A 56,711-nucleotide genomic window follows, 5' to 3' on the forward strand; every position below is an offset into this window, starting at 1 on the left:
GAGCATCATCGGCATGCGTTGCGCGAACGCCCATTCGAACAGTTGCACCTCGGTGCCACCGGCGTAATACAGATCTGTGTTCACTGCGCTACCAACTCTCGGTGGATGTGGGCCAACACTGACGGCAGTTCTTCGACACGCCGGATGCGGCACGACCGGCGCTCACCGAAGACCTCGGGGAGCGGGTCGACGCGGGCCGGGCCGATGCCGATGTAATAGATGGACACCCCGGCGTCGTCGGCTTCGTCGAGGGCGTGCGCGACGTCGGCCCAGGCGTAGCGACCCTCGTAGCCCTCGTCGGACATCAAACCGTCGCCGATGACGATGAGCAGTCGCCGCTCCGTGCGCTGGTCGGCCAGGCGGCGGGTCAGATGCCGAAGCGGTGCGCCCAGGCGGGTGTAGCCACCTGCCGCCAGGCCCAGACTGCTCGGGTCGACGAATCGGGGGTCGTCGAAATCCCTGAGGCAGTTGACCTCCACCCGGTGCCGGGTGTTGCCGGTGAACACGAAGATGCCGTGGCGTTCGTGCGCGAGGGTCATCGCCCGCGACAGTGCGTCGGCACAAGCCAGTTCGAGCCGGAACGCACGTCCACCGTGGACGTTCAGCGACGAACTACCGTCGAGCAGCAGCGCGGTGGTGACGTCCCGGGACGCCGGTAGCAGATCGCGAAAGATTCTGGGCTGTCCGGCTTCTCCGGCCACCACGTCGAGGTGGTGTTGCACATAGCGGTCGACGTCGACGTCCGAACCGTCCTCGAGCCCGGTCTGCATCGCGCGGTGAGTGCGCTGTTCGAACCAGCGCCGGATGTCCGGCGAGACCGCCGCCACCGGTGCGTTGCGTGTCGGGTGTGCGCGTTCGAGGACCGCGACGTGATCGACCAGGAAAGCGTTGGTCCACATGTTCCATTCGGGATAGGGCACGCCGGCGCGCTGATCGGGCCGGATCTCGATCTCCTCGTTCTCCGGTCTGCTGGGCGGCGGCAGATTCGGGTTGCGCGCACCACCGTCGCCACCGACCGGTACCGACATGATCCGTTGGGAGTCGGTGCGGGAGGACGTCCACGGCATCCGGCCGTAGGCGCGCCGCACGGCCGCGGACAGCGCCCCGCGCGCCGGCGCCGACAGCGGCAACTCCCCCAGCAGGGGGTGCCTGCGCAGCGATTTACCCGATCGCGCCAGCCCGAGTGCACGGTCCAGCATCTCCTCACCGCCCAGATCGTGATCGCTGATCTCCAGCTGTGGGACGACCCGACGCAGTTCGGGCAGCAGCCCCGGCAACCGGTCGGCCATCCAGCCGGCGGCCACCCCTGCCTCGACCAGCGAGAGGGCGCCCAGTTCCCGTGGTGCGAGCTCATGCAGCGCGTAGGCCGCGACGCGGTCCTTGGACGGTGAACACTGCAGCGCCACACCGCAGGTCAGGGTGGTGCGGGTCCAGTCGGGCGCGATCGGCGGATACGGGACATGCACCACGGTGCGCGTGCGATTCAGACCGAATCCGCGGCGCGGGCCGGTCATCAACCGCACGCCCTCGCGGCGCCGTTCGGAGAAGGCCACCGCGGTCACCGCGCAACTGCGTTCGACGGCAAGCGCATTCGAGTGTTCGCGGTCAGCCATCGCGCACCCCTGACCGGCGATCGACCTCGCCGATCAGAAGGTGCCGATGTTGCGCATGATCCAGTACCAGAACGCGGTGACGCCGACGATCAGCCCCCAGGCGAACGCGAGTCGCAGGATGTCTTGCCACATGGTTGTCTCCGTATCTGATGGGTGTGGTCATCGGGGTTCCAGGCTGCGCAGGGTGGTGGTCAGATAGCTCTGGATCGCCTCGTCGCGCAGCGCTTGTGCGTCCACGGTCGTGGCCAGCAGGCCGTACAGACCGAGCAGGAAGAACACCGCACTGTGGTACGGATCGACGACGATCTCGGCCTCGCCGTCGTCGCGGGCACGGTCGATCATCTGCGCGACCAACCCGATCACCGGGTGCTCCCGCCATTCGTCGCCCACCGGCCTGGTCGGTGAGAAGTGCAGCGCCAGCAGGTCCTTGAACAGGTATTTGCCGAGCCGCTGTTCCATGGCGGCGACGAGCTCGATGGTCTTCGCCAACGATGTACGCAGGTCGTGCGGGCGCGCCAGAAAGCGGGTCAGCTCGCGCGCGATCTCGGCTTCCTCACGTTCCTCGAGGTCGAGCAGGACGTGCTCTTTCGTCGGGAAGTGGAAGTAGAAGGTACCGCGCGCCACGCCCGCCTCGGTCGCGATGGCCGCGAGGTCGGCGTCGGCCATGCCCTTCTCCCGGTACTCCGCGACGGCGGCGTCGAGCACACGCTGCCGCGTCTGCAATCGCTGCGCCGCACGACCACTTGTCATCGCTCGCCCGTTCTCATCCCAGTGATACTTCCGGTAAGGCCGACGGGACTATGCTGACAGATGTCAGTGACACTCGTCAGCGAATCGAGAAATCGACCGGCCTGGCCTCGACACCGCACGTGTCGCCACTCGACCGCCGGGAAAGCTGGCACCGTGGAACCCATGGAGTTGCTCCTCGGCAGCCGTTGGCTCGGTGCGGTCCCCGACTTCCTCACCGACCGCGTCGGCGCAGACGCACGCATCGGCTTCGTGCCGACCGCATCCTCGATCTACGACGACCGCGCCTGGGTGGACCTGGACCGCACCACACTGCGCGCGCAGGGCTTCACGACCGTCGAATTGGACATCGAAGCCCTCCCACCGACGACAGTGGCCGGCATCCTCGACGACGTCGACGCCGTGTTCGTCTCCGGCGGCAATGTCTTCCACCTGCTCGCGACGATGCGCCGCACCCGGTTTGCCGACACCGTCACCGAGCGGGTCGCAGCCGGACTCCCCTACATCGGGTTCAGCGCGGGAGCGTGCGTCGTGGGCGCCGACATCGAACCGCTCGGACTGCTCGACGACCCGACCGAAGCCGCCGACCTCGCCTCGACGGCGGGTCTCGGCTGGATCGACGAGGTCGTCGTTCCGCATGCCGACGGCATCGTGTCCGGACGTGCGGTCATCGAGGAGATCCAGACCCGCTACGGCAGCCGGTTCACGCTGCGGCTGCTCGCCGACGATCAGGCGTTGCTGGTCTCGGGTTCGGAGAGTTCGGTGGTCTCGTCCTGAGTCTCGACGGGAGGATCGCCGGCGATCTCATCGTCACCGGCCTTCGCTGCCGCCCGCTCCAGCAGCCGTCGGTTGGCCTCGGCCAGGGCCACCATCACGGCACCGACGATCGCCCATCCGACGACCATGATCGACAGCGCCGGGATGATCGCCAGGGTCCAGCTGCGCCCGGCCGGCCGCGCCAGATCCGGGTTGGTCGCGTCGTACTCGACGCTGATGCGCTGACCTTGGGTGAGTTCGGTCGGATAGAGCAGGCCGAGGCGCGGACTGTGGAACTCGCCATCGGGCGTCTGGAAGTTGACCGCGGCGTGCAGCCGGGACGCCGACACCACGTCGGCCATCACCGTCGCCTCGTTGTCGTTGATCTGCGCATCGTTGCGGTGACACCCCGCGACCAACACCAACGCCATCGTCGTGATGACCATGCCCAACAGCACCAGCACGATCTGGATGCGGCGCAGGATGGTCGGATTCATAGGGGACAGAGTACTGATCTCGGCATTGACACACATAGGACGGCGAAATCGCTGCGCGATGTCGGCACCCTTTATGCTGGCTTTCAGCCGGCTGATCGTCCGTCAGGACCGCCGGTGCCAACCATGATTTCGGGGGGAGACACATGGTTTCGTTCGCCGAGCTTCGGGATGCTCAGCCGAACCTCTGGGAGACCGCCGCCGATGACATAGTCGACGTGAGCAAGCAGGCCAAACGGACCGCGGACAACATCCATGCGAACGGTGTCTCGGCGCTGGAGGAACATTGGCCTGATCACACTGGCGCCCTTGCGAGAGAGTCTCTCACGACCTGTGCAAACAGAATGGTGAACGCGGGCATTCTCGCCCGCGGAGCAGCTACGGCGCTTGACACACTCGAAGACCTTCGCAACATCCCGAAATCTCGACGGCAACGGCAACGGTAAGGTCACAGTTCCCGATGACACACCGCCGGAGGAGTGGTACCGGGCCAACCCCGTCCAGGCCGCGCGTTGGGCAGTGGCCAACGCCAACAACGAGACCATCGACACCTTCGGCAACAACTGCGCCAACTTTGTTTCTCACGCGCTCGACGCAGGGGGTTTGGGCGAGAAAATGGACGGGTGGGCAGGCACTCTGGACGACGACAACTGGGGCAGATCGGCAGCGGGTGAGGTCGATTGGGTTCCAGGCCTCGAAGGCAAGACACACACCAAGTCGTGGTACAACTCCGACTCCCAACGGGAGTTCTTCCTGCATAACGGCGGCCAAACCGTGCCCCCCGACCAAGCCATGCCAGGCGACGTCATCTACTTCAACTACGCGCAGCCAAACGAATCCGGCGACTACAGCCACCATGCGGCTCTGGTCACGGGCATATTGCCGGATGGCCAGGTTCTCTACACCCAACACACGCCGGGCGCCGCAAACTACAGCATGCAAGATCGCCTGCCGATGATCGAACAGGGCGAGGGTGCACAGACGGTGACGATCGTACGGCCAAGGGAGACCTGGTGACGACTCGTCTAGCGCACCCCAGTCGAGTCTTCCGGCAAATCGTGCCGTGGTCGGTCGGGCTGGTCCTCGTCGTCGCCTCGGCCACCAGCTCCGTTGTACTGCAACAACAACGGAGCGACTGGGTGGCAAACGCCATCGAGACCGAGTGCCGTGATCTGCAGCCACTTCCTTCGACCACGTTGTTCGGCGGTCTCACATTGGCCTTCGCGATTCTCGCGATCGGGGCACTCGCGGTGGGATGGATACGAACGACGCGGAGGTGGGCGGTGCCGATCGTTGTGGTGATGCTCCTTGTTGCCGGCACCCTGGCGCTGTACGGAATCCTGACAATCCTCGGCGCTCCGTCGTCGCCGCTCGAGGGCGTGGATGGGAGCGGTCTGCCATGCGGCAGTGGGTAACTCCGATGACACAACTGAGAGGTTGAGATGACCGACCGAATCAACATCAACCCTGGCGGGGTCAAGACTGCCGGCGGTGTTGTTGCCTTGGAAGCAGGGGGCCTTGACCCCGGATCTTGGACACTGGGTGGGATTCATGCAGCGGTCAATAGTGTAGCACTAGAGTGCTTTTCGTAGTTGATGGGTGACATGAAGCCGCACCAGGAGTGGCGGCGGCGCGTGTTGTACCGCACCAGCCAGCCGAACACTCCGCGATGGCACGTCACCGCATCCGGCCAGAAGCGGTCATCTTGCAGGACCTCCCGCTTGAGAGTCGCATTGAATGATTCGGCCAGCGCGTTGTCGGCACTTGTCCCCACCGCTCCCATCGACTGGGTCACCCCCAGCCTGGCGCAGTGTTTCGCGAAATCCCTACTGGTATACACACTTCCATGGTCACTGTGGAAGATCGCGCCAGCCAAACTACCCCGGGTCAACGCGGCGTTGGTCAGCGCCTCGGTGACCAGTTCGGTACGCATGTGATCAGCGATCGCCCAGCCGGCCAGACGCCGCGAATAGCAGTCGATGACCGTGGCCAGGTACAGATTCGTCCCATCTTCCAACGGCAGGTAGGTGATGTCTCCGACATACTTTTCGTTGGGCGCATCTGCGGTGAAGTCCCGTTTGACCAGGTCAGCGACCTTGGCATCGGATGGCTCGGGGATCGTGGTGACCACCCGCCGGCGTCGGCGATAGCCGGCGATGCCGTGCTCGGCCATCACCCGCGCCACCCGCTTGTGATTGACCCGCTCCTGCGGTGGCACACCATCATTGAGCTCGGCAGTGATCCGCGGCGCACCACAGGTGCGGTCCTCATCGTGAATCTCGCGGATACGTTGCGCCAGAACAGCATCAGACTCCTCACGAGCCGCCCGGGTCGGCGCAGCTTTACGCCAGGCATAAAACGACGAACATGCGATCTCGAGGAGTTCACAGAGCCACTTCACCGGGTAGGTGTCGAGGTGGTCGGCGACGAACTGGAAGCGGCTCACCAATTCGTCTCCCCGGCGAAATATTTGGCCGCCTGACGCAGGATCTCGCGTTCGGTGGTCAACTTCGTCCGCTCGCTGCGCAGCGCGGCGTTTTCAGCCTCCAGACGCTTCACCTTGGCCTCCACAGTCTCCGGGCCATCCTCGGTGACCACCGGCTCCTGACGGGGTTTGAGCGGGCTCTGCGTCGCGCTGCCGTCCGCGGCCCTCTTGCGGCCGGTGCCGTAGGTGGTCAACCACCCACGCAACGTGCCGCGCTCGACGCCGAGATCGGCGGCGATGCCGCGGACCGTGGCGCCCGGCGTGGACTCGTACAACTCGACCGCGTCTCTGCGGAACTCTTCGGAGTAGTGCTTTCGGGCCATCTCTTGATCATCTCGCTTCCTCCCGCACAGATGCGGGATTCAACGTGTCCAAGATCCGGGGTCAACTCCCAGGCGAAGCGCGCGCCAGGCTCATGAATTTGTTCGATTCCGCCACGCCCGCTGCGGACGGCAACGCCGGGTTCGGTACCGGAGCAACACTGGCTGCATTCGCCGAACGCTTGCGATCAGAATTCGACGTAACGATCAACGATCTCCAGTCGACAGGGCAACGTATCGTCGGCGCGGCCGCCAACATCGAGAATACTGACAACGACACAGCTGAGGGGATCAGCCGCATCGTGACGGCGCTGAACGGGCTCGGCAACCAACCCTCGGTCGGCTGAACCCCGCTATCGCACCCGCTCCCCGATCGCCGCATGCACGGCCCGCAGCCGCTCCCGATCGGTGATCACCTCGATCACTTCGAGTCCGCCTTCCGGAGCCGGCTCGGCCAGCACCGCGGGCAGCTCGCCGATCGTCACCCGCCGGTGCGCCACCCCGAAACCGGCGCACATCGATGCGAGGTCGGTGCGATGCGGGGTGCCGAAGACCCGTTCGTAGGCTCCCGCGTACGGTCCGCTGTTGAACCGCGGGTCGCCCTGTTCGAGCAGCCCGAAGATGCCGCCGCCGTCGTCGTTGGCGACCACGATCCGCAGCGAGGACGGGCGCGGTTCGCCCGGCCCGACCACCAGCCCGGTGGCGTCGTGGATGAAGGTGAGGTCACCCATCAGGGCGATGGTGTGCGCCCCGGGCGACGACCGGTCGAGCGCGAGCGCGGCGCCGATGGCCGTCGAGGTGGTGCCGTCGATGCCGGCCACGCCTCGGTTCGAGAGCACTCGCACGCCGTCGGTGACGCGGCCGGCGAGCGCGACGTCGCGGATCGGGTTGCTGGCGCCGACGACCAGCTGATCGCCCGGCCGCATCGCCGCACTCACCACCCGCGCCACATGCAGGCCCGTGGTGGCGGCCGGGTCATCGAGCAGGCCGTCGAGTTCCGAATCGACCACACCGAGGACCCGCTGCTGCACCTCGGCGCATTCCTTGAGCCAGTCCTCGCGGGGCTCGCCGGTCGGCTCCACCCGGGTGCCGGTGGCATAGACATTGCCGGAGACGTCGGGCCAGCGCGGGCCGGTGGTCAGCGCGTAGACGCGGACATGCGGGTCGGCGAGCAGCCGCGACACCCCACGATGCAGTGTCGGGCGACCACAGATGATCGCCTGCTGCGGGCGGATCGAATTCAGTGCTAGCGGGTGCAGCGGCGTGTGGGCGTGCGGTGCGGTCGGTTCGGCGACCGTCGGGATGCCATCGAGCGCCGGGTGCACACCCGCGCCGTGACCGGAGACGACGACCGTGTCCAGCGAGAGGTCGATCGGTAGGGGGACGTCGAGTTTGCCGACCGGGGCCTGCGTCCACGGCAGCCCGTCCGGGCGGCCCGCGAAAGTCCCGAGGTCCTCATCGGGAGCCCCGGCGGCGTCGGGGACGAGCGGTTCGCGGAGCGGGATGTCGAACTGGACGGGCCCCGCGTTGCCGGTCCGCGCACCCCGCGCGGCTGCCAGCACACGACCCACGGCCGACCGCCACTGACTGTTGGTGTCGAGATCCTGCTCGGCGAGGCCGAGGCTGATCGCGGCCCGCACCTGGGTCCCGAAGATCCCGAACTGTTCAACGGTCTGGTTGGCGCCCGACCCGAGCAGCTCGTAGGGCCGATTGGCACTGACCACCACCAGCGGCACCCGCGCATAGTTGGCCTCGAACACCGCCGGACCCATGTTCGCGACCGCGGTGCCGCTGGTCATCACGATCGGCACCGGCTGCTTCGACGACACCGCGAGCCCGAGCGCCAGGAACCCGGCCGATCGTTCGTCGATCCGCACATGCAGGCGCAACCTGCCTTCGACGTCGGCGGCATGCAGCGCGAACGCCAGCGGCGCATTGCGCGACCCCGGGCACAACACGGCCTCGGTCACGCCGCACCGGATCATCTCGTCGACGATGACCCGGGCCTGCAGTGTCGAGGGATTCATCCCTCCAATGTAGGACGGCGTCAAATGTCCTATGCATCGCGTAAGGACATGGTGCTCGTCACACCGATGCCGCAAAATGGACACATGGGGTTCTACGACGACCGAATCCTCCCGCACGTGATGAACTTCATGTGCGGCATGAAGGCGGACTTTCCCTATCGACGACGAGCGTGTGATGGCTTGACGGGCGAGATCGTCGAATTGGGATTCGGCTCGGGCCACAACGTCCCCTTCTACCCCGACACGGTGACACGCGTGACCGCCGTCGAACCATCGGACGGCATGTGGAAACTCGCCTCCGACCGCGTGGCCGAATCGACAGTGACCATTGACCGGGGCGGACTCGACGGCCAGCGCCTGCCCTTCGAGGACAACACCTTCGACGCCGCGCTGTCGACGTACACCATGTGCACCATCCCCGACCTGCCCGCTGCCCTCGCCGAGATCAAACGGGTCGTCAAAGATGGCGGCACCCTGCACTTCCTCGAGCACGGCATCGCCCCCGACGAGAAGGTGCGCAAATGGCAGTACCGCCTCGATCCCCTCGAGGTGCGTATGGCGGGCGGCTGCCACTTCACCCGTGACATCAAGGCCGCGATCACCGACGCCGGGCTGACGATCACCGACATCGACCAGTTCTACGAGCCCAAGGCCCCCAAGTTCGTGGCTGCGCTCTCCCTCGGCGTCGCCCGGGTGGGTTAGCCCCCGCGGTCTCGATACGCCCTCGGCTGGCGCCTCGGGCTACTCGACCCGCAGAGACGGCCGCTGGTCGAGTAGCCACCGCGGCACCCCCCTCGCTGGTCGAGTAGCCACCGCGGCGCTAGCCGAGGCGGCGTATCGAGACCACCCCCTCCGCTGGTCGAGCAGCCACCGAGACACCCCTCTCCGCTGGTCGAGTAGCCACCGAGGCGCTAGCCGAGGCGGCGTATCGAGACCACCGCCAACCAACCACCGCCACCCGCCTCCGCAAGACACCACCCACCAACCCGCCCCAGCACCACCGCCCGCCGCAACTTAGGGTGGACCGAGTGCGTCGTTGGGTACTGCTGGCTGTCCTCACCGCGGCCGCGACCTATCTCCTCGAACTTCTCGATGTGGACGCAGCCGCGCTGTTCGCGGGCCTCGTCGTGGCCGGTGCACTGGCCATCGCCGGATTCGCCCCGCGCCCCCACGGATCGCATGAGCGCGCCGACGACCCCACCGACGAACCGGCACCACCGCCGATCCCCCGTCCCGCGATGCACGCCGCGCAAGGCGTACTCGGGGTGTTCATCGGCACGATGGCCGACCCGGAGACGCTGTCCGGACTGGGGTCGTCGTGGTTCCCGGTTCTGGTGATCGGCCTCGGCACCCTGGCGATGTCGGTGCTCGGCGGCCTGCTGCTGGGCCTGCATCGACTGGTCGATCCGCTCACCGGCTCGCTGGCCCTGGTCGCCGGCGGCGCGTCGGGACTCGTGGCCCTCACCCGCGAACTCGGCGGCGACGAACGGATGGTCGCGGTCATCCAGTACCTGCGGGTCGCACTCGTCACCATCACCATCCCGCTGATGGCGTCGGTGGTGTTCGATGCGACGTCGACATCGGTGGAGACCACCCCGCCCAGCGTCACCGACCAGCTCTGGGGCCTGCTGCTACTGGCGGTCTGCCTCGGCATCGGCATACCTCTCGGACGACGCCTGCATCTGCCCGCGGCCGGTCTGCTCGGTCCGATGGCGGTCTCGACGATCGCCGAACTCACCGGTCTCGCCGGCGACGCCGCCGTCTCGACGATCCTGCTGACCATCGCCTACGCGATCATCGGCTGGCAGGCCGGACTCGGGTTCACGATGGAACGACTGCGGGCCATCGGCCGCGTGTTGCCAGCGGCACTCGTGCTGATCCTCGCCATCGGGGTCGGCTGCGCGTTGTTGGGTGTGGCGCTCTCGGCGTGGACCGGCGAGTCGATGTTCGACTGCTACCTGGCCACCACACCCGGAGGTATCTACGCGGTCCTCGCCGCGGCCACGGCCGCGGGCGGGAACGTTGCGTTCGTGGTCGCGGCCCAGATCCTGCGTGTGCTGCTGATGTTGTTCGTCGCGCCGTTCGCAGCCCGTGCCGCCGCCCGCCGTCTCGCCCGCTGACCGCGCCTCTCGACCCGCCGACGCCACCTGTCTAGGGTTGAGGTCATGAACGGGGAGGCAACACCATCGAGCAGCCGCGAGTTCGACGTCGTCGTTTTCGGCGTCACCGGATTCGTCGGCGAGCTGACCGCGAAATATCTTGCCGAGCACGCGCCGCGCGGCACCAAGGTCGCGCTGGCCGGGCGGTCGGAGACCAAGCTGGCCGCCACCCGCAAACGGCTCCCGGCTCGGGCGCATGACTGGCCCCTGATCGTCGCGGACTCCTCGTCACCGGCGTCGCTAGACGCCATGTGCGCGCGGACCCGGGTCGTGTGCACCACCGTCGGCCCGTACCTGCGCTATGGGGAGGCGCTGGTGGTCGCGGCGGCAAGCGCCGGCACCGATTACGTGGACCTCACCGGTGAGGCACCATTCGTGCACTTCTCCATCAACAAGGCGCACGAGACCGCCGTCGCCACCGGCGCCCGCATCGTCCATTCGTGCGGATTCGATTCGGTACCTTCCGATCTCGGCGTCTACGTGTTGTACAAGAAGATCTCGGACGACGGCGCCGGCGAACTCACCGACACCATGTTCATCGTCAAGAAGTTCAAGGGCGGCATCTCCGGCGGCACCTTCGACTCCGTTCGGGTCATCGCCGAACAGTCCCGCGACGCGGAGACCAGGCGGTTGTTGCTCAACCCGCACTCACTGTCCGGGGAACCCGGCAAGACGCCCCGGCCGTCCATCTCGTCGGAACCCAGCGACATGTCGATGGTCAGTGCCAAGAAGGTCGATCCGTCATTGCGGGGCACGCTGGCGCCGTTCTTCATGGCATCGGCCAACACCCGGATCGTGCGGCGCAGCAACGTGCTGCTCGACAACGCTTACGGCACCGACTTCAAGTACGCCGAAACGATGTCGGTGGGGCAAATCCCGGGCCTGTCCACGGTGATTGCCGGTGCGGTCGCGGTCGGCACCGGAGTGTTTTTGGGCGCCATGAGCTTTGGGCCGACCCGCAAAGTGCTCGACAAGATGCTGCCGAAGCCCGGCGAGGGCCCGAGTGAAAAGGTCCGGGAGAAGGGCTCTTTCGTGACCGAGACCTACACCACCACGACCACCGGCCGCCGCTACCGCTCGCAGATGCGCATGCAGGGCGATCCCGGCTACAAGGCCACCGCGGTGATGCTCGCCGAGTCAGCGTTGTCGCTGGCACTCGAGCGCGACCGCCTGCCGAAGCTGACCGGCGTACTCACCCCCGCCGCCGCGATGGGCGATGTTCTCGCCGAACGGCTCCGCGACGCGGGTGCCACGCTGGAAGCGGTCGAGCTCACGTAGGTCAGCTTCACTCGCCCTGAGGCGCTGCCCTGAGGATGCGTCCTGAGGAGCGAGCTTGCCAGCATCACCACCGCCCCCTGAGGAGCGAGCTTGCCAGCATCACCACCGCCCCCTGAGGAGCGAGCTTGCGAGCGTCACGAAGGGAGCGAGCTTGCCAGTCACGAAGCGAGCGAACTTGCCAGCGTCACCACCGCCCCCTGAGGAGCGAGCTTGCGAGCGTCACGAAGGGCCCTTCGTGACGCATCCTCGCAAGCTCGGAGGCTCCTCAGGGACCGGTGTGGTGGCTCCCTGAGGAAGCCCGAAGCGCTAGCGAAGGGCTGTCAACCCGATCCCTGAGGAAGCCCGAAGCGCTGCGAAGGGCTGACAACCCGATCCCTGAGGAAGCCCGGAGCGCTAGCGAAGGGCTGTCACGAAGGGGCGCCCCCACCTCACACCACAATCGCACTCGCCGCGCCGATCGGCGGAATCCCGTCCTGGGGAATGTTGTCGATCGGGGTCACCGACGTCCCGTCGGGACCGCCCTGCGCCACGAACGAACCGTACAGCCGCGGCTTCCCGGCGTTCGGGCCGTCGACGACCCTCTCCCCCTGCACAGATGTCAGCGCATACGATCCCTCGGTGAGCTCGATGGTGTGCGCCTCACCGGCCTTGACGACGTAGAAGTCGGTCTGCGGGATCAGGTTCCGATCGGCGGTGCCGCTGAAGACGATGATCGCGATGTCGGCGTCGCTGTCGTTGTGGATCGTCACGCCGTCGGCGTCGGTCGAATAGTAGACACCATCGTCGGCGCTGCTCGCGCCCACTGCGCCGATCGGCCACAGGATGCCGGTGGCAAGCCCTTCCGCGGGGTCCCAGAACTTGTTGTCGGGGTCCACGATCGGGACGTCGGCGTTGCGGATCGGCCCGCCGGTCGGGTTGAAGTTGTAGCTCAGGGTCGAATCGTCTTGGACCACAACCATTCCGTAGATGATCGCACGCCCGGCCGAATCCCGTTCGCCCTGAACGACATACCCGGAGATGTCGCCACTGGTGTCGAGTGTGGTCGACTCGCCCGCCGGCACCACATAGATGCCGTCACCGTGGGGCACGTTGTACTGATCCACCGCGATGACCGCCACATCGTGGTCGGTGGTGTTGGTGAACGTGATGGTGTCGGCATCCTTGTCGTAGGTGTAGGTGATGCCGTCGGCGTCCATGATGCGGTAGTTGTCGCCGATCAGGACCTGGAAGTCGGAAGGATCGTAGTAGCGGTTGTCGGGGTCGATGGTCCACCACACGAGTCGGGCGGTGAGCACCTTGACCGCCTGTGTGATCAGCGACTGGTCACTGTCGTCGACGGCGGGCTGATCACCCAACGACAACGCGGCGACTGCCTGCGCCGGCATCGACAGTCGCTCGCCGGGGCTCAGCAGACCGAAGTAGTCGGTCCCGTCGTCGCGGCTGCGGCGGTTGAGCACCCCGGCCACCACCGCGCTCTGATTCAGGAAGACCAATCCGGCGCCACCGGAGTTGTGGGTCAGGCGGTAGAACACGCTGTCGCGATCGACCTCGTCGTCCGCGGTCGCGGGCGCCGCCACACCACGGGTGCCCGGTTCGCCGACGAACTCGTCGACCGTCGGCGCCTCGTCGATGACTTCCGAGGACGCCGTCGGCGATGCCCCACCCGACGTTGCCGTCCTGCTGACACCGTCCGGCGAATCCGCTGAATGCCGGCCGGAGGAGTCAGCGGCTCGGTGCCGGCCGGTCGGTGTCTCATCGGCGCGGTGTCGGCCGGGCGGCGGAAGATTTCCGAAGCGGGGTGTGGCGCTGGAGGTGGGCGCGGCTTCCTCAACAGTGGGCGCGCCTTCCGACCCACCCGGAGCCCGTGTCGATTCCTCGGGCGTGGCGTCCGACGATCCGGCCCCGGCGGTCCCCTCATCATCCGCCGACGACCCGCCCGCTGGCGGTACGCCCGTACCATCCGACTCTGGTTCGCCCGTACCAGGCGTTTCGGCAGGTAGCTCGGTATTTTCGGTCGCGTCGTCGGCAGGTGGCGTCGTGGGCTCTGAATCCGACGAATCGCCCTGCGCCGAGCCGGTGTTCACCTCGCCCGCCGTCGGGTCGGTGGGGATCGTCTTGCCTGCACCAGAGCCGATGGCGTCATCCGCCGCTGCGATGGCAGCGGGCGACACGATCATCAGCGCGGCGGCGATCCCGGACGACGCGACAATCCGTCGCGTCACACCCAACCTCTTCACGGACATACTTCACGATCGGGGCGGGCCGCCGAAACGTTACGAAAACGGCTACGGCTGGCCGGGATTCAGCTTGATGAACAGCGCATCCATTTCGGCACACAGTCGGTCACCGTCGTGCAGCGTGCCCTTGATGGACACCTTGCGCCCGTCGACCTTCTCGGCCCAGGTACGGCACTGCAACCCCTTGTTCAAGGGCGTGATGGATCGGTATTGCACCGTGAGATAGGCGGTGCGGCTGACACCCTGGATCGCCACCGCCGACGCGAAACCACCCAGATCGTCGAAGGCCACGGCGATCTGACCACCGTGGGCAGCGTTGTTGCCGCCCAGGTGGAAGTCGCGGAACGTGACGGTCGCGAACACCCCGTCGTCGTTGACCTGGGTGACCTCATAGGGCGGCAGGGTGATGTTGCCGCGAGCGGGCAGGTCGATGCGGGTGCCCGCCGGCGAATGCCATTCGTCGATCCGGACGGCGGCGAGCTTCTCGTTGATCCGCTCGAGGTCACCGATCAGTTCGTCGGTCAGCTCGGGGGTCGGGCACGCGTAGCGGGCGCGGTCCATGAGGGTGCGGACCTGTTCGCTGAACTCGCCGTATCGGGGGCCGCCGCGCTCGGTCGTGATGGCCGTGTGTGCGCGGAAACCACCCTCATGGGGATCTTCGACCTCGGTGGTTGTATCCGGACTGACGCCATCACTCATGCGTCAACCGTATAGAACAGACGATCAGCCCTCGCGGCCCGGCCCGGGCGGATCACCGGGGATGTTGTCCTGCAGGGGACGTGGCTGCTCGCGCTGGTCACGCAGACGCACTGTGCGAGCGATCACCAAGGCGAGCACCACCGCCACCGTGACCCACACGGTGAGGATGATCGCGGCGATGATCCAGCCCACGGCTCAAGCATGCCACCATCTACGGGGTTTCGGTCAAAGGTCGAGGTCAAAGGTAACGCCGAGTTTTCGAACTGCCGCCGCCGATGGCCGCGAATCGGGTGCGCTCAGCTGCGCACTAGGCTCATTTCCATGACTGCATCCGGCGACTCCGCGGCTCATGGCACCGACAATCCGTTCGACGCGTCCCAGTGGGCGGCGGTCCCTGCATTCGACGACCTCACCGACATCACCTATCACCGTCATGTCGGCGAAGGCCGGGCCAATGGGATCGTCCGGATCGCCTTCGACCGCCCGGAGGTGCGCAATGCGTTCCGGCCCCACAGCGTGGACGAGCTCTACCGCGCACTCGACCACGCACGACGCTCCCCCGACATCGGCACCGTCTTGCTCACCGGCAACGGTCCGAGCCCCAAGGACGGTGGATGGGCGTTCTGCAGCGGTGGCGATCAGCGCATCCGCGGACGGTCGGGCTACCAGTACGCGACCAGCCATGATTCCGATGTCGCTGCGGCGGGTGTGGAGACGGTGGACGAAGCCCGGGTCAAGGCCGAGGGCGGACGACTCCACATCTTGGAGGTGCAGCGACTCATCCGGACCATGCCCAAGGTCGTCATCGCGGTGGTCAACGGTTGGGCGGCCGGGGGCGGACACTCGCTTCACTCGGTCTGCGACCTCACACTGGCCTCGCGCGAACATGCCAGGTTCAAGCAGACCGACGCCGACGTGGGGTCGTTCGATGCCGGCTACGGCAGCGCTTATTTGGCCAAGCAGGTCGGCCAGAAGTTCGCCCGCGAGATCTTCTTCCTCGGCGAAGCCTATGACGCCGACACCATGCATCAGATGGGGGCGGTCAATCGAGTTGTCGCACATGCGGATCTGGAGAACACCGCCATCGAGTGGGGCCGCAAGATCAACGGGAAGTCGCCGACCGCGCAACGCATGCTGAAGTTCGCGTTCAACCTCACCGACGACGGTCTGATGGGCCAGCAGGTTTTCGCCGGCGAGGCCACACGCCTGGCCTACATGACCGACGAAGCCGTCGAAGGCCGGGATGCCTTCCTGGAGAAGCGGTCCCCGGATTGGGAGTCATTCCCGTACTACTACTGAGCCGGCGGGCGCACGTCACCACCCCGGCCTGAGGATGCGTCACCACCCGCACCCTGAGGAGCCTCCGAACCTGCGAGGTGCGTCACCACCCGCACCCTGAGGAGCCTCCGAGCTTGCGAGGATGCGTCACCACACGCTCCCTGAGGAGCCTCCGAGCTTGCGAGGATGCGTCACGAAGGGCCCGCCCTTCGTGACGCTCGGCTGGCGCCTCGCTCCTCAGGGACCGGGGTGGGGCTGGCGCCTCGCTCCTCAGGGACCGGGGTGGGGCTTCGCTCGCTCCTCAGAGACCGAGGCACACGACTTGATCTACCGGGCGAACGCACGCGCGGGCGCTTCGGGCCGCCCGAACAGGTACCCCTGCGCGAGGTTGAACCCGAGCTCCTCGAGCGCGGGGATCAACTCCTCGTCCTCGACGCCCTCTGCGACGATGGTGATGCCAGTCGCCCGCGCCATGTCGCAGATCGCGCGCACCACAGCCCGATTGGATGGGTCCTCCAGAAGGTGGACGATCAGTGTCTTGTCGACCTTGAGCACGTCGATCGGCAGATCCCGGACGTAGCGCAGGGCGGAGAAGCCGGACCCGAGGTCGTCCACACAGATCGTGCAACCGATCTCGTGCAGCTGCCGCACGGCGAGGGCCGCCGACGTCCCGAGCCGGACGGCCTCGTTCTCTCGCACCTCGATCCAGACCCGGTCCGGACGAACGGCGTACGTCCTGATCAATCCGTCGACGTGATCGGCGATTCGCCCGTCCCATAATTGCTGGGACGACAGGTTGATCGTCAGAAACGCCTCGTCACCCAATGCGGGGGTGATGTCAGTGGACAGGGTGCGGATCGCGTCACCGATGGCATGACGTCCGATCGGCACGATCAACGACGTGTCCTCCGCCACGGCAAGAAAGACGTCCGGGGTCAGCAGTCCGGATTCGGTGTGCCACCGGAGGAGTGACTCGTAGCCGACGACCCGACGACTGGGCAGCTCGACGATAGGTTGGTAGTGGAGTACGAAATCGTCCTCTACCGATTGGGTCAGTCGCCGCGCGACCTCGATCTCGTCGCGGACAAGCGTAAGTGTGGTCGGATCCGCGAACACCACGTTGTGATGTTTGGTCAGCGCGGTCGACAACGCGGCATCGGCGCAGTGCATGAGGTCGGCGGAAGTGATCGCCTCCGGCAGGTCGGCGCCCACCGCCACACCCATGCATATGTCGAGGAAGCACGCGGCACCGTCGATCTGCACCTGCTGGGCACCGAGCTTGCCCCGTACCGCCTCGATGAGACCGTCGAGGCCGTCGTAGCCCGTCGACAACCAGATCAGCCATTCGAGGTCCGCGCGCCGCTGAAACGACGCGGCGGGAATCAACGGGCGCAGCACCTGTTCGACGAATCGATCAGCGATGAGCGCCGATTCTGCACGTCCATAGGCCACCGCAGCCCGATGGTAGGGGTCTGCCGCGACCGCGATCACGGTCTCTCCGGCTTGTCCGCGATTCATCACCGACGTCCCCGTTCCCGTTTTCTAACGACCCCAGTAAACGCCAGCGTCCTTGCCACACAGTGTAGGCGCAATTGCCGCGTTTCCGGCGAACGTGTTTGTTGGTCAGCCTCCGGTGCCGCGAAGGACGGTGCCGAGCGTTCGCACGATGATCTTGATGTCGAGCCACACGCTCCAGTTCTCGATGTAGAAATTGTCGTAGAGTGCCCGGTCGGCGATGCTCGTATCCCCACGGAGCCCGTGAATCGCGGCCCATCCGGTCAAGCCGACCTCGACGCGATGTCGATCCCGGTAGCTGGGTATCGAGGTCTCGAACTGCTCGACGAAGTGGGGCCTCTCCGGCCGGGGGCCGACGATCGACATGTCGCCGCGCAGCACGTTCCACAACTGTGGCAGCTCATCCAGCGATGTCTTACGGATGAACCGCCCCACCCTGCCGATCCGGTCCTCCTCGGAGGGCTGCCATTCGGAGTCCGACGACGACTCGGGCACCGGACGCATGGAGCGGAACTTCAGGAGATCGAACAATCGGCCGCCCCGTCCGATCCTTCGCTGCCGAAAGATGATCGGCGCCGAAGGATCTGACGCATACACCGCGAGCGCGACCGCAGCCATGACCGGACTCAATAGCACGAGCGCAACACAGACGACGCTGACGTCGAAGACGCGCTTGAGCTTCCAATACCAGGTGCGCAGCGCGTCCCGGCGCATCCTCACGAGCGGGATCGTGTGGATGCGGTCCATATCCTGATTGAGAGAGACGAACTCGAACAGCCGCGGGACGATGTAGATCTCGCAGTCGAGTTCGTCGCACTCGCGTAGCGGGGTGACCAGCCGCGAGTCCGGCGCCGAGCTGAACGCCACAAGCAGTGTGTTGATGCCGTGCGCTTTGACCTTGCTGCGGATGTCGACGATGCCGCCCTCGATGGGCACTCCGGCCGACGCGAGTTCTGGCAGCGGGTCATCGCTCACTGCGAGCACCACATCGAGTCCTAGTTCAGGATGGGACCGGGTGCTCGAGATCAACTCGGCAGCGACGACGCCGCCGCCGATCACCGCGGCGCGCATCCGTTGCTTCGCAGAGGACCGACGTCGACCGCGCATAACCGCGAAATAGACGACGCGGACGACGAATAGGGCCGCGAAGACGAGGACCGCGTAGTACGCAGCGCGCATCATCGTCACCCCCGGGCGCGCGATCGTGAACAGCACCGCCGACGTGATCACCGACCACGCGGCGAGCCGCGGGAGGTCGTCGAGCGCCGACAATGTCAACCGCGCCCGGTACAAGCCGGCCATATCCAATACCACGAGCGTCACCACGACCCCGACAACGCCGACCACCCTGCCGAGGGTGCCCTCATCGCCGTTGGCGACGATGGCGATGAGTATCAGCAGGACGCCGTCGAGACCGACCAGCACGGGGTCGGTGCGGTTGCGGGCAATGGCCCAGCGACGACCACCTCGTTTGACTGGAGTTGAGACCATCGGGGAGCTCGTTCTCGGATTCAGGGTGCGCACGACCAGAGGGGCAGGACTGCCTGCAACAAATTAGCAGAACACACCGATAAGTGATGAGTTTCCGACTGAGGGTCGATTCGCTCGCCGTGGCCGGGATGTTGCGTTAGTGTTATTGTCCGGATAGCGAATTTCCTCAGCACTGATAGATCGGTTGCGATCGAGATTTCGTTTCTGGCACTAAACAATTGGAACGGCTCGGGGTGGACGTCGGGAATGACCGACGGAAAGTGGTCGATACATGACCGTGATGAAGGCGGTGCTCGGGCGCTATGACGCCCGGTCGGCGGCGACGCTGATCAGCACCGGCGGTGTGCTGCCCCTGCCCGTGATCGCCGTGCTGGCGCCGGAGGCCCTCCAGCCCGGTGGCCTGCTACCGCTGCTCGGTATCTGGATGTTCATTGCAGCGGCATTCACAGTCACCGCGATCAAGCATCGTCTCACCGATGTCCAATTCGCGGTCCTCGGCGGCTTCGGGATCATCGGGATCTGCGGCACGTCGGCGATCCTGGCCGCCCCCAGGGCGTCGGAGGCTGTTCTCGCGCTGGTGGCGGTCATCCCAACGATCGCCGCGATATCACCCTCGATACCGCTGACGCTGTCGCTGGTCACCTTGGCGGTGGCCGGCTCGACCACGGTGCTGACGTTCACCACCGTGTCGACGGCGTCGCTGCTGATCAGCATGGGCGCGATGATGGGCACGATCACGGTGCCGGTGTTCCTGGTCGTCGCGTTGCGCCGATCCCTGGAGGCAACTCTGGATCGGCAGACCCGTCTGAGCGGGATCGATCCGCTGACCGGACTGTTGAATCGTCGCGGGTTCCTGGCCCGGGTCGCCCAACTGCTCGCCGCGGCGCGGGTGTCGCAGGGCTGGATCGGCATCCTCCTCATGGACATCGATCACTTCAAGAAGGTCAACGACCGACACGGCCACCTCGCCGGCGACGGCGTCCTGCTGTCGGTGGCGGCCACGATACGAGAGGTGGCACCGTCCGGGTCGGTCGTCTGCCGCTTCGGCGGGGAAGAGTTCCTGGTCTTCTGCGTCGCTCGCGACGAGACCGAACTCCTCGCGTCCGCGGAACAGTTTCGTACGGCGGTGTCCGACGCGGCTCCCGTGACATTGAGTGTGGGTGGTGTGTGCGCGCCCCTCGTAACATCCACCCGCAAGACCGCTTCGTCCACGGACGACGTGGTCTCGGAGCTCCTCAGCCGGGCCGACGATTGTGTCTACGCCGCCAAGGAACAGGGCCGCGACGTCTCGGTGGTCGAGTCGATGGATCCGATTGTCTGGCACAAGCCGGCACTTCGTCCAGTGGCGGTCGATGTCGGAACACCCCCACCCACCGACAGCCTGTTCACGCTCTTCTCCCGTCGAGCACGTGAGGCCGCCGACGTCGAGGTCTGAGGTATGCGGTGCTACCGCTGTCAGGCGCCGAGCGCGAGGCGAGCGTCGGTCGGCGTCTGAAGAGCATCGGCCTCGTCGCGCATACGACGCCAGGTCTTCGGCGACGTCAGCTCCGGTAGGGCCGCACGATCCCACCACATCAGGCGCGTGTTGTACCGCTCGTCGGGGAACGGCGTCGGCGAAACGCTCGTGTCGACGCGTCCGCCACCCGATTCCCAGCGTCTCAGCACATGTTCCGCAGCCGTCGCCATCATGTGCTGGACTCCGGACATCTCCATGATCACCAGGCCGAGCCGCGACAGCTGACCCGCGACATCCGCCGCGATCGGCGATCGCTCGTCCACCCACGCCGTCTTGACCTCCACGACCCCGCCCGCGAGCCGTTCCTCGATCGAGTTCACGAGTTGCACCTGGCCCGGCTGACCTGCCCATTCCTCCAACGCATGCGACTGCGCCGCAGCAACGAACCGAGGCTGTACACGCAGGCCACCGCACACCTGGCCGGAAGTGTCGAGAACGGTGAAGAAGAAGGCCGTCCCCTCGGCCGAGACGACGGAATCGAAATCGAGGGCCGCCGCACATCCGTGACGGGTGTAGGCGGCATCCGCGCCGTTCAGGTACTCATGCCAGAGTCCGGCCTGTTGACGCGGATCGGCCGCGATCACCGTGTAGCCTCGGTCACAATCGGGCCGTGGGACCCGTAGAATGCCGACGGTATTCACGCTTCGGGTCCGTATCATCGCGGTATTCAGCCTTTCAACAGCATGCCAATGACACAAAAGTTCACTGGCCTCATGCGCAATGTTGCCATAGTGCACGTCTTCGTGGGTTGGCTACTTCATAAGCTACCCCACCACCGCTGTGGCGCGGCTTCTTCGAGTGCGCGACTATATGCTGATGCGCTCGCCCATCGAAGCCTCGCCAACGCTCTATTCCGAGACTTCCCTGCCGCCCGAACTGTCCGAGGGTTCCGACGTCCTCTTCTTCGACATCACCGCCGATTCGGCAGAGGCCCTGCGAGGCCTCCTTCCGCCCGATGAAGCGGAGGCCGAGGAGGCCCGGTTCGCCTACTACCCGTGGCGCCGCACAGTGGTCAAGATCCCTGGTCCGCGTTCGTATCGGCGCCTACGTCTCGACCGCAACCGACACAAACTCACCACCGCCGACCAGGAGCGGGGCCGGCAACTGAAGGTCGGCATCGTCGGCCTGAGCGTCGGACACTCCATCGCGCTCACCCTTGCCCTGGAGGGCCTCGCCGGCGAGTTACGCCTTGCGGATTTCGATTCACTCGAGCTGACAAATATGAATCGCATTCCTGCATCATTGATGGATATCGGGGTCAACAAAGCGGTCGTCGCGTCTCGAAGAATATCGGAAATCGACCCTTATATCTCAACAACGATATTCGACGAAGGAATCACCACTGAGAATGTCGATACATTTCTGGATGGTCTCGATATCGTCGTCGAAGAATGCGATTCCTTTGACGCGAAAGTATTGATCCGAGAGCGCAGCCGGACACTCGGCATCCCCGTTCTCATGGAGACCAGCGACGGCGGGACACTCGACGTCGAACGGTTCGACCTCGACCGCGATCGACCACTCTTTCATGGCCTGGCCGGCGACCTGCGCGCCGACGATCTCGTGGGCCTCGACCGCGGCGCCGTCACCGCGCTTGCGGTTCGGGTGCTGGAGCCGGCCAAGGTGACCGCCGCGATGGCCGCATCCGCTCTGGAGCTCGGGTACACGGTGACGGCCTGGCCTCAACTCGGTGGCGACGTTCTGCTGGGCGGAGCGTCGGTGGCGGCGGCGGTCCGACGTCTGGTGCAAGACAGGCCGCTGCCGTCGGGGCGGGTCCGGTTCGACCGGGACACGTGGCTCGGCGACATCGTCGACCCTCTGGCCGACCCATTAGTCATGCAAACGAAAAAGGTTCTCCCTGAACAGAATCTGACAAAAGAGACGTGCCCCGAGGACTTGTCGGATTCGGCGCTGGTCGTGGACGCCGCGAACCGTGCGCCGTCGGCCGGAAATCAACAACCGTGGCGCGTCACTGCCGATGCCGACGGCGTGACGATCGCGCTCGACCCCGATCGGACCTCGACACTCGACCTCGGGCACCGCGCCTCGGCCGTGGCGGTCGGGGCCGCCGCAGCCAACGCGCAGATCGCCGCGGCGAGCCGAGGGATTCTGGGTGCGACCAAGCTCATCGACGAACCCGATCAGATCGCCATACGCATCAGCCTCGGGCCCGCTGGAGCGTCTTCCGACCCCGACCACCGCGACACCGATATGCAATCCCTGCGCAGTCGGTCGACCCGACGCGGACTCGGCGACCGCTCCCCCGTTTCACCTGGCGATGTAAACCAGTTGGTCGACGTCGCGACAACCGAACAAACCCGGCTGAATGTTTTGACTGATCGGACGGATATCAGCCGGTCCGCAGCGATTCTCGCCTCCTCCGACCGAATTCGATTCCTCACCCCCGAACTGCACCGGGAAATGTTCGCGGAACTGACCGACGATCCGGCCAACCCGATCGGCATACAGATCAACTCCCTCGGTTTTCCGCCCGCGATGATGGAGATGATGGGCTTACTCCGCCGTTCCGATGTGATGGCGTTGCTCGACGAGTGGGGTGGCGGCAACGCGCTCGGCGCCGACGCGGCCGGCCGGGTCGAGTCTGCATCGGCGATGGTCACCCTGATCCAGACCGGCACCGACACTGCCTCGTTCCTCCGCGCCGGCCTGGTGATGCAGCGACTGTGGCTTGCCGCCGAGCGACTCGGGTTCGCAGTGCACCCGATGACACCCTGCTTCCTCTACGCCCAGAACGACGAGGAGGCACGGAGCCTGTCGCCCGCGCACGGCGACGAACTGGCCACGCTGCGCCGCGAGATGCTCACGGTGTGCCCGGTCGGTCCGGGCGAGACACCGACGGTGGTGTTGCGGTTGTCGCGAATCGAAGACGGGCCGCGGTAGGTCGGCTTTACCGTTCGGCTGAGTGCCGGTCGACCAGACGGCACGCCCGATCAAAACCATCTCGGCTCGTGGCGATCTGCGCTCGTGCATGTTCGCGCAGCGGTTCGCGCACGTCGGCGGCACGCTGCCACGCCGATTCGATTGCTGTCGACAGCGTCTCCTCGAGACCTGCGGCCCGCAGGTCGACCAGTGCCATGCCGTCGTCGCCGAACATGTCCGCGAGGCCCACGAATTTGTCGTCGTAGTAGCCGGTCGACGTCAGCGCGACAACCGGAATGCCCTGCGACAGTGCGAAGACCGCCAGGTGATAGGCGCCGGTCACCATCACCCGACATCGCGCGACCCGTGCCGCCACCTCCTCGGGCTGCACGTAGCGGCCCGGCGGAGAGCTGACGTTCGCATACCCGCGAACCAGCGGCATGGTGGATCGTCGGTCCTCCGAATCGAATTCGGAGATGATCAGCGGCGCCAGCGTGGCGTCGTGTGCGTCAGCGGTCGCGCGCAGCACCTTGCCGACGATCTGCTGCACCTCGGCCCCCACGGGCGAATATGCGGCCACCCGCAGACAGAGGCCGAGATCGGAACCCAGGTGATCGGGCCGCAGGCCGTAGGCCAATTCGATGGCGTCGTCGCCGGTGACCATGACGCGGTCGCCCGGAACCCCGAGCCCCGCGAGGAGATCGGGACCCCGCCGTCGTTCCCGCACGGCGATGAGCCCGGCCTTGGGCAGCACCCGCTCAGCACGGGTGCGCAGATCGGCGCTCGTCAACGGCCCGAGGCCCTGACCGACCAGCGCGACCGGAACACCGTTGGCCTGCGCACGTTCCATCAGTGCGAAGACGCGGCGGGACTGTATTTCGTCGGCGTCGGTGAGGTATCCGCCACCCAGCACGAGCAGCAGCGATGCGGCGTCGACCGCGGCAAATGAGCCGCGGGTGGCCGCCGCGGGTGGTGGGGCGACGTCACCGTCGACGGCATGGTCGTCGCCCTCGGCCCGTGCACCGGGCCGCACGCGGGCCAGGGCCGCCCGCACGGTCCGCGCCGCCCGACGGCGCGTCCGGACCCAGCCAAGCGCGACCGGTCCGACGCGATGCGGGCCGAGACGACCCGCATATCGCTCCAATGGACCCGGGCCTGACCACGGATCGGCACCCTTCACGGTGATCGCCATCGCATCCGGGAAATAGGCCCGCAGCAGCCACGGGGTGTCTGTGAGCACCCCGATCTGCGCGTGCGGCCATCGCGCGCGAAGTCGGGCGATGGTGACCTGCAGCATCGCGTGGTCACCGTTGTTGCGCAGCCAGTACTCGCTGTTCTCGATGAGGATTCGCGGGCCGCGGCCGTCGTCTCCGCGTCGGCTTGCCCGCTCCTCCCGGTTCGTGTTCGTGTTCGTCTCCACCGTCACCGATCCTCAGTCGCGGGCCGGATCATCGACCAGGAGACGGCGTGGGGCGGCCGACCGTCGCAGCGCCGGCGCCACTGGGCGCCCGCGGAGCAGGCCTTCGACGCTGCCCGCCTCAATCGCCCGGCCGTAGACGTCCAACGATTCCCGAACGGCATCGATCGTCAGGTCGATGTCGGCGTCGGTGTGAGCGGCAGACGTGACGAACGACTGTCCCAGCACACCACGTTCGATGAGTTCCTGCAGGAAGAGCGTGCGGTAGGCCTGCGACGGCCCTCCAGAGGGATCACGTGTGGCGAACACCAGACACGACGGCCGGCCCAATGCCTCCACGTACCCGGTGAGACCGCTGTCGGCGACCACGGCGTTGACCCCGTCGGCCAGGCGACGCCCCGCGGACTCCATGCGCTCGATCGGATCGTCGGTGGCGTAGGCGCGGACGACCGCGCGAAAGGCCGCCAGCGACGCGGTCTCCGGTCCGTGCGTGGTGGAGAGCAGGAAGACACGATCCCGGTCGGTGTTGAGGCCGCCCAGTTCCATCACCTCGCGGCGCCCGGCCAGTGCTGAGATCGGGAACCCATTGCCCATTGCCTTTCCCCAACACGACAAGTCGGGTGTGACGCCGTAGACCGACTGCGCGCCGTGCTCCGACCACCGGAAGCCGGTGATCATCTCGTCGAAGATCAGCAATGCGCCGTGCCGGTCGCACAGGTCCCGAACAGCCTGCAGGAAACCGGGAACCGGCTCGGCCATGGCGGTCGCAGCCTCCATGATGACCGCGCACACCTCCCCCGGTCGGGCCTCGAAGACGGCTGCCAACGAGTCGGCGTCGTTGTAGGTGAAGCGCTCGGTCTTGGCGAGCACATCTGCGGGGATGCCTGCCGACATCTCGGTTCCACCGATGAACCAGTCGTCGACGGAGAAGAACGGGTGATTGCAGATCGCCACCACCTCCCGTCCCGTCGCCGCGCGGGCCAGGCGCACCGCCGCCGTTGTGGCATCCGAGCCGTTCTTGGCGAACTTCACCATGTCGGCGGTCGGGACCAGACGCAGGAAATCCTCGGCCGCGTCGACCTCGAGCCGAGACGGCCGGGAGAAATTCATCCCCTCTGCGATGGCCGCGCATGCCGCCTCGACGACCGGCGCGTAACCGTGACCGAGGGTCACCGATCTCAGTCCGATGCCGTATTCGACATATTCGTTGCCGTCCACATCCCAGACGCGGGCCCCGCTGCCGCGCTCGATGATCGGCGCCATGTGATCGGGATACTGGTCTGCCCCACGGGCATAGGTATGTGCCCCGCCCGGGACGAGTTGATGCAGTCTGTGCTGCAACCTGTTCGACGTCGTAAACGACCGTTTCTGCTCGATCACGAGGTAGCCCTCCTGCTCTGCTCGGGCCGGCGCGCACCCGCGGGTGCGGTGTGCGCACCGATGTCGACGGTGTCCACCACCCAGCGTCCGTCGAGTTCCGGATAAGCCCGTGAGACCTCGGCGAGGAGGTCGGGCACGGTGAGCAGCACGGCGTCGGGCTGCGCGGCGACCATGTCGGAAGGCGACACGATCGGGATGTCGGTGCCGGGCATGCGGCGTCCGTGTTTGGCGGGCGAGGCGTCACCGACCGCGTATACCAGCGAACGGTCGAGACCCGCGAGACACATCAATGCCACCGCCCGCGACGCGGCCCCGTAGGCACACACCCGTCGGCCGGCTGTCCGCTCGGCGAGCAGCCAGTCGCGCAACGCGTCGACGTGCGCGTCGGTGGACTGTTGCAGAGCGTGCACCACGTCCGGATCGGTCATCGCCGCGTCGCGCTGCAGGATCTGCTCGATACTCGAGTCGGGCTCGGTCGATCCGTGCATGGCGGCGACCAGAACTGTGCCGCCGTACAGGTCGTACTCCCATGCGGTGGCCGGACTCATCCCCGCCTCGGCGAGCAGTGCGCTCAGCGCGGGCATCGAGTAGTAGGCGAAATGTCCGTGGCGCAGAGCATTCCATTGCCCGAGCCGAACGATCGTGTGCAGTGAGTGGTATTGGATCAAGAGCACACCGTCGCCGGATGTGGCCGCGGCACGTTCGATGAAGGCCGCACGCTGGTCCGGCCGGTGCATGATGCCGAAGCAGTCGAGCACCACATCGGCTGTGTCGGCGACGGTGAATCCTCGTTCGGACAACAGCGGCAACCACGTCCCACCGTGCGGGCTGCCGAACTCGCGCACGGTGGTACCGCGCAGCCACCCGGCGTCGGCAACGTCGGTGACGGCCTGCCGCGCCTGAACGCGCAGGGCGTCGGGCTCGACACCGCGTGGCTCGTCGGTGACGGTGTCGTCCTCGGCCAACTGCGCGAGCCCACAGGCGGTGCAGAGATCCATGGCGAGGCGATGCGCCGACTCCGCCGGATCGACCGGGGTTTCGGCGGACGGGAAGTGGTCGGCGGCCGGCACCGATCCGAGGTCCAGGACGCGGTGGAGCGCGGCGATCTCACACGCGCGGCAGACGGTCATGCTTGTATGGCCCTGTGCAGATCGAAGAGACGAACCTCGCCGACGTGGTCGTGATGCGGCCGCAGCCATTCCGCGACGACCGCGGACTGTTCACCCGGACCTTCGACGCCACGATCTTCGACGAACACCTCGGCCGTCCTGGCGCGTCCGCGGCGTTCGTGCAGGACTCGCAGTCCCGGTCGGCCCTCGGCGTGATCCGCGGCATGCACGGACGCTCCGGTCGGGGTGAGGCCAAACTGGTCCGGTGCGCACACGGTGCCGTGCATGACGTACTGGTCGACATACGCCCCGAATCCCCGAGTTTCGGTGTCCAGCAGGCTTTTCTGCTCGACGACGCCGACTTTCGGCACCTCTACGTACCGCCCGGCTTCCTGCATGGCTTCCAGGCGCTGACGCCGCTCGCCGACGTGTGCTACCGCATCGACCGCCCACACGATCCGTCCGAGGACATCGGCGTCGCATTCGACGATCCCGACCTCGACATCCGATGGCCGCTGCCGGTGACCGTCGTGTCCGACCGCGACCGGGCCGCCGGCAGCTGGCAGCAATTGCTCACGCACGTGCGTTGATCCGGCGCATCGTGCCGTCGAGGTCACCCTGCTGCTGGAGGAACTCGAGACGCTTGAGACGGGTGAACCGGTCGGTGAAGGCCTCTGCCGTCAGGCCGAAGTCGGTGTAGGCCCGGTACAGCTCGGCGGCCCCGTCGGGGATCGACCACTGTGCCTCGTAGTCCAGTTCCGCACGCGCCCGCGAGAAGTCCACTCGATACGACCGGGGATCCGGTCCGCTCTCGCCGGTGATCACGACTCGGGACCCGGGGACCACATCACCCACGGCCGACGCGATCTCGGCGACCGTCAGGTTGTTGGTCTCCGTACCGACGTTGTACGCACGACATGAGATGGTCTCCCGAGGCGCGGTGAGACACACCAGGAACGCCTTCGCGATGTCCTGCGCGTGCACGAGTGGACGCCACGGCGTACCGTCGGACAGCACTTTGACCTCGCCGGTCAGCACCGCGTGGCCGACCAGATTGTTCAGGACGATGTCGGCACGAAGTCGTGGCGAGAAGCCGAAAGCCGTTGCGTTTCGCAAGAATACCGGTGTGAATGTGTCGTCGGCGATGGCGGCGACGTCATCCTCGACACGAACCTTGCTCTCCGCGTAGGGCGTCAACGGCCGCAACGGCGCTTCTTCGGTGACGAGGTCGTCGCCGGCCGAACCGTACACCGAGCACGTCGACGCGTAGAGGAACCGACCGACGCCGGACTCCTTGGCGAGCTTCGCCAAGCGCACCGACGCGTGGTGGTTGATGTCGTGGGTGATCTCCGGCGCGAGCGCACCGAGCGGGTCGTTCGACAGCGCCGCCAGATGCACGACCGCGTCGAACCCGGACAGCTGGTCGGCCGTCACGTCTCGGAGATCGGTTCGAACGGCGGGTGGGTCGTCGGGTGCGGGCCCGAGGACGCACTCGGCGAAGTAGCCGTTGTCCAGTCCGGCCACCTCGTGTCCGGCCGCGGCCAGGACGGGCACCATGACGGTGCCGAGATAACCCTGGTGCCCTGTCACGAGTACGCGCATGGTCACTGTCCTCCACAATCGATCGTCATCTTCTCGACCACGAATGCCTCGGCATAGGGCCGGTGGCACTGCACACCACGCATCCGGGCGAGACCGGCAAAGGCCTCATGGTCGAACCAGTCCCGGTCGACCTGCGAGGGGTAACATTCGGTCAGCAGCCTCGACTTCTCGCTGATCGTCGCCTCGGAGACCGCGTGGAACGCAGTCGGTGTGGGAGTGTCGGTCTCCCACTTGAGGATCTCGTAGCCGAGGATGAGATGGTCGCGGAACTCGGTCGGCACCAGTTCCGCGAGGAGCCGATGATCCTGATGGGCATCGTGTCGCTGGGTCGCGAACACCAGGTCCGGATCGGAGTCACGCCGAAAAGCGCTGAGCGCCCTCTTGACCCGACCCCAGTGCTCGGGTGTACGGCCGTCCGGGATGTCGCCCACGGTGAGGTCGATCTGGGCCCCGGGGGCAAACGCGGCGAGAGCCTTACGCTCCTCGGCCTCGCGGTCGCTCCCTCCTCCGGACAGGACGAGGGCGCGTACGCGCAGCCCGGGGTGCGCGCGAGCCAGGGTGAGCAGCGTGGCGCCCATTCCGATGGCGACGTCGTCGCAGTGCGCTCCGAGGACGGCGATCTCGGTCAGGCGGGTGGGGCGCAGGTCGATCATCCGAGTGCGTCTGCGTTCTCCCACACCATCCACGGCCGGTCGCCGCGGTGGTAGCCCGCGTCGAGGTCCGCGCGTTCCTTGAAGGTGTCGGCCGGTTTCCAGAATCCGAGGTGCTTGTAGCCGAACAACCTCCCCTGCGACGCCAGAGTGCCGCAGACGTCCGCGACGAGGTCACCACCCTCGGGAAGGTAGTCGAAGATCTCCTGGGTCAGTACGAAGAATCCGCCGTTCTCCCAGATCGCCAGCTCGCTCACCGGGGTGATGTTCTTGACCTCACCGTCGTCGGTGATGTCGACGCAGTGGAACGACGATTGCGGCGGAACGATCATCATCGACGCCGCCGCGCCGGAGGACCGGAACTTGTCGATCACGTCGTCCAGCGGCGCGTCGGTGAGCACGTCGGCATAGTTCGCCAGGAACTGTTCGTCGCCGTCGAGGTGGTCGCGAACCCGGCGCAGGCGTTCACCGATCGCCGATTCGGCGCCGGTGTCGACGAAGGTGATCGACCAGTCGCTGATGTCGGAATGCAGCAGTTCCACCTGCCCGTTCCGGATCACGAAGTCGTTGGAGAGCGATTCCTGATAGGTGAGGAAGTAGTTCTTGATATGCGCCGCACCATATCCGAGACACAGGATGAATTCCTTGTGACCGAAGTGAGCGTAGTAGCGCATCACGTGCCAGATGAGCGGTCGCGGCCCGACCAGCTGCATCGGCTTGGGGACGACATCGTCTGCGCTGTTACGCATCCGCATGCCATAGCCACCGCAGAACAGTACGACCTTCATGGCAGGATCACCCTCATTTCAGAACGGGACGTGCGAAGTGCAATTCCGGTAGCGGATAGACGATCTGGCCGCCCCACTCCGATACGTAGGCGAGTTGCTCGGAGATCTCCGCTTCGAGATTCCATGGCAATACCACGATCACGTCGGGCCGGTCCTTGTCTATCTGATCGGGTTCATGGATCGGGATACGGGTGCCCGGAGTGAACCTGCCGTGTTTGTAAGGGTTGCGATCCACGGTGTATTCGAGGAGGTCGGTACGGATGCCGCAATAATTCAGCAGCGTGTTGCCCTTGCCCGGCGCACCGTAGCCGACGACGCGGCGGCCCTCGGCACGCTGTGCGAGCAGGAAGCGCAGCAGTTCCTGTCGGGCGGCGTCGGCCCCCGACTGCATCGTCAGATAGCCGCTGATGTCGTGCAATCCGGCGGCGGCCTCGGCGGCGAGAGCCCGGGTGTAGCGCTCGCTCGGTTCGCCCGCGACCCCCTCAGGTCGCGCCCACACCCGGATCGAACCGCCGTGCGTGCTGATGAGTTCGGCGTCGACGACGCTCAGGCCGGCCGTTGCGAGTGCCCGCGACGCCGACAGCAACGTGTAGTACTGGAAGTGCTCGTGATAGATCGTGTCGAATTGTCCGAGCTGCACCAGATTCTGAGCGTGATGGACCTCGATGCTCAGCCAGCCGTCGTCGGCGAGCAGGGCGCGCAACGCCTTGGTGAACCCGAGCAGGTCGGGGATGTGGGCGTAGACGTTGTTGGCCGCGACGAGATCGGCGGGCCCGTACTCCTTGCGCACCTGCTCGGCCGACTCCTCGTCGAGGAACGCGGTCAGGGTCGGCACACCCTTCTCGCGGGCAGCGGCACCCACGTTCACCGACGGTTCGATGCCGAGGCACCCGATCCCGCGCTCGACCACGTGTTGGAGCAGATAGCCGTCGTTGCTGGCCACCTCGACGACGAAAGATTCGGGTCCGAGTTCCAGTCTGGTGGCGGCGTCGTCGACGAATCGACGCGCATGCTCCACCCAGCTGTCGGAGAAGGACGAGAAGTACGCGTACTCGGTGAAGGTCTCGTCCGGGGTGATCAGCGCGGGGATCTGCAGCAGTAGGCAGTCCTCACACAGTCTTAGATGGAGCGGAAAGGTCGGTTCGGGCAGGTCGAGGTCTTCGGCGGTCAGGAACCGTTCGCAGGGCGGAGTGGCCCCCAGGTCCAGGACACTGCGGAGTCGGGTCGATCCGCACAGTCTGCATTGCATCAAAGTCTCTCCCAGGCAACGACAAGGCGGTCGACCCTCGTGACGCGGCTACTCTATCCCGAGCAGCGCCTTCGCGGACCCCAAACCCCGGTTCACTTTAGCAATACCGATTGGCTCGCCGCGCGTTACACGATCTCGGTGGCGATCCCTTCGCGAGTTGTTTTCGCCCACGTCACCGGCGCCGCGATCTGCCTATAGTCGTGTGGTGACCCGAACGCGAGAATCGTTGCGAGGTGTGAGCGCGGGCAGGGGGCGCCTCGCCCGACTCCTGCGCATCGTCGCGGCGATGCTCATGCTCGTGGTCGCTGTGTCGTCGGGCTGTGGGTCGACTCGTCAGGTGCGCGTCGCACAACCCACAAATCTGACCAGTCCCGTCTGTGGATTCTGGTACGGGATCGGCGCATCACCCAGCCCGGCCGAGGCCGCGGCGGTGGCCCGACGGTACGGAGTGGTTGTTCTGAACTCATGGGATCAACCGATCATGAAGCTGATCAAGAGTCTGAATCCGTCCGCGAAAGTTCTTGTCTACAAGGATCTGTCCAGTACGCGTAACTATGCAGGCGCGGTAGCCAACGGTGGCGACGCTGCGCGGCTGCCCACCGGTGTCGGCTACGAGTATGCCTCCCGCAATCATCCCGATTGGTTCGCATCCGACGCGCAGGGACGCCGCATCGAATGGGACGAAGCCTATCCCCAGCACTGGCAGATGGCCGTCTGGAACCCGGCGTACCAGCGGTATTGGGCAGACCGGGTGACCAAAGAGGTCGTCTCCCAGGGTTGGGACGGGGTCCTCGCCGACAACGACTTCTACCGACTGCAGTTCTATTCGAGCAGACTCCTGAAGGGCACCGGGTCGGCCGAGCAGACCAACGCGCAGATCCGCCGCGGCCTCGACAAGATGGTCGGCATCGCCGGATCTGAACTCAATCAGGCCGGCAAACTGTTTGTGCCGAACATCTCCGAGGCACGCATGACGCCCGGCCGTTGGACCTCGCATTCACGCTTCGGCGGTGGGATGGAGGAGAACTTCGCGACCACCGGCACCGGCGCCCTGCTGCCGTTCGACTCACCGCAGTGGAACGAGATGCGGTCCACGGCGGCACGCGGTGACAAGCTCCTGCTGCTGGTCACGGCAGGCGCAAGCCCGCAGACGGCCCGCACCGGATACGCGTCTGCAGCGCTTCTCGCCGGACCGAAGACCTGCTGGATGAGCGCCACCACCTCCGACTACAGCACGCCCACGTGGACCCCGGAGCAGAACTCGCCTCTCGGTGCGGCGACCGGACGGGCGACGCATACTCCGTCGGGAGTGTGGACCCGGGGCTTCCTGGGTGGTTCGGTCGCGGTCAACCCGACCGATCACCCCGCGTCCGTGTCGGGTGCCGACGCCAACAACGGCGGACCGGTCCGGCTGCCCGCACGCTCGGGTACCGTCGCCATCTCGTGAGGTCGCGCGGCCCGGCCACGTCGGTTCAGCGCGCCGATAACCGCTCGTAGAGGCGCAGATGCGCCTGTGCCGACACCTGCGCATCGAATCTGCGGCGGGCATACTCGCCCATCGTGGCACCGATCCGGTCCGGCCGGGGCTCGGCGAACAGTCGCCGCAGTTGCGCGGCCAGTGCCGCGACGTCGCCGGGCGGGGCCAGGAACGCCTCGGTCCCGTCCACGGTCAGCATCTCCGCCACCCCACCGGTGTCGGTCGCGACGACGGGTTTGCCCGCACCCATCGCCTCCGCGATGACCAGCGGCTGCTGTTCCATCAGCGATGGCAGGACGAGGGCATCGTGGTGTTCGAGGAGGTCCGCGACGTCAGATCGGAACCCCAGGAACTCGACCCGCCCGGCCAGCGGCCCCGCCGCGACCGCCGACTCCGCGACACGACGTTGCGGACCGTCTCCCGCGATGGTGAGCGAGGCATCGGCCGGCATGACGTCCGGCACGGAGAGCGCAGCGAGCAGGTTCAGCACGGCTTTGCGCTCCACGAGCAGCCCGACGAAGATCAGCCGCCGCACCGGCCCGGTGGGCGGCATGCAGGGCGGTAACAGCACACCATTGTCGATGTGGGTGAGCTTGCGCGGTGGCACGTGCAGTCGCCGCGTCAGGAACTCGGCCATCGCCGTCGACGGAACGACCGTCTGATCCACGATCCTGGCGACCACGGCGTCGCCGGTCAGGACGGCCCGCGTGTAGCGCGATGGGCCATCGGCGTCGGCGACGACGCGAAACCACGGCTCGCCCACGTCGTCGGGAACACCGTGATAGGTGTGCACGACAGCCCCCACTCCGCGGGCACCGGCACCCAGGCCGACCATCGCGAGGCCCGCCCGGCGATCCTGTGCGTGTACCACTTCGGGGTGCCAGGCGCGGATCCGGGCACGTAGGTCCCTGGCCTGCCGGACATTTCCTTTGTTTCCGAAAACAACGGGTTCGTGGCGGCCGTCGATGAGATGTGCGTCGCGAAGTGGGGGCGGACCGAACACACGAACGTCGTGGCCGAGGCCGACGAGCGTATGGGCAAGGCGGATGGTGACGTCGACCGGCCCGCCGCTGTCCTGGGTGAGGACGTAGGCGATCCTAGTCACGCCGCGCCACCTCCCCGACCACCGTGGCGACCTCGTCGGCCATGCGCCGCCGACTGAAAAGGGTTTCCGCGCGCCGTCGGGCCATCGCGCCCTCCGTCGCCCGCAGCCGCGCATCCGTCAGGCGCGCAACGATGGCCGCGGACAGCGCGCCGACGTCACCGACCGGCAGCACGGCCCCGGTATCCGCGACACTCTGCCGGATGCCGCCGACGTCGTAGGCGACGACGGATCGGCCGAGGGCCATCGCCTCCAGCGGGACGAGTGCCATCCCCTCGGCGCGCGACGGGACTGCCACCACGTCGGCAGCGGCCAGGAACCGGTCGGCGTCGTCACGGTGTCCGGCCCAGTGCACCGACTCGGCGCTCGCTGCCGGGTGCGCGTGCAGGCGATCCCGATCCGGTCCGTCTCCGACCAGGACGAGTCGTGCGTCAGGTACCGCCGCCACGATGTCGCCCCAGGCGTCGAGCAGCAGGTCCTGCCCCTTGAGTGGCGCCAAGCGGCCGACGCAGGTCACCACCGGCGCCGGGCCAAAACCGAGTTCCTTCTTGGCGATCCCCGCATCCTCGGGACGGAGACGGTCCACGTCGATCCCGTTCGGGATCACGGTCGCCGTGCCGCGCACACCATGTTCACGGCCGTCATGGAGTTCGTCGTCGCTGACACAGATGATCCGGTCGGTCCACCGTGTGGCGAACCGTTCCCAGTACAGTGCCGCGCGGCCCGCGAGCGAACTGTCGGAGCGAAACGACCACAGGTGCGGCTCGAACAGTGTCGGCCTGCTCCGTCGGATGGCGAGTCGCCCGGCGAGCCCGGCTTTCGATCCGTGCAGGTGAACGACGTCGGGATCGACGTCAGCCACGATGCGGCGCAGTGTGAGCGTTTCGCGTGCGGTGGCCGGACCCGGCGACCGTCCGGCCGACCACGCGCGGGCCGTCGCACCCACATCCCGCACCGCACCCGGCAGCCAACCGCTGCCGGGACAGGCGACCTGCGGCTCCCACCCGCGATGGAGCTGGTCCTCCACGAGGGCCATCACCACAGCGGCAACGCCGGCGTCGACCGGTTGGGAGACGTGCAGGACCCTCACCGGCGCTGTTCCTTCCGCAGTTCGCGCATCTCGCCGACCACGGCGCGGTTGGCGAGGAACCCGACACCGGCGAAACATGCGACGAGCAGAACACCTTCGACGATGGCCTCGATCCAACTGACCGGGTGCGACATCACCCCGAATCCGAACAACGCCAGATGAACTGCATAGCAGAACAATCCGGGCACGGCGAGACCGACGATCGCACGGCCCACCGTGCGTGCGGGAGGTGCAACGCCGGCCTTCACGGTCACCGCCAGCGTCACCGGCACCAGGATGACGACCGCGATGAGCTGCGCGGCCGCGGCGGCCACCACGCCGTAGCGCGTCAACGTGAACAGCAGCGCGAGCAGCAAGACCAGATGGGCCACCTCGAGCGCCAGATAGGTCCGCGTCCAGCCGACCACCCGAATCGCTTCGTAAAAGGTGCACAGCAAGCTGATGCCGAGGCCGTAGCCGCACAGCACGATGAGTACCGGGATCGCGGGTTCCCACCGTTCACCAAGCACCACCACGCTGCCCGACATGATGGCGATGAGCACATAGAGCCCGCCGGCACTCAGCAACGTGGCGTAGGTGAAGCGGCCGACGGCGCCACTGATCTGGTCCCCCTCACCGCCGCGGATCAGTCCGGTGTAGTACGGGAACGCGACACTGCCCAGCACGACGGCGATCATGATGTAGGGAATCCATGCGATTCGGTAGGCCAATGAGTACTCACCGACGTCGTCGGGTCCGAGGACGCGTGAGATGGTCGGGTAGTCGACGTTGATGAGGACTGTCCACACGATCGCGGCAGGACCGACGACGCGGATCCACCGGGCGGCCTCACCGGCCGCGGTCCGATCCCACCCCGGCAGCAGCCGGACCCCGACGAACGCGCCGAAGATCGGTTGCAGGATCGCCCCGCACAGCAAGCCGTACGCGAGCGAGTATGGTCCGGCACCGGCCACGGCGAGCCCGACGGTGACCACGGCTCCGATCAACGCACTCCCCGCGTCGGGCAGCATACGTTGCCGGAAGTCCAGCGACCGATGCATCAGCGCCATCTGCACACCGCCGAATGCGGTGAACGGGAGACTGATCGCGGTGATCACGATCAGCGGTGCGGAATCGGGCACGCCGAGCAGGTCGGCGACCGGCTCGGATGTTGCTATCAGCACGGCGGCCGCGACCAGACCGACGGCGGTGGACATCAGCGCGACGGTGCGGGCCATCGTCAACGGGTCCCCGTCGGTGCGGGCGATGACGTCGTAGACGCCCATCGCCTGCACCACCTGGGCCATCGACACCAGCGACACCGCGACCGTGATGAGACCGAGTTCGCTCTGGGTCAGGAACGACGCCAGGACCACGGTCACCGCGATCTGGCCGCCCTTGCTCGTGAGATTGATCAGCGCGAGCCAGAACACCCCGTGCGCCGCTCTGACGCCGAGGGTTCGTCCGCCGTCGTCGAGTTCGGCCTCCGGTGAGGCACCCCCGACCGGGTCCATGCTCACGTCAGCACGACCGCCACCAGATCGGCATCAGACGGCAGAGCGGACAGTGTGGCGGTGAGGCTCGAGGTGTTGACCGGTCGCCGCACGACGACGACGGTGGGTGACCCGGGATATGCCTCGTGGGTGGTGACCACCCCGGCCGCGCCGAGCCCCGAACGCACCCCGTCGACCTCGTCGCCGGCGTTCGGATCACCGGCAACGACGCGAACCGCGCGGCCGGCGGTGCCCGCGACGAGCGCCAGCTCGGCGGGGAGTTCACCGTCAGCGGAGGTCCGGACCACCGTCACCGGGCGACCGACGCGGGAACGGGTCAGAGCTCGGTTGATCCGGCCCTCTGGCGAGGGTCGCAACAGGGCCAGTGCGCCGTAGACCACTGCGCCGGCCACCACACCGCACACGATGGCGAGGCCGAGCGCGTAGGCCGGGTTCGGTACCACCTCGTGCACTTCGGCCCGGGTGTCGATCAGCCGCAGTTCGGCCGACGGCGCGAGCAGATTGGCGGCGGAGACCTGCCGGGCGATCGACAGGGCCAACCCACTCGCCACGCCACTGTCGTCGGCGCTCACGGTCACCCGAACCAGGCCGGAGGCCGGCACGATCTCGACCACCACGTCCTGGGCGAGAGTGTCCGGATCGGGTGCACCGGCGACATCCTGACTGGCGGTTGCCAACACCGACGGACTGTTGGCCAGCTCCACCGCAGCAGGCAGCCCGAGCGCGACGACGGAACCGAAGTCCGTGCTGTTGGTCTGCCCGGCCCCCGCGGTCGAGGAGGCCACCAGACTGACCCTCGCCTCGTAGGTGCTCGAGCGCGTCAGCAGCACGACGAGCACCGCGATCAAGACGAGGAGCGCCGCGCCCAGGGCGAGGACGACCCGTGTGGTCACATGCGCCATCAGTTTCGTCATCCAGCATCCTCAGTTCTGTTCAGCATCGCCCGCAGCGTTGCGTCGTATGCCGACATCATCGTCGTGGCACTGTAGTTCGTATCAATCGTCTTTCGGCCCTGTTCGGCCTGGTTACGTCTAAGTGATGGATCGGTCAGCGCGGAGTTCATCGCGTCCGCGAAGGAATCGACCTGACCGGGCGGAACCAGCCACCCGCCGCCGGACCCCAGGATCTCCCGTAGCCCGTCGACATCGCTCGCGACCACCGGCACCCCGGCCGCGAGCGATTCCAGGATCGCGATCGGCAGGCCCTCCCAGTCGCTGGTCAGCACCGTTATGTCGGCGGCGGCCAGCAGCGCCGGCACGTCCGACCGATTCCCCAGGAACCGGACCCGCTCGCCCAGCGGGGCGGCGGCCTGCTCGAGCGCCTGCCGCTGCGACCCGTCACCGGCGACCAGCAACACCGCGTCGGCAGTCACGTGCCCCCAGGCGTCGATCAGCACGTCGTGTCGCTTCTGCGGTTCCAGGCGGGCCAGGGACAGCGCGACGGGTGTCTCCGGCGCCAGCCCCATCGACCGACGCGATTCGACCGGGTCCGGCAGGACCGGGGTCGTGACGGCATTGTGGATGACCGTCATCGGAACGCGGCGCATCCCGGCAGCGCGAAGTCGGCCGGCGATCGCTTCGGCCACCGCCACCACACGGGTGGGCGCGACACTCAACACCCGCGCCGACATCCGGTAATCGCCTGCGCCGACCCCATGGAACACCGAGAGGATCGGGACACCCGGCCGGGCCGCACGCGCGACGACGGTGGCCGAGACATTGTGTGCGACCACGATGTCCGGACGGAAGGCGCGGACCGACGCCGCGGTGGCCCGGCGCGCGGCGAGCAGTCCGCGCACCGACCGTCCGACGAGTGGCACCGGGTAGAACGCGCATCCGTGTCGCCGCACGTCGTCGATCCGCATGCCACCGCTCGATCCGACCCCGGATTCCCAACCGAATTCGCTCCCGCGACCGACCATCTCGACCACGAGGGATTCGGCTCCGCCGACCCCCATCTCGGCGATCACGTGTAATACGCGCACGCTATGTCCACCTGGCGCAGAGGGAACGTGCGTGGATCGCATAGGCAACCGCGAGCACCGACCACAGGGCCAGGTAGTACTCCTCCGACAGCGAGATCGAGGACACCGCGATGGCTGCGAGGCTCGCCTGAACCGCGACGGTCATCCGTGGCGGGGCCCCGTTACGCAGCGCGCGCTCACTCGACACGAAGGCGCCGACGATCAGACCGATGAACACCGCGATGCCGATGATGCCGAGTTCGGCGGCGACCTCGAGGTACATGTTGTGGGTCACCGGCGTCATCTCGGCGATCTCGGCGAGGTTGGAGACACCGGCGTACTCGCTGCGGAACCCGCCCGGGCCGACTCCGAACAGCGGATTGTCGCCGAGCATCTGTGTGGCGACGTGCCAGCGCAACAGCCTGGTGTCGACATTGGATTCGGCGATGTAGCCCTTCTGGCCCAGCGCAGCCGAGACGAGCGGATTCGCGAAGATCCATGCCGCGGTCGCCGCGACGGCGATGGCGATGGCGGCGTAGATGACCGTCCGGAGCCGGATCGCACGACGAACCAGCAGCCAGGTGACCGCAACCGCCAAACCGATCGCCCCTCCTCGCGACAATGTCGCGGCGGCGCCGAGGACGAGCAGCACCGCCGCGCCGCCCAACACGATCTGCTGCATGCGGGTGCGCGGCGTGAACGCGGCCGCCAGCGGCAGTGCGGCGACGAGGACATAGGCGAGGTCGTTGGGGTCGGGGAGCGGACCGGCGGCTCGGAGATCGCCGGACGCGAACACGCTGTACAGAGCCCCGATGGCGGCGACCGCTGCACCGAAGAGCGCAGCCGCGAACACCACTCGCACCGAGACGTCGTGAGCCACCACGTCGACGAGGATCGCGCAGATCACGATGAACGGGATCCAGCGGATGGCGTACTCGACGCTGAACGGTGCGGTGAGGTGCAGTGCCGTACTGAGCAGGACAACCAGCGCCAACGTCCCGAGCACGAGATGCACGGGCTGGAGTTCTGGTAGTCGTTGTTGCCGGATGCGCACCCACAACCAGGTGACGAGGAGGATCACCGCGGGGAGTTTGCCCAGTTGCGGCTGCTGATCGATGAGATAGCCCTCGAGAGGCGCGGTACCCACCACGATCGCCACGGCGGCGGACAGGAAGAACGTCGAATCCGCACGCCCGGAGAGCCATTGACGGGCACGACCAGGTGACACGATCCGCGTGCGGGGTCGCCACACCGTCGTCGCGTCGCTGACCATCGTTGAATCTTCGCCTTGTCTGCCGTGTGCGGACGTGTCTCCCCCGAAGACCACGATGGCATTCGCCCGGTTCAAGAAGCCACAGTAGACTTTCGCATCACCGATCCAGAACCCGCAACACCTGCAGCCGTTTACAGCCACCTGGTTGAACGCGCCGCACCCCGACTCAGGCAGGAGTCACGTGAGGTATGTGAGATCGCGACCGCTGAGGTCGACGCCGAAGGTGACCGTGGTCATCCCGTGCTACAACTACGGCCACTATCTACCGGATGCGGTCGGCAGTGCCTTCACCAATCCGACGGTCGACGTCTCCGTGGTGATCGCCGACAACTGTTCCACCGACGACAGTCTGGACGTCGCCCACCGGCTGGCCGAGAAGTATCCGTCGGTGACTGTCACCGAGCAGCCCTACAACAAGCCTTATCTCGTCAACTACAACGAGAGCCTCGCCAATGTGAGTACCGAGTACGTCGTGGTCCTCGACGCAGACGATCAGCTCACTCCCGGGTCGATCACCCGCTCGGTGGCCTTGATGGAGGCCAACCCCCAGGTGGCCTTCGTGTACGGCCACTGCACTCGATTCAGCGGCTCAACCGGCCGAGCGCGCACACACGTCCGCAGCTGGATGTTGTGGGACGGACCGGACTGGGCCGCACGTCTGTACCGACGTGGCCGCAACATCCTGCTGTGCCCCGAGATCCTGATGCGCACCTCCGCGTTGCAGGACGCGGGGTTGTTCGACACCGACCACCCGACCGGTTCGGACATGTTGTTGTGGCTGCAGATGGCGCTCAGTGGCGGCGGGGTCGGCCGGATCAACAGCGCCGACCAGGCGTTCTACCGTGTGCACGAGCGCAACATGCATTTCGTCAAGGACAGCAAAGGCCTGCTCACCGACCTCACCGCACGCCGGCTCATCTTCGACCTCGCCTTGGAGCGTGCGAGTGATCGCATTCGACCCGAGATCGCCGAAAGCCTCCGCAACAGCGCCCGACAGGCGGTTGCCGGCGAGGCGGCCCAGGGTGCTCAGGACGCCTTCGACGACGCCGACCCCGAATCGAACGACATCGGCGAGGAGCTCGCCGACTTCGCCCGCGAGACGTGGCCGGGCGTCGACGTACCCACCAAGGCGTCCGGCTCGCCGGGTAACGACACCCCAGAACCCGCCTGGCGCACCGCGACCCGCAAACGTGTCCGCACCGCCCGCCACGAGGTCGGCATCCGCCTCAACCGCTACCTCGAGTGGTGACAGGGCCAACCCATCACGACCCGCCAACAGCCCCTACTCCGGAGATTCGTGCGTGATCGCCTTGTATCCGCGAGCCCCCGCACGATCGACAGCCGCACGGACGAGACCGAAGATCAATCCCTGCAGCGCGGCGGCCGCGAGGACTTCGGTGTTGCTGCGCTGCAGGTCTTTCGGGTCGGGTGCATCGGGCTCATCGGAGACTTTCGCCCAGACCTTGTTGAACACGGCACTGGCGGCCATGCCGCCCAGCACACTGACGCCGATCGCGAGCGGCTTGTAGAAGGCTTTGGATACAGAACTCATTCGCAGACTCCTATCGATTCCGGCGACGGATGGCAACGACTGCGCCGAGCGCCAGCACAGCGGCGACGACGGTGCCGATCACGATCTGCCGATTCTCTTGCACGTGGTCGGCAGCATTGTGGAGGTGCTCACCGGCGGCGGCATTGACGCGAGCGGGAACGTCGAGTTTCTTGGCGAGTGCGTCGACGGTCTCGGCGAGCTCCTCGCGCTGCTGTTCCACGGGTGGTGGGTTGTCGACGGCCGGTGCGGTGTTGGTGGGCCCGGTGTTGCCGGGCTCGGCGGCTGGGCTGGTCATCGGAGATGCTCCTTCACTGTTTCGACGTCACGCTGGACGCTGGCGGCGGTGGCCTGCGGGGCAGGCGGGACGGCGGATTTGGCGCGTTGCGCGCCGATCGCGGCCGCGACGCCACCGATGATCAGCAGAATGACGCCGACGATCACTGCCGCGAGCCACGCGGCCACCGCGTTGGCCAGCCCGAGGACCGCGGCCGTCACCAGCGTGCCGAGGCCGAAAAGCAGGAGCAAGGTACCGATTCCGGTGATGCCGACGCCGATCCCCAGGCGTGTGCCCTTGGTCTTGACCTCGTCGAGAGCATCGCGGATCTCTGTTCTCACCAGCGTGGTGGTCTGGTGCTGTAATCGTTCGACGAGCTGTACGGTCGACAACTCCTCTGTTCTGTGCTCGGCCATGATGCCGCTCCTTGGGTGTGGTGGTCGATGATTGGGCCGCATCAGGCGTGCTCACGCTCGGTATCGGACGACGATTCGGTGTCGTTCGACGAGTCGATGTCCGCCGACGGATCGGCATGGTTCCCGCGCGACGTTCGCAGCGCACGTCCCCGTTCGATGAACTTCTGGTCGGTCTTGGCGTTCTTGTCCGACGCCGTGGTGTCGCGCGGGGGCAGCTGTAGGTGTTCCTCGGCGGGCATGCCGGCCTGCAATTGGCGGCCGCGTTCGAGTTCGGCGTCGAACTCGGCGCCGAACAGCAGTGCCAGGTTGGTGATCCACAGCCACAGCAGGAAGACGATCACACCGGCCAGCGCGCCGTAGGTCTTGTTGTAGTTCGAGAAGTTGGCCACGTACAGCCCGAACAGCGCCGATGCGAGAATCCAGGTGACGATGGCCAACACCGCACCGGCACTCATCCACCGGAACTTCGGTTGCTTCACGTTGGGTGTCGCCCAGTACAAGACGGCAACCACCACGATCACGAAGAGCAGAATCACCGGCCAACGGGCGATGTTCCAGATCGTCAAGGCGGTGTCGCCGAGCCCGATCGCATCGCCCACGGAGGTGGCGATCGGTCCGCTAACGGCGAGCATCACTCCGACCGCGGCGGCCATGATGAGCGCGACGAGCGTGATCAGCAGCATGATCGGCCGCAACTTCCAGATGGGTCGGCCTTCGTCGATCTCGTACATGCGGTTCATCGCCCGGCTGAACGCGCCGACATACCCCGACGCCGACCACACCGCCCCGAGCAGACCGACGACGAGGGCGATGCCGGCGCTCGGCGCGGAGACCAGTTGCTCGATCGGGCCGCGCAATGTGTCCACGGCCGACGAGGGGCCGACGTCGTCGATCATCTGCAGCACCGTGTCGGTGGTCTTCTCCCCCTGCCCGAACACACCCAGCAGCGACACCAGTGCCAGCAACGCCGGGAACAGGGACAACACCGCGTAGTAGGTCAGTGCTGCCGCGAGATCGGTGCACTGATCGCGCGAGAACTCACGCGCCGTCTTGCGCACGGTGAACCACACCGACGGCTTGGTCAGGTCTGTCGGGGATTCGGGTTTGCGGGGATCATCCGGATCGATCGAGGCAGGGTCATCCCGCACGTCCCTACCGGAGACCGTCATCTTCCGAGACCTGTGCGTTGTACTCACTCATGGGTCCCGGATACCACCGCCCGGGAATCCGAAACCTCACGGTGATGGCACGCCGCGTTGGCGGGCCCCACCGGGCATCCACGCCGAGCTCGTCGTTGGGTGCAGAAGACGTCCGCCGGGATTGCCGGTGACGCGGCCGCCCCTACGATTGCCCCATGCTCGCGCCCCACGCAACCTTTCCCGCGCATGCCGCCGCCGATCCGGAGTCGACATCAGAGATTCTCGGACCGCAGTCCGGACTGCCCTGGCGTATGCAGGGTGCTATGGGCTCTCGTCTGCCGACATCGTGATCGACGATGACTTCCAGATTCGCCGCCAACTGAACCAACAGTTCGAGGACTATAAGACCGAACTCGAGCAGTACCTGGTGTCCTGAGCACGGTGAAACAGCCAGAGGGTTCCCAATGAGCATCGACGAGTCAATCATCGCGCTGAAGGGCGAACGCCTTCCTCGCGACGACTTTCTCCGGACACTGAGCACGGCTGTGCTGACCGTCCCTGTCCCTTGGCGAGCCGGGTGCCACCCCGCGGACCTTCCAGATCGACGGCGCGGCCGGCAAGCTCGCCGAGCAAACCGGCTCTTCCCGATTCAGAGTGCGTCGAGGTGTTCTGCGAGCTGTCCGAAGTGGATGAGTGAACGCAAGATGTGGTGGCCGAGGTTGCGGAAGCCGAGCATGCAACGCTACTGCGTCAGCACGATCTTGCCGATCGCCTCCCCTGACTCCAGCAGACGGTGAGCATCGGCGGCCTCTGTGAGCGGAAAACTCGCAGCGACTCGCGGCGGGGCCACCGCACCGCCGGCAACGAGATCCAAGAGCCCGAGAAAATCTTCAGGCCCGCCCATCGTTGTGCCCAGCAGACTGTACTGACCGAAGAAGAACGTGCGCACATCCATAGTCGCCTCTTCCGCGACGTTGGCACCCAGCACCACTATCCTCCCACCCGGCCGCAGGGCTCGGGTCGAGAGCTGCCACAGGCCAACCGGGTCGAGGACCACGTCGAATCCACCTCCACCCGGTACCAGTGCCGAGGCTCGCTCGGGCCAGGAACTGTCGGTGTGCAGCACGCCGTCCACGGCGCCGTACTCGCGGGCGCTGTCGAGTTTGGCCGCCGACGAGGCGGTGACATAGACATTGGCTCCCAGCGCCCGCGCCAACGCGAGCGCCATGGTGGAGACGCCGCCACCGGCTCCGACGATCAGTAGATTTTCTGCGCGGGACAACCCAGCTCGCGTTACCAGCGCGCGGTAGGCGGTCACCCCCACCGGGGAAAGCGCGGCCGCCTGCTCCCAGGAATACCCGGCCGGCTTGGGTGCGACACATTCCGCGGGCACCGCAACGCACTCGGCATAGGTGCCGGCCAGGTGATCGCCGAGAATCCCGAAGTCGGCAGCTGGCGCATCTGTGCTGTCACCCCATCCGAGGGACGGCAGAATCACCACCTCCTCCCCGGTGTCGGCGCGTATTCCGGCGCCGTCGGCACCTGGCGTATGGGGCAGCGGCGATCGATACTGACCTCGCCGTACCAAGACGTCGTGCCAATTGAGGGCACTCGCCCTCAGCTCCACCAACACCCATCCGGGTTCTGGGATCGGTTGCTTCACTTCGTCGAGCACGAGTTGCTCCGGCCCGCCGAAGTCTCTCATCACAACAGCTTTCACGACGGTGTCAGCCCCATTCAGCGTCAGGTCGGTTACGAGCGGGACCGGCTGTGATCCTCACCCGGGGGTGTCTTCATTGCTCAACCGAGAGACCGCGTCGCGAACTGCTCGGGTGATGTCGTCGGCTCTCCCGGAGAACCGCGTGGACGGCCCGGCGACCGTCATAACGCCGGTCACACTGGGGCCGTCGAATATCGGCGCCGATACCGCATGGAGATCGGACAGGGTATCGCCGCGATTCACCGCGAATCCGTCCGCACGAACCTGCTCCAACTCTCGCCGCACCCGGTCGCGCTCGGAGACCAGGGGAAAATTTCGCTCCAAGTACTTATCGCGATATGCGGAATTGGCGAAGGCCAAAAAGCAGCGGCCGGCACTGGTGGGATACAGCGGCCGCCGAGCCCCGATGGTCGGGTGATACCTGACCTGCTTGGCCGACTCGATCGCGTCGATGGTGACCATCGAGTCGCCGGCCAGCGCAACCAGGGCTACGGTCTCATCGAACTCCAGACTCAGGCCTTCCATCTCGGCACGGATGCGGTGATCGGCTTCGGTTTTCGGCATGACCAGCGCGCCCAGCGCAGGTCCGAGGTTGTACCGCCCGTCGTCAGTAACACGCAGGTATCCGGTGGAGACCAGCCCGTGCACCAATCCGTGTACCGACGAACGCGGTGCCTTCAGTTCGGCGACGATCTCCGCCAGTCGCACGCTCTGATCCGATTTGGCGACGAACTCCAATATCCCGGTGACCCGTGAGACCGTGCGATGCTCGCTCGATTTGTCCGCTGCCGGCTCGGTCATCTGCCCATCCTGTTCACCTCTTCGACATCATCACCGAGGTATCAGCGCCAACACTTTGTGCGCCTGCCTCAGGTGTGGCGCGTCCAGCATCTTGCCGTCCAAGGCCACGGTCCCGGTCTCCTCCGATGCGAACGCGTCCACCACGCGCTGAGCGTATCGAACCTCCGCGGGGGTCGGTGTGAAGGCGTCGTTGACGATGTCGACCTGCTTCGGATGCACCACGATCCGGCCGGTGAACCCCTCCGCGCGCGCCGCACGGGTGGACGCCATCAGCCCGTCGGCGTCGCTGAGGTCCACGTACAGCGTTTCGACGGCGTGCACGCCTGCCGCGGCCGCCGCCAGCAACGTCTGGGACCGAACATGGACGTACGTCGGAGCCCACCCGCCGTCGGCACCGAGATTGGTGCTGGCACCGATGGTTGCACTCAGGTCCTCTGCTCCCCAAGTGAAGCCATACACCCGAGAACTCCCCGGATTTGCCGCCAGATCAGCGAGACGCAGCGCAGCCAGCGGTGTCTCGGTTGCAACCGGAAGAAGCTGAATCGACCCTCTCTCCACGCCGAAAGCCACTTCCAGCGCGTCGAGGTGATTGCTGAGCGTCGTCAGAGCCTGCGGGCCGTTGATCTTCGGTACGACGATGCCCGCCGGTGCCGCGCGCACCACCGCGGCCAGATCCAGCAGTGCATGTGCACTCTCCAAGGGATTGATGCGCACCCAGAGTTTCTGACTAGCAGCGGCGTTCGTGAGGAACTCCGCGCTGATGTCGCGGGCAATGGCCTTGCGGCTCTCGCTCACCGAATCCTCGAGATCGATGATGAGCGCATCGGCGCTGGTGCTGGTGGCCTTTTCGAGTTTGCGCTCACTGTCCCCGGGGACGAAGAGCATCGACCGCAGCGGCGTGGTCATGCCGACGCTTTCACGTCGGTGGTCTCTTCGGTGGGCCGTTTGCGTTGCAGACCAGACCGTTTGCACGATGCGACCAGGTCGTCGTGCTGGTTGAACGCTCGATGCAGGAAGGTGACGATGCCCTGGTCCGGACGCGACCGCGACTCGCGGAGTTCGATGACCTCGGAGGTCACTCTGACCGTGTCGCCGTGAAAGAGCGGCTTCGGGAATCGCACCTCGTCCCAGCCGAGGTTGGCCACGGCGGTGCCGAGGGTCGTGTCGCCCACCGAGATCCCCACCATCAGGCCGAGGGTGAAGGCGCTGTTCACCACCCGCGACCCGAATTCGGTGCCCTTCATGTACTCCTCGTCGAGGTGCAACAGGGCGGGATTGTGCGTCATCGCGGTGAACAGCACATTGTCGGTCTCGGAAACAGTGCGTCGGATGGGGTGGTCGAAGGTCTGACCGACGTGTAGTTCGTCGAACCAGAGTCCGGGCATCGTGGTGGCCTTTCGGTGGAATCGGGCGTCAGTAGCTTCTCGGGAGTCCCAGCACGTGGGAGCCGAGATAGTTGAGGACCATCTCCTGACTGATCGGGGCGATGCGGGTCAGCCGGGCCTCGCGGAAGTAGCGGGCAACGTTGTACTCCTCGGAGTACCCCATGCCGCCGTGGGTCTGTAGCGCCCGATCCGCTGCCTCGAAGCCCGCTTCTGCGCACAGGTACTTCGCCGAGTTGGCCTCCCGGGCACACGGCAGTCCGTTGTCGTAGAGCCAGGTGGCCTTGCGCAGCATCAGTTCCGCGGCATCGAGTTTGGCGAGCGAGTCGGCGAGCGGGAACTGGATTCCCTGGTTCTTGCCGATCTGGCGGCCGAACACCTCGCGCTGATTGCCGTAGTTGACACCTGCTCGCAGTGCGGCGCGTCCGATGCCGAGGGCTTCGGCAGCGACGAGCATGCGCTCCGGATTGAGTCCGTCGAGTATGTAGCGGAATCCTTCGCCTTCCTCCCCCACTCGATCCGCGACGGGCACCTCGAGGTCGTCGATGAACAACTCGTTGGAGGTCACCGCGTTACGGCCCATCTTTTTGATGGGCCGGATGTCGATCGCGTCCCGGTCGATGTCGGTCAGGAACAACGTCATGCCGTCGGTCTTGCGCTTTGAGTCCTCCGGCTTCTGTGTCCGGGTGAGCAGCAGGATCTTCTCCGACTCCGCGGCCTTGGAGATCCATACCTTGCGGCCGTTGACGATGTACTTGTCGCCGTCGCGTTTGGCGAACGTGGTGATCTTGGTGGTGTCGAGTCCGGCGCCCGGCTCGGTGACACCGAAGCAGACGTGCAGATCCCCGTTGACGATCCGCGGGAGCGTTCGACGCTTGAGTTCGTCGCTGCCGTGGACGATGACGGGATGCATGCCGAAGATCGACAGGTGCATCGAGCTGGCGCCGTTCATTCCGGCGCCCGAGGCCGCCACCTGTTCGAGAATGATGGACGCTTCGGTGATGCCATAGCCGTGTCCGCCGTACTCCTCCGGGGTGGTGATCCCGAGCCATCCGCCGTCCGCGAAAGCCCGGTAGAACTCGTCCGGGAACTCGTGGGCAGCGTCCTTCTCCTGCCAGTACTGGTCGTCGAACTTGGCCGCGAGTTCAGTGACCGTATCCCGGATGGTGGTCTGGTCGTCGGTCAGTGAGAAGTCCATCGTCATTTCCTATCTGTGGTGGTCGTGGGGGTGCTGGGTGGCTGCGTCGCTCGGCTCATCCGGCGGTCGGCTGTGGTCGCAACCGACTCGATCGCCGCAGCCCGGCGAGTGCGCTACTGATGCCGTCGAGTGATTCGGGGTTCTCCGCGCTCGACAAGTCACCTGGATCGGTATCGGTGGCCACCGCGCGGATCGCTCGGCGAATCACTTTCGCCGAACGTGTCTTCGGCAAGGCGGGTACCGCGATGACTTCGCTCGGGGCGAACGGTTTGCCGACGTTGTCGGCGACGAGCCGGCGCAGTTCTGGGCCCACCGCATCCGGGTCCGCGTCGTCTCGCGGAACCCAGAACACCCACACGGCCTCGCCCTTGCGCGGATCGGGTACACCCACGGCTGCTGCTTCCCGCACCGCCGGATGGGCCGCCAGCGCCGACTCGACCTCGGCGGGAGCCAGTCGCTTGCCGCCGACATTCATGACGTCGTCGGAGCGTCCGAGGATGTACCACGCGCCGTCTTTCGGATCGACCAGCGCGAAGTCGCCGTGACACCAGATCCCCTCGAACGTGGACCAGTACGATTCGAGGTACCGGTCGTGATCGCGCCAGATGCTGCGCGTCATCGACGGCCATGGTGTGCGGCACACCAGTTCACCGATCTCGCCGCGAACCGGTTGTCCGTGATCGTCGACCACATCGACGTCCATACCCAGCGACGGGCCACCAAGCGAACAGCTCGGAATCGGCTCCACCGGGTACGGCGCGAGGAACGAACCGCCGACCTCGGTGCCGCCGGAAAAGTTGATGACCGGCACCCGGCCGCCGAAAACCTCCGCCGCCAACCAGTCGTAGGAATCCGAATCCCACGGCTCGCCCGTCGATCCGAGAGTCTGTACCGAGGACAGCTCATACTCGGCGATCTCGTCCAGCGGTGTCGCACGCAGTGTTCGGATCAGCGTAGGTGACACTCCGAGCATCGTGATGTCATGTCGCGCAACGAGGTCCCACAGGCGACAGCGGTCGGGAACGTCCGGCGCTCCCTCGTACAGCACCAACGACGCGCCATTGGCGTGTGCGCCGATGGTAGCCAGCGGGCCCATCACCCAGCCCATGTCGGTGATCCAGCAGAAACTGTCGCCGGGTCTGATGTCGAAGGAATACGCAACTTCAGTGGCGACCTTCACAGTGAAACCGGCGTGCGTGTGCACCGCACCCTTCGGTTTTCCGGTGGTCCCCGAGGTGTAGCCGAGCATCAGCGTGTGCATCGCCGGAAGACGACGCGGGGTGTGCGCGGTGGCGGACTTGATGAGTGACTCCCAGGACACGACGGTCGCAGTGCCCGGCGAGAATCGATCGACAGCGCCCCCGTTCGACACGGCGACGACCGTGGCCACCGATGGGGCCGAGCCGAGCGCCTCACTCAGGGCCGAGGACATGTCGACGCGCCGACCGCGGCGCATGGTGCCGTCCGCCATGATCACGGCAGTGACCCCCGCATCGTTCAGCCGAGCGGAGATCGCTGGCGCGGCGAACCCGGAGAACAGCGGGACCACGATCGCCCCGATGCTCGCCGCGGCGTAGAAGGCCACCACGGCCTCGGGGATCATCGGGAGATACAGGGCCACGGTGTCGCCGGTTCCGATGCCGAGATCGCTCAATCCGGCTGCGGCACGCGACACCTGTTCGGCGAGGTCGGCGTACGACAGGATCGTCGTCGCACCGTTCTCGTCCTCGTGGATCACGGCCGGCCGATCCGGGTCCTCGGCCCGCCAACGAGTGATACACGCGTCGACGACGTTGAACTCACCGCCGACAAACCAGTCGGGATTCGCTGCTCCGTTCGTGAGATCGAGAACCGAACTGTAGGGCGTTGTGAACGGGATACCGAGGTCACCGATCGCTGCGTCCCAGTACCACGCGGGGTCCGTCTGCGACATCGACCGCAACTCGTCGAGCGAATCGATCCCGTGGGACTGCGCCAGGCGCGTCACATTCGCGCGCGCGACTCGGTCGGCACCCGGCTTCCAGATGTAGTCACTCATCGGACACTTCCATTGCTGTACGCGCGGTTTCGCTCGTCATGTGCGACTCCTGACGAGATCAGATGGTCGATCGCGTCAGCGTCGAGTCCCAGTCCCGCGAGCACCTCCCGGGTGTCCGCACCCCGCGGTTGCGGCGTCGTACGCACCGTCCCCGGGGTCTCACTCAACTTGATCGGGATGCCCACTCCTCGGTAGTCCCCGTGTTCGATCACCATCTGCCGATGACGAACATGGTCGTCGCGCAAGACCTCGCCGACGTCACGCACCGCCGACGCCGGAATCCCCTTCGCAAGAAGCTCTTCGGCGAGTTCGTCCTTCGCGAATCCGATCGTCCGCGCCCCCAGGAGGCTGGTCAGGGCCGCCAAATTGGCCAGACGGTCGGCGTTGGTCCGAAACCGGTCGTCGTCGTTGAGTTCTGGCGCTCCCAGCACATCGACCAGGTTGCGGAACTGACGGTCGTTGCCCACACCGATGAACACCTGACCATCACGGGTGTCGAACGTGTCGTAGGGCGCCACGGTCGGGTGAGCGGAACCGCTGCGGACGGGGATGCGGCCGTCGGCCAGGTTGGACGCCGAGTGCGGATGGAGTAATGACACCGCGGTGTCCGCCAAAGTGCAGTCGACTATCTGCCCACGACCAGTACGATCGCGGGCGGCCAGCGCGAGCAGAATCCCACTGAACGCGTAGATGCCTGTCACCATGTCGACGATCGGCACACCGACGCGCAGCGCTGGGCCGTCGGCCTCGCCATTGATGCTCATCAGGCCGCCGTAGGCCTGCGCGACGGCGTCGTACCCGGGTAGTCCGCCCATCGGGCCGTCGGCGCCGAACCCCGTGATGCGGCCGACGATCAACCGTGGATACCGCTCCCGCAGCAGTTCGTCAGAAAAGCCCCATCGCGCCAAGGTGCCGGTCTTGAAGTTCTCCACCACCACATCGCTGTCGGCGAGAAGAGTGGCGAGCACCCGTTGCCCGGCTTCGGTGCTCAGGTCCAGGCAGATATTGGTTTTGTTGCGGTTGATCGCGTTGTAGTACGCACTCTCATCGTCGTTCACGAACGGAGGACCCCAACGGCGGGTGTCGTCGCCGGCAGGTGGTTCGACTTTGGTCACGGTTGCGCCGTGGTCGCCGAGCAGCTGACAGCACAGCGGGCCGGCCAGAACTCTCGACAGGTCCAGGACCCGCAGACCTGTGAGGCTCTCCTGCGCGCTGTCAGTGTGGGTCACACCTGCTCCTTTGTCTTATATACGAACGCAAATAACGGATATACGGAGAGTCTGCGTGTGTCGCGGCGGGCTGTCAAGTGGCCAGGACTAACGAACCAGCGCATTTCACGATCGCTGATCCGGTCTCCGCACATTCCCGGGACGCGCGGTTGACGTGATGCGCATCACGAGCTAGCGTCCACATGTATTCGGAAATAAGACTTGCATGTTCTTATATAGGAACATGTCGATAGCGCGTCAGCCGTCCTCAACAACGCTGCGCCTCAACCGAGGCCGCGCAAGGACTTCAGCGCACACCATTGGACAGGGAGGTCGGAATGGGTTTGTTCGCTGCGCCCCGCACGAGGCGCCCCACCGCGTTGAGAAGAAGTCGGCGCTGGATGTTCCCACTCACCGGACTGGCAGCAGTCTTTGTGGCGACGAGCTGCACGGCGACGTCGCAGGGCAGCGACACCGTGTTGCGGTTCGCCGACAACTTCTCGCCGAGTCACCCGATCACCGCGAACGGGTCGATGTACTTCGTCGAGAAGCTACGCGAGACAGGGCCGGCGGTCGGGCTCGACGTCGAGTTCTATCCCAGCGGCCAATTGGGCGCGTTCGATGACGTGCCGACCATGCTGTCGTCGGGCATCTCCGATGTGTCCGGTGTGGTGCCCGCATATCTCTCGGCTCAGATGCCGCTGTCCAGCGCATTCGACCTGCCCGGCTACACCACGGATTCGTGTGTCGGTGCCGCAGCGGTAACGCGCGCGGTCTCGGAGGGATCAACGGCCAGAGAAGACGAGATCGCGCCGATGGGTATACGTCCACTCTGGAGCGTCCTGCTCACCGGATACGAGCTCATGACCTCCGCACCCGCCACCGATCCGGATACGCAGCACAGTGCGATCCTGCGATCGCCCGGCGGCGCAGTGGACCGAGTGGTAGACGAGATGGGCGCCGCCGGCGTCTCCATGCCGCTGGGCGACATGTACGAAGCCATCTCCCGCGGAACGGTCGACGGCACGGTCGCCAGTCCCACGAGCATGGCTCCGTACAAGCTCGCCGAGGTGCTCCGGCACAGCACCATCGGTGCGGGGCTGGGCTCGGTGGCGGTGCTCTACTCGATCTCGGAACAGAAGTGGTCCGAACTGAACGATGAACAACGCGATGTCATCACCGAAGCCGCAGCCGCGACCGAAGCTCATCTCTGCCAGAAACTGAACGAACTACTACCGGAATCACGCCAGCAGATGGCCGACGACGGAACCACTCTCGACGTCCTCACTCCCGCCCAGCAAGACGTGTGGACCACCGAGGTGTCGAAACCGGCCAGAGAGCAATGGCAGGCGGATCTCACCGACATGGGCCTGCCGGCCGGTGACGTGCTCGACGAGTGGGAGTCCGCGCTACGCGAGGAGGGCTACACCGATGACTGACATCGTCCAGAACCCGATGACGCAGAGTCCACAGCGGAACGGGTCCGCGCGCAGAACCACTTTCGGATATCTGACCGACGATCACCCGCGCCTGGACAAGGTGCAGAACACGATCTCGATGGTGGCCGGAGCTCTCGCGGCAATCGCCATCGTGGCGATGGCGGTGCTCGCCTGCGCCGAAGTGTTCTCCCGGGTCGCGCTCGACCAGCCGCTGGGGTGGAATGTCTCGTTCACCGAACGGTATCTGCTGACCGCCACCGCGTTCTTCGGCATGGTGACGGCATACCGGGCCGGGGCACACGTCGCAGTCACCAGCATCTTCGGCGCCCTCCCGCACAACGCCCAGAAGACGCTGCTGATCCTCACCCATGTCATCGTCGCGGTGATCTTTGCGCTGCTGTTCTGGTTCGGGCTGCAGGCGAGCCTGACGGCCCTGACACTGGGCGAGATTCCCCCGAAGGGCGCGACAGAACTATCCATACCGGAGTGGATCTGGCGATCGTTCATCCCGATCGGCTCACTGATGGCATTCACGATTGCGGTGATCGACCTCTATCGGGAACTCACCGCCCCATGGGGTGAGCTGGCAACCGATTACGACCCGGGCGACCTGACAGGGGCCGAATAATGACTGCACTGGCCATCTTTGCACTACTCATCGTCCTGATCCTGTGCCGAATCCCGGTCGCTTTCGCCATCATGACGGCAGGGCTTGTCGGTCTCGTCGTGATCGGTCAAGGCAACATCATCGACGGCGTCCTGGAAACGATTCCCGCGAGTTCGGTTACGAGCTTCACCCTGAGCGCCATCCCCCTGTTCATCTTCATGGCGCAGCTGGTCTTGCTGTCAGGACTACTGGATTCGCTGTTCGACGCCGCGCGCGCCGTGGTCGGGCGAGTTCGCGGCGGCACCGCCGTCGCCGCTGTTGGCGCCGGTACTGCGTTCGCCGCGGTGTCGGGCTCCTCCACCGCCTCGGCCGCAACGCTCGCCTATGCATCCACCGGGAAGATGATCGACGAGGGATACCATCCGCGGACTGCCTCCGGAATCGTGGCTGTGGTCGGCACATTGGCCGCCATGATCCCGCCGAGTATCGCGCTGGTCTTTTATGCGATCACCGCACAGACCAGCGTGGGTGACCAACTCATCGCAGGCTTTGTGCCCGGCATCCTCATCGCCGCGGCGATCATCGTGACGATGTACCTCACCATTCTGCGCAACGCGGACATGGCCCCACACGGTGAGCGAACCTCGATGTCCGCCAAGGGTTCTGCGCTGGTCAGCGCTTCTCCTATTCTCGTCTTATTCGCTGCAGTCGTGGGGTCGATCTACATCGGCTGGGCCACACCCACCGAGGCGGCGGCACTGGGATGCCTCGCGGCACTCCTGCTCGCAGCCGCGTATCGTCGCGCCACGCTCGCCGGCCTGCTTCACGCGGTCATCGAGACGGTGAAGTCGACGGCGATGATCTTCGCGATCATCATCTCCGCGCATGTATTCGGCCATTTCATCACCGAGACCCAGGTCGCGCCGAAGATCGTCGAGTGGATCGAGCAGCTGGCTTTGCCCGCGTTCGGCATCCTGGTGTTGATCGGACTGCTCTATGTGGTTCTCGGCTTCTTCATGGATCAGATCGCGATCATCGCGCTGACGGTGCCGATCGTCGTGCCCGTGATCGAGGCGCTTGGCTACGACCCGATCTGGTTCGGCATCCTGGTCATCCTGCTCGCAGAGATCGGACTCGTGACCCCACCGCTCGGTCTGAACGTGTTCGTGGTGTCAAAGGCTGCTGCTCAACCGGTCGGAGACGTGTTCCGCGGTGCATTGCCCTATGTGGGCACTCTGCTCGTGGTCGCGTTGGTATTCCTGATCTGGCCGGATATCGTGCTGTGGGTGCCGGAGAGCCGTTGATCAACGCGATGTTTGAGGCCGGCCCCTCACCCATCGACCCGCGACGACTGCGGGTGCCGGCCGGGAGGCCTCCGAACGGTGAGCGGACCGCCTGATCACGAGCCGAAACCCGGTTGAGTCGCTCATCGCCCATCGGCCAAAGCGGATTGAACCCGGCGGATCTGCGCGTTACGCGACTACTAACACATCGTCGAACAAAAGGTGCAGTCGTGCAGATCGGGATCATCGGAGCAGGATTCATCGGCGAAATGCTGACGCGCCATCTCACCGCCTTGGGCCACGAGGTACGCGTGGCGAATTCCGGCTACTCGGAGACGCTGGCCGAACTGGCCACGGAACTCGGCGCCACCGCAGTGTGGGCGGCCGCCGATGCCAATGACGGCAAACTGTAGTGGCTTAGGTTGCGGAAGCCGAGTGCGATGCCGCGGACGCACTACGCTGCGCCACGGGTCCAGTCGGCCTTCGGATGTGGGCGTAGGAACCTTCACACTCACGCTGCAGGCCAACGTACATCTCCAGACACACCACCCGCATCACACGACCTTGCTCCCCACTTAATCTCGTGACCACGAGAACCCGTTCTAAGCACCAACAATGAGAAGAGCCGCCAACCCCGAAGCTGACCACACCGGCCGACCGACGACGACGTCACGCGCTCGGCGCGGAGCCCAGTTGCTCGATCGGGCCGCGCGACGTGTCCACGGCCAAGGCGCCGACGTCGTCGATCATCTGCAGGACCGTGTCGGTGGTCTTCACCCCTCACCGACAACAGCCAGCAGCCAGCAGCCAGCAGCCAGCAGCGACACCGTGCCGGCAACGCGGGGGAAGAGCGACAATGCCGCGTAGTCGGTCAGTGCCGCGGCGAGATCGGGCATTGGTCACGCGAGAAGTAGCGTGCTGTCTTGCGCACGACCGACCACACCGACGGGTTGGTCAGGTCCGTGGGGAAGTCGGGTTGTTGGCATCATCGGGGTCAGCCAGGCTGGATCACCCCGCACGTTCCCATCGGAAACGCCATCTACCAAGGCCGATGTCTTGCGCGCGGTACCGATTGGCCCGCGATGCGACCACACGGCGAATCGAAACCTCGGGGTTGGTGGCGCGGGACCCCGGTTCGTCGACTATCCGCCGAAGATCTCCTTGAGAACCTCCATGTCGGCCACCCGCTCCTTGTGCGTCTCCGCCACCGGCGAGGCCAGCAGGCAGGTGACCCCGGCCTCGCGGAACGCGGCAGCCCGCTCGGCCACCTCCGAGCGCGAGCCGATCAGCGACATCGAGTTCACCAGATCCGCCGGCACGGCCTCGGCAGCCTCGGCCTTCTTGCCGTCCAGGTACAGATCCTGGATCAGCTTGGCCTCCTCGACGTAGCCGTAGCGCTGCGCGAGGGTGTTGTAGAAGTTCTTGCCGCGCGCACCCATGCCGCCGATGTAGAGCGCAGCGTGATGACGCACCAGCGTCTTCGCCTTCTCGATCTCCTGCGCATCGTCGGAGACGCGGGCGGTGGCCTGCACGACGATGCCCAGCTCACCCAGCGACGGGTCCCGC

General features: G+C 66.1%; 54 protein-coding genes and 2 pseudogenes (2 of these 56 only partly in view). 18 read left to right on the top strand and 38 right to left on the bottom strand.

The genetic code is table 11. From position 1 onward, the window contains the following. The 3 genes from ACVT6V_RS26520 to ACVT6V_RS26530 all read right to left on the bottom strand — a co-directional run. On the bottom strand, positions 1-84 hold the start of the coding sequence (locus tag ACVT6V_RS26520) for a CbbQ/NirQ/NorQ/GpvN family protein (RefSeq protein WP_489897043.1). It extends 723 nt beyond the left edge of the window; the window shows 84 of its 807 coding nt (coding positions 1-84); the start codon lies at positions 82-84; its stop codon lies off the left edge, out of view. Further along, a complete protein-coding gene (locus tag ACVT6V_RS26525) occupies positions 81-1,613 on the bottom strand; it encodes a nitric oxide reductase activation protein NorD (protein WP_489897044.1) in 1,533 nt (510 codons plus the stop codon). The genes ACVT6V_RS26520 and ACVT6V_RS26525 overlap by 4 nt, the downstream gene beginning before the upstream one ends. A 159-nt stretch (positions 1,614-1,772) precedes the next feature. After that, positions 1,773-2,363, bottom strand: coding sequence for a TetR/AcrR family transcriptional regulator (locus ACVT6V_RS26530; RefSeq protein WP_489897045.1), 591 nt, complete (start codon positions 2,361-2,363; stop codon positions 1,773-1,775). 162 nt (positions 2,364-2,525) lie between these two features. Between ACVT6V_RS26530 and ACVT6V_RS26535 the strand changes: the two genes are divergently transcribed. Beyond that, positions 2,526-3,137: a Type 1 glutamine amidotransferase-like domain-containing protein gene (locus ACVT6V_RS26535; RefSeq protein ID WP_489897046.1), complete on the top strand. Its 612-nt coding sequence runs from the start codon at positions 2,526-2,528 to the stop codon at positions 3,135-3,137. Here the strand turns inward: ACVT6V_RS26535 and ACVT6V_RS26540 are convergent. After that, entirely contained in the window at positions 3,089-3,613 is a 525-nt protein-coding gene (locus tag ACVT6V_RS26540; RefSeq protein WP_489897047.1) for a DUF3592 domain-containing protein, read from the bottom strand. The two genes, ACVT6V_RS26535 and ACVT6V_RS26540, sit on opposite strands and share 49 nt — an antisense overlap. 384 nt (positions 3,614-3,997) lie before the next feature. On the opposite strand from ACVT6V_RS26540, the gene ACVT6V_RS26545 reads away from it, so the two are divergent. Both ACVT6V_RS26545 and ACVT6V_RS26550 read left to right on the top strand, forming a co-directional pair. After that, entirely contained in the window at positions 3,998-4,627 is a 630-nt protein-coding gene (locus tag ACVT6V_RS26545) for an amidase domain-containing protein (RefSeq protein ID WP_489897048.1), read from the top strand. Then, positions 4,624-5,025 carry a hypothetical protein gene (locus tag ACVT6V_RS26550; RefSeq protein ID WP_489897049.1) on the top strand — a complete coding sequence of 134 codons (402 nt, stop codon included), beginning with the start codon at positions 4,624-4,626 and terminating at the stop codon, positions 5,023-5,025. Before ACVT6V_RS26545 ends, ACVT6V_RS26550 begins: the two co-directional genes overlap by 4 nt. Before the next feature lie 134 nt (positions 5,026-5,159). On the opposite strand, the gene ACVT6V_RS26555 is transcribed toward ACVT6V_RS26550, so the two are convergent. Next, positions 5,160-6,418 (bottom strand): IS3 family transposase gene (locus ACVT6V_RS26555; RefSeq protein ID WP_489897050.1). Its coding sequence is split into 2 segments (ribosomal slippage): positions 5,160-6,073 and positions 6,073-6,418, totalling 1,260 coding nucleotides; the frame shifts between segments, so codons are not numbered across the junction. A gap of 44 nt (positions 6,419-6,462) precedes the next feature. Here ACVT6V_RS26555 and ACVT6V_RS26560 point away from each other — a divergent pair. Continuing rightward, positions 6,463-6,762: a hypothetical protein gene (locus ACVT6V_RS26560; RefSeq protein WP_489897051.1), complete on the top strand. Its 300-nt coding sequence runs from the start codon at positions 6,463-6,465 to the stop codon at positions 6,760-6,762. Between the two features lie 6 nt (positions 6,763-6,768). Here the strand turns inward: ACVT6V_RS26560 and menD are convergent, their stop codons facing one another. Beyond that, entirely contained in the window at positions 6,769-8,442 is a 1,674-nt protein-coding gene (gene menD / locus ACVT6V_RS26565; protein WP_489897052.1) for a 2-succinyl-5-enolpyruvyl-6-hydroxy-3-cyclohexene-1-carboxylic-acid synthase, read from the bottom strand. An 84-nt stretch (positions 8,443-8,526) separates the two neighbouring features. Here menD and ACVT6V_RS26570 point away from each other — a divergent pair, with 84 nt between their 5' ends. The 3 genes from ACVT6V_RS26570 (at position 8,527) to ACVT6V_RS26580 (ending at position 11,879) form a co-directional block, all read left to right on the top strand. Continuing rightward, complete coding sequence (locus ACVT6V_RS26570; protein ID WP_489901028.1) at positions 8,527-9,144, top strand: class I SAM-dependent methyltransferase; 618 nt, start codon at positions 8,527-8,529, stop codon at positions 9,142-9,144. A gap of 326 nt (positions 9,145-9,470) precedes the next feature. Then, positions 9,471-10,562 (top strand): AbrB family transcriptional regulator, encoded by a 1,092-nt coding sequence (locus ACVT6V_RS26575; protein ID WP_489897053.1) that lies wholly within the window; start codon positions 9,471-9,473, stop codon positions 10,560-10,562. A 45-nt stretch (positions 10,563-10,607) separates the two neighbouring features. Continuing rightward, positions 10,608-11,879 (top strand): saccharopine dehydrogenase family protein, encoded by a 1,272-nt coding sequence (locus tag ACVT6V_RS26580; protein ID WP_489897054.1) that lies wholly within the window; start codon positions 10,608-10,610, stop codon positions 11,877-11,879. 428 nt (positions 11,880-12,307) lie between these two features. Here the strand turns inward: ACVT6V_RS26580 and ACVT6V_RS26585 are convergent, their stop codons facing one another. The 3 genes from ACVT6V_RS26585 to ACVT6V_RS26595 all read right to left on the bottom strand — a co-directional run bounded on the left by ACVT6V_RS26585 (position 12,308) and on the right by ACVT6V_RS26595 (position 15,007). Further along, a complete protein-coding gene (locus ACVT6V_RS26585; RefSeq protein WP_489897055.1) occupies positions 12,308-14,101 on the bottom strand; it encodes a hypothetical protein in 1,794 nt (597 codons plus the stop codon). A 63-nt stretch (positions 14,102-14,164) separates the two neighbouring features. Beyond that, positions 14,165-14,815, bottom strand: a complete 651-nt coding sequence (locus tag ACVT6V_RS26590; protein WP_489897056.1) for a PaaI family thioesterase — start codon at positions 14,813-14,815, stop codon at positions 14,165-14,167. 24 nt (positions 14,816-14,839) lie between these two features. Continuing rightward, positions 14,840-15,007: a hypothetical protein gene (locus ACVT6V_RS26595; RefSeq protein WP_489897057.1), complete on the bottom strand. Its 168-nt coding sequence runs from the start codon at positions 15,005-15,007 to the stop codon at positions 14,840-14,842. 129 nt (positions 15,008-15,136) lie between these two features. On the opposite strand from ACVT6V_RS26595, the gene ACVT6V_RS26600 reads away from it, so the two are divergent. Continuing rightward, positions 15,137-16,114: a 1,4-dihydroxy-2-naphthoyl-CoA synthase gene (locus tag ACVT6V_RS26600; RefSeq protein ID WP_489897058.1), complete on the top strand. Its 978-nt coding sequence runs from the start codon at positions 15,137-15,139 to the stop codon at positions 16,112-16,114. A gap of 306 nt (positions 16,115-16,420) precedes the next feature. Here ACVT6V_RS26600 and ACVT6V_RS26605 read toward each other — a convergent pair whose 3' ends face one another. Together ACVT6V_RS26605 and ACVT6V_RS26610 are read right to left on the bottom strand one after the other, a co-directional pair. Then, entirely contained in the window at positions 16,421-17,611 is a 1,191-nt protein-coding gene (locus ACVT6V_RS26605) for an EAL domain-containing protein (RefSeq protein WP_489897059.1), read from the bottom strand. 105 nt (positions 17,612-17,716) lie between these two features. Beyond that, positions 17,717-19,099 carry an exopolysaccharide biosynthesis polyprenyl glycosylphosphotransferase gene (locus tag ACVT6V_RS26610; RefSeq protein ID WP_489897060.1) on the bottom strand — a complete coding sequence of 461 codons (1,383 nt, stop codon included), beginning with the start codon at positions 19,097-19,099 and terminating at the stop codon, positions 17,717-17,719. 271 nt (positions 19,100-19,370) lie between these two features. Between ACVT6V_RS26610 and ACVT6V_RS26615 the strand changes: the two genes are divergently transcribed. After that, positions 19,371-20,534, top strand: coding sequence for a GGDEF domain-containing protein (locus ACVT6V_RS26615; RefSeq protein WP_489897061.1), 1,164 nt, complete (start codon positions 19,371-19,373; stop codon positions 20,532-20,534). 20 nt (positions 20,535-20,554) lie between these two features. Here the strand turns inward: ACVT6V_RS26615 and ACVT6V_RS26620 are convergent, their stop codons facing one another. Further along, entirely contained in the window at positions 20,555-21,274 is a 720-nt protein-coding gene (locus tag ACVT6V_RS26620; protein ID WP_489897062.1) for a hypothetical protein, read from the bottom strand. Between the two features lie 157 nt (positions 21,275-21,431). On the opposite strand from ACVT6V_RS26620, the gene ACVT6V_RS26625 reads away from it, so the two are divergent. Further along, positions 21,432-23,516 (top strand): Rv1355c family protein, encoded by a 2,085-nt coding sequence (locus tag ACVT6V_RS26625; protein ID WP_489897063.1) that lies wholly within the window; start codon positions 21,432-21,434, stop codon positions 23,514-23,516. Positions 23,517-23,523: 7 nt separating this feature from the next. Here the strand turns inward: ACVT6V_RS26625 and ACVT6V_RS26630 are convergent, their stop codons facing one another. Genes ACVT6V_RS26630 through ACVT6V_RS26640 form a run of 3 tightly spaced genes read right to left on the bottom strand, consistent with a single transcriptional unit; the run spans position 23,524 to position 27,422 of the window. Beyond that, positions 23,524-24,915 carry a polysaccharide pyruvyl transferase family protein gene (locus tag ACVT6V_RS26630; RefSeq protein ID WP_489897064.1) on the bottom strand — a complete coding sequence of 464 codons (1,392 nt, stop codon included), beginning with the start codon at positions 24,913-24,915 and terminating at the stop codon, positions 23,524-23,526. 12 nt (positions 24,916-24,927) lie between these two features. Further along, complete coding sequence (locus tag ACVT6V_RS26635; protein WP_489897065.1) at positions 24,928-26,292, bottom strand: glutamate-1-semialdehyde 2,1-aminomutase; 1,365 nt, start codon at positions 26,290-26,292, stop codon at positions 24,928-24,930. Further along, the gene (locus tag ACVT6V_RS26640) at positions 26,289-27,422 is read right to left on the bottom strand and encodes a class I SAM-dependent methyltransferase (protein ID WP_489897066.1); all 1,134 of its coding nucleotides are present in this window, start codon (positions 27,420-27,422) and stop codon (positions 26,289-26,291) included. The genes ACVT6V_RS26635 and ACVT6V_RS26640 overlap by 4 nt, the downstream gene beginning before the upstream one ends. 14 nt (positions 27,423-27,436) lie before the next feature. Between ACVT6V_RS26640 and rfbC the strand changes: the two genes are divergently transcribed. Continuing rightward, positions 27,437-27,991 (top strand): dTDP-4-dehydrorhamnose 3,5-epimerase, encoded by a 555-nt coding sequence (gene rfbC / locus ACVT6V_RS26645; RefSeq protein ID WP_489897067.1) that lies wholly within the window; start codon positions 27,437-27,439, stop codon positions 27,989-27,991. On the opposite strand, the gene ACVT6V_RS26650 is transcribed toward rfbC, so the two are convergent. From ACVT6V_RS26650 to ACVT6V_RS26665, 4 genes are read right to left on the bottom strand one after another with little or no spacing between them, the layout of a single operon-like run. Further along, positions 27,975-29,003, bottom strand: coding sequence for an NAD-dependent epimerase/dehydratase family protein (locus ACVT6V_RS26650; protein ID WP_489897068.1), 1,029 nt, complete (start codon positions 29,001-29,003; stop codon positions 27,975-27,977). The genes rfbC and ACVT6V_RS26650 overlap by 17 nt on opposite strands. 2 nt (positions 29,004-29,005) lie before the next feature. After that, positions 29,006-29,656, bottom strand: a complete 651-nt coding sequence (locus ACVT6V_RS26655) for a PIG-L deacetylase family protein (protein WP_489897069.1) — start codon at positions 29,654-29,656, stop codon at positions 29,006-29,008. Next, the gene (locus ACVT6V_RS26660) at positions 29,653-30,441 is read right to left on the bottom strand and encodes a sugar phosphate nucleotidyltransferase (RefSeq protein WP_489897070.1); all 789 of its coding nucleotides are present in this window, start codon (positions 30,439-30,441) and stop codon (positions 29,653-29,655) included. The genes ACVT6V_RS26655 and ACVT6V_RS26660 overlap by 4 nt, the downstream gene beginning before the upstream one ends. A gap of 13 nt (positions 30,442-30,454) precedes the next feature. Next, positions 30,455-31,690: a methyltransferase domain-containing protein gene (locus tag ACVT6V_RS26665; RefSeq protein WP_489897071.1), complete on the bottom strand. Its 1,236-nt coding sequence runs from the start codon at positions 31,688-31,690 to the stop codon at positions 30,455-30,457. A gap of 205 nt (positions 31,691-31,895) precedes the next feature. Here ACVT6V_RS26665 and ACVT6V_RS26670 point away from each other — a divergent pair, with 205 nt between their 5' ends. Beyond that, positions 31,896-33,137: a putative glycoside hydrolase family 15 protein gene (locus tag ACVT6V_RS26670; RefSeq protein ID WP_489897072.1), complete on the top strand. Its 1,242-nt coding sequence runs from the start codon at positions 31,896-31,898 to the stop codon at positions 33,135-33,137. A 25-nt stretch (positions 33,138-33,162) separates the two neighbouring features. Here the strand turns inward: ACVT6V_RS26670 and ACVT6V_RS26675 are convergent, their stop codons facing one another. From ACVT6V_RS26675 to ACVT6V_RS26700, 6 genes are read right to left on the bottom strand one after another with little or no spacing between them, the layout of a single operon-like run. Beyond that, a complete protein-coding gene (locus ACVT6V_RS26675) occupies positions 33,163-34,272 on the bottom strand; it encodes a glycosyltransferase family 4 protein (protein WP_489897073.1) in 1,110 nt (369 codons plus the stop codon). Continuing rightward, a complete protein-coding gene (locus tag ACVT6V_RS26680; RefSeq protein WP_489897074.1) occupies positions 34,265-35,359 on the bottom strand; it encodes a glycosyltransferase in 1,095 nt (364 codons plus the stop codon). The genes ACVT6V_RS26675 and ACVT6V_RS26680 overlap by 8 nt, the downstream gene beginning before the upstream one ends. Continuing rightward, positions 35,356-36,852, bottom strand: coding sequence for an oligosaccharide flippase family protein (locus ACVT6V_RS26685; RefSeq protein WP_489901029.1), 1,497 nt, complete (start codon positions 36,850-36,852; stop codon positions 35,356-35,358). The genes ACVT6V_RS26680 and ACVT6V_RS26685 overlap by 4 nt, the downstream gene beginning before the upstream one ends. A 2-nt stretch (positions 36,853-36,854) precedes the next feature. Then, positions 36,855-37,766 (bottom strand): hypothetical protein, encoded by a 912-nt coding sequence (locus tag ACVT6V_RS26690; RefSeq protein WP_489897075.1) that lies wholly within the window; start codon positions 37,764-37,766, stop codon positions 36,855-36,857. After that, the gene (locus tag ACVT6V_RS26695; protein ID WP_489897076.1) at positions 37,763-38,836 is read right to left on the bottom strand and encodes a glycosyltransferase family 4 protein; all 1,074 of its coding nucleotides are present in this window, start codon (positions 38,834-38,836) and stop codon (positions 37,763-37,765) included. Before ACVT6V_RS26695 ends, ACVT6V_RS26690 begins: the two co-directional genes overlap by 4 nt. A 1-nt stretch (position 38,837) precedes the next feature. Next, positions 38,838-40,088, bottom strand: a complete 1,251-nt coding sequence (locus ACVT6V_RS26700; RefSeq protein ID WP_489897077.1) for an O-antigen ligase family protein — start codon at positions 40,086-40,088, stop codon at positions 38,838-38,840. A gap of 223 nt (positions 40,089-40,311) precedes the next feature. Here ACVT6V_RS26700 and ACVT6V_RS26705 point away from each other — a divergent pair, with 223 nt between their 5' ends. Then, positions 40,312-41,337, top strand: coding sequence for a glycosyltransferase family 2 protein (locus tag ACVT6V_RS26705; RefSeq protein ID WP_489897078.1), 1,026 nt, complete (start codon positions 40,312-40,314; stop codon positions 41,335-41,337). 33 nt (positions 41,338-41,370) lie between these two features. Here the strand turns inward: ACVT6V_RS26705 and ACVT6V_RS26710 are convergent, their stop codons facing one another. From ACVT6V_RS26710 to ACVT6V_RS26725, 4 genes are read right to left on the bottom strand one after another with little or no spacing between them, the layout of a single operon-like run. Then, complete coding sequence (locus tag ACVT6V_RS26710; RefSeq protein ID WP_489897079.1) at positions 41,371-41,640, bottom strand: DUF4235 domain-containing protein; 270 nt, start codon at positions 41,638-41,640, stop codon at positions 41,371-41,373. A 10-nt stretch (positions 41,641-41,650) separates the two neighbouring features. Then, positions 41,651-41,935 carry a DUF3618 domain-containing protein gene (locus tag ACVT6V_RS26715; protein ID WP_489897080.1) on the bottom strand — a complete coding sequence of 95 codons (285 nt, stop codon included), beginning with the start codon at positions 41,933-41,935 and terminating at the stop codon, positions 41,651-41,653. Then, positions 41,932-42,330, bottom strand: a complete 399-nt coding sequence (locus tag ACVT6V_RS26720) for a phage holin family protein (RefSeq protein WP_489897081.1) — start codon at positions 42,328-42,330, stop codon at positions 41,932-41,934. Before ACVT6V_RS26720 ends, ACVT6V_RS26715 begins: the two co-directional genes overlap by 4 nt. A gap of 41 nt (positions 42,331-42,371) precedes the next feature. Then, on the bottom strand, positions 42,372-43,499 hold the full coding sequence (locus ACVT6V_RS26725; protein WP_489897082.1) for a YihY/virulence factor BrkB family protein: 1,128 nt from the start codon (positions 43,497-43,499) through the stop codon (positions 42,372-42,374). 185 nt (positions 43,500-43,684) lie between these two features. Between ACVT6V_RS26725 and ACVT6V_RS26730 the strand changes: the two genes are divergently transcribed. After that, complete coding sequence (locus ACVT6V_RS26730) at positions 43,685-43,819, top strand: hypothetical protein (protein WP_489897083.1); 135 nt, start codon at positions 43,685-43,687, stop codon at positions 43,817-43,819. Between the two features lie 392 nt (positions 43,820-44,211). Here the strand turns inward: ACVT6V_RS26730 and ACVT6V_RS26735 are convergent, their stop codons facing one another. From ACVT6V_RS26735 to ACVT6V_RS26765, 7 genes are read right to left on the bottom strand one after another with little or no spacing between them, the layout of a single operon-like run. Further along, positions 44,212-45,189, bottom strand: coding sequence for a zinc-binding dehydrogenase (locus ACVT6V_RS26735; protein ID WP_489897084.1), 978 nt, complete (start codon positions 45,187-45,189; stop codon positions 44,212-44,214). Positions 45,190-45,246: 57 nt separating this feature from the next. Continuing rightward, positions 45,247-45,990: an IclR family transcriptional regulator gene (locus tag ACVT6V_RS26740; protein WP_489897085.1), complete on the bottom strand. Its 744-nt coding sequence runs from the start codon at positions 45,988-45,990 to the stop codon at positions 45,247-45,249. A gap of 30 nt (positions 45,991-46,020) precedes the next feature. Then, complete coding sequence (locus tag ACVT6V_RS26745) at positions 46,021-46,896, bottom strand: HpcH/HpaI aldolase/citrate lyase family protein (protein ID WP_489897086.1); 876 nt, start codon at positions 46,894-46,896, stop codon at positions 46,021-46,023. Beyond that, positions 46,893-47,375, bottom strand: coding sequence for a MaoC family dehydratase (locus ACVT6V_RS26750; protein ID WP_489897087.1), 483 nt, complete (start codon positions 47,373-47,375; stop codon positions 46,893-46,895). Before ACVT6V_RS26750 ends, ACVT6V_RS26745 begins: the two co-directional genes overlap by 4 nt. Positions 47,376-47,403: 28 nt before the next feature. Continuing rightward, the gene (locus ACVT6V_RS26755) at positions 47,404-48,570 is read right to left on the bottom strand and encodes an acyl-CoA dehydrogenase family protein (RefSeq protein ID WP_489897088.1); all 1,167 of its coding nucleotides are present in this window, start codon (positions 48,568-48,570) and stop codon (positions 47,404-47,406) included. Positions 48,571-48,625: 55 nt separating this feature from the next. Then, entirely contained in the window at positions 48,626-50,608 is a 1,983-nt protein-coding gene (locus ACVT6V_RS26760; protein ID WP_489897089.1) for an AMP-binding protein, read from the bottom strand. Then, a complete protein-coding gene (locus ACVT6V_RS26765; RefSeq protein WP_489897090.1) occupies positions 50,605-51,837 on the bottom strand; it encodes a CaiB/BaiF CoA transferase family protein in 1,233 nt (410 codons plus the stop codon). The genes ACVT6V_RS26760 and ACVT6V_RS26765 overlap by 4 nt, the downstream gene beginning before the upstream one ends. A 317-nt stretch (positions 51,838-52,154) precedes the next feature. On the opposite strand from ACVT6V_RS26765, the gene dctP reads away from it, so the two are divergent. The 4 genes and pseudogenes from dctP to ACVT6V_RS26785 all read left to right on the top strand — a co-directional run. Next, the gene (dctP, locus tag ACVT6V_RS26770) at positions 52,155-53,255 is read left to right on the top strand and encodes a TRAP transporter substrate-binding protein DctP (protein ID WP_489897091.1); all 1,101 of its coding nucleotides are present in this window, start codon (positions 52,155-52,157) and stop codon (positions 53,253-53,255) included. Then, positions 53,248-53,883, top strand: a complete 636-nt coding sequence (locus ACVT6V_RS26775) for a TRAP transporter small permease (protein WP_489897092.1) — start codon at positions 53,248-53,250, stop codon at positions 53,881-53,883. Before dctP ends, ACVT6V_RS26775 begins: the two co-directional genes overlap by 8 nt. After that, positions 53,883-55,166 (top strand): TRAP transporter large permease, encoded by a 1,284-nt coding sequence (locus ACVT6V_RS26780; RefSeq protein ID WP_489897093.1) that lies wholly within the window; start codon positions 53,883-53,885, stop codon positions 55,164-55,166. Before ACVT6V_RS26775 ends, ACVT6V_RS26780 begins: the two co-directional genes overlap by 1 nt. A gap of 209 nt (positions 55,167-55,375) precedes the next feature. Continuing rightward, positions 55,376-55,555: pseudogene (locus tag ACVT6V_RS26785) on the top strand (NAD(P)-binding domain-containing protein); the annotation flags it as partial. 262 nt (positions 55,556-55,817) lie between these two features. Here the strand turns inward: ACVT6V_RS26785 and ACVT6V_RS26790 are convergent. Both ACVT6V_RS26790 and ACVT6V_RS26795 read right to left on the bottom strand, forming a co-directional pair. Then, positions 55,818-56,164, bottom strand: a pseudogene (locus ACVT6V_RS26790) (YihY/virulence factor BrkB family protein); the annotation flags it as partial. 123 nt (positions 56,165-56,287) lie between these two features. Then, positions 56,288-56,711: the 3' portion of an LLM class F420-dependent oxidoreductase gene (locus ACVT6V_RS26795; protein WP_489897094.1), read on the bottom strand. The gene runs 644 nt beyond the window's last position; the window shows 424 of its 1,068 coding nt (coding positions 645-1,068); the start codon falls outside the window, past its right edge — the gene reads right to left on this strand; it ends in the stop codon at positions 56,288-56,290.

It is taken from the genome of Gordonia sp. LMA167 (assembly GCF_058130025.1).

What these genes read in the sequence shown, in the direction of transcription:
- ACVT6V_RS26525 (WP_489897044.1), bottom strand. Translation starts at nt 1,613, where the DNA reads ATGGCTGACCGCGAACACTCGAATGCGCTTGCCGTCGAACGCAGTTGC.
- ACVT6V_RS26530 (WP_489897045.1), bottom strand. Translation starts at nt 2,363, where the DNA reads ATGACAAGTGGTCGTGCGGCGCAGCGATTGCAGACGCGGCAGCGTGTG.
- ACVT6V_RS26535 (WP_489897046.1), top strand. Translation starts at nt 2,526, where the DNA reads ATGGAGTTGCTCCTCGGCAGCCGTTGGCTCGGTGCGGTCCCCGACTTC.
- ACVT6V_RS26540 (WP_489897047.1), bottom strand. Translation starts at nt 3,613, where the DNA reads ATGAATCCGACCATCCTGCGCCGCATCCAGATCGTGCTGGTGCTGTTG.
- menD (WP_489897052.1), bottom strand. Translation starts at nt 8,442, where the DNA reads ATGAATCCCTCGACACTGCAGGCCCGGGTCATCGTCGACGAGATGATC.
- ACVT6V_RS26570 (WP_489901028.1), top strand. Translation starts at nt 8,527, where the DNA reads ATGGGGTTCTACGACGACCGAATCCTCCCGCACGTGATGAACTTCATG.
- ACVT6V_RS26580 (WP_489897054.1), top strand. Translation starts at nt 10,608, where the DNA reads ATGAACGGGGAGGCAACACCATCGAGCAGCCGCGAGTTCGACGTCGTC.
- ACVT6V_RS26590 (WP_489897056.1), bottom strand. Translation starts at nt 14,815, where the DNA reads ATGAGTGATGGCGTCAGTCCGGATACAACCACCGAGGTCGAAGATCCC.
- ACVT6V_RS26600 (WP_489897058.1), top strand. Translation starts at nt 15,137, where the DNA reads ATGACTGCATCCGGCGACTCCGCGGCTCATGGCACCGACAATCCGTTC.
- ACVT6V_RS26605 (WP_489897059.1), bottom strand. Translation starts at nt 17,611, where the DNA reads ATGAATCGCGGACAAGCCGGAGAGACCGTGATCGCGGTCGCGGCAGAC.
- ACVT6V_RS26610 (WP_489897060.1), bottom strand. Translation starts at nt 19,099, where the DNA reads ATGGTCTCAACTCCAGTCAAACGAGGTGGTCGTCGCTGGGCCATTGCC.
- ACVT6V_RS26615 (WP_489897061.1), top strand. Translation starts at nt 19,371, where the DNA reads ATGACCGTGATGAAGGCGGTGCTCGGGCGCTATGACGCCCGGTCGGCG.
- ACVT6V_RS26620 (WP_489897062.1), bottom strand. Translation starts at nt 21,274, where the DNA reads ATGATACGGACCCGAAGCGTGAATACCGTCGGCATTCTACGGGTCCCA.
- ACVT6V_RS26625 (WP_489897063.1), top strand. Translation starts at nt 21,432, where the DNA reads ATGCGCTCGCCCATCGAAGCCTCGCCAACGCTCTATTCCGAGACTTCC.
- ACVT6V_RS26640 (WP_489897066.1), bottom strand. Translation starts at nt 27,422, where the DNA reads ATGACCGTCTGCCGCGCGTGTGAGATCGCCGCGCTCCACCGCGTCCTG.
- ACVT6V_RS26650 (WP_489897068.1), bottom strand. Translation starts at nt 29,003, where the DNA reads ATGCGCGTACTCGTGACAGGGCACCAGGGTTATCTCGGCACCGTCATG.
- ACVT6V_RS26655 (WP_489897069.1), bottom strand. Translation starts at nt 29,656, where the DNA reads ATGATCGACCTGCGCCCCACCCGCCTGACCGAGATCGCCGTCCTCGGA.
- ACVT6V_RS26660 (WP_489897070.1), bottom strand. Translation starts at nt 30,441, where the DNA reads ATGAAGGTCGTACTGTTCTGCGGTGGCTATGGCATGCGGATGCGTAAC.
- ACVT6V_RS26665 (WP_489897071.1), bottom strand. Translation starts at nt 31,690, where the DNA reads ATGCAATGCAGACTGTGCGGATCGACCCGACTCCGCAGTGTCCTGGAC.
- ACVT6V_RS26685 (WP_489901029.1), bottom strand. Translation starts at nt 36,852, where the DNA reads ATGGACCCGGTCGGGGGTGCCTCACCGGAGGCCGAACTCGACGACGGC.
- ACVT6V_RS26690 (WP_489897075.1), bottom strand. Translation starts at nt 37,766, where the DNA reads ATGACGAAACTGATGGCGCATGTGACCACACGGGTCGTCCTCGCCCTG.
- ACVT6V_RS26700 (WP_489897077.1), bottom strand. Translation starts at nt 40,088, where the DNA reads ATGGTCAGCGACGCGACGACGGTGTGGCGACCCCGCACGCGGATCGTG.
- ACVT6V_RS26710 (WP_489897079.1), bottom strand. Translation starts at nt 41,640, where the DNA reads ATGAGTTCTGTATCCAAAGCCTTCTACAAGCCGCTCGCGATCGGCGTC.
- ACVT6V_RS26715 (WP_489897080.1), bottom strand. Translation starts at nt 41,935, where the DNA reads ATGACCAGCCCAGCCGCCGAGCCCGGCAACACCGGGCCCACCAACACC.
- ACVT6V_RS26720 (WP_489897081.1), bottom strand. Translation starts at nt 42,330, where the DNA reads ATGGCCGAGCACAGAACAGAGGAGTTGTCGACCGTACAGCTCGTCGAA.
- ACVT6V_RS26725 (WP_489897082.1), bottom strand. Translation starts at nt 43,499, where the DNA reads ATGACGGTCTCCGGTAGGGACGTGCGGGATGACCCTGCCTCGATCGAT.
- ACVT6V_RS26730 (WP_489897083.1), top strand. Translation starts at nt 43,685, where the DNA reads ATGCTCGCGCCCCACGCAACCTTTCCCGCGCATGCCGCCGCCGATCCG.
- ACVT6V_RS26740 (WP_489897085.1), bottom strand. Translation starts at nt 45,990, where the DNA reads ATGACCGAGCCGGCAGCGGACAAATCGAGCGAGCATCGCACGGTCTCA.
- ACVT6V_RS26745 (WP_489897086.1), bottom strand. Translation starts at nt 46,896, where the DNA reads ATGACCACGCCGCTGCGGTCGATGCTCTTCGTCCCCGGGGACAGTGAG.
- ACVT6V_RS26750 (WP_489897087.1), bottom strand. Translation starts at nt 47,375, where the DNA reads ATGCCCGGACTCTGGTTCGACGAACTACACGTCGGTCAGACCTTCGAC.
- ACVT6V_RS26755 (WP_489897088.1), bottom strand. Translation starts at nt 48,570, where the DNA reads ATGGACTTCTCACTGACCGACGACCAGACCACCATCCGGGATACGGTC.
- ACVT6V_RS26760 (WP_489897089.1), bottom strand. Translation starts at nt 50,608, where the DNA reads ATGAGTGACTACATCTGGAAGCCGGGTGCCGACCGAGTCGCGCGCGCG.
- dctP (WP_489897091.1), top strand. Translation starts at nt 52,155, where the DNA reads ATGGGTTTGTTCGCTGCGCCCCGCACGAGGCGCCCCACCGCGTTGAGA.
- ACVT6V_RS26775 (WP_489897092.1), top strand. Translation starts at nt 53,248, where the DNA reads ATGACTGACATCGTCCAGAACCCGATGACGCAGAGTCCACAGCGGAAC.
- ACVT6V_RS26780 (WP_489897093.1), top strand. Translation starts at nt 53,883, where the DNA reads ATGACTGCACTGGCCATCTTTGCACTACTCATCGTCCTGATCCTGTGC.